This window comes from Pseudobutyrivibrio sp. AR14, assembly GCF_900101325.1.
Classification (GTDB): domain Bacteria; phylum Bacillota; class Clostridia; order Lachnospirales; family Lachnospiraceae; genus Pseudobutyrivibrio.
Map to the genome: position 1 here is coordinate 1 of NZ_FMUY01000011.1, position 57671 is coordinate 57671.

The 57671-nt window shown below is 39.1% G+C and carries 43 protein-coding genes and 1 pseudogene (1 of these 44 running past the window's edge); 3 read left to right on the forward strand and 41 right to left on the reverse strand.

All coding sequences use genetic code 11. The features are described 5' to 3' along the window. The 5 genes and pseudogenes from BLP50_RS10280 to BLP50_RS10300 all read right to left on the reverse strand — a co-directional run. Positions 1-495 (reverse strand): annotated as a pseudogene (locus BLP50_RS10280) (sugar kinase); the annotation flags it as partial. A 250-nt stretch (positions 496-745) separates the two neighbouring features. Then, a complete protein-coding gene (uxaC, locus tag BLP50_RS10285) occupies positions 746-2146 on the reverse strand; it encodes a glucuronate isomerase (RefSeq protein WP_090154392.1) in 1401 nt (466 codons plus the stop codon). Next, on the reverse strand, positions 2143-3639 hold the full coding sequence (locus BLP50_RS10290; protein ID WP_090154394.1) for a mannitol dehydrogenase family protein: 1497 nt from the start codon (positions 3637-3639) through the stop codon (positions 2143-2145). The genes uxaC and BLP50_RS10290 overlap by 4 nt, the downstream gene beginning before the upstream one ends. Before the next feature lie 4 nt (positions 3640-3643). Further along, positions 3644-4717, reverse strand: a complete 1074-nt coding sequence (gene uxuA, locus BLP50_RS10295) for a mannonate dehydratase (RefSeq protein ID WP_090154396.1) — start codon at positions 4715-4717, stop codon at positions 3644-3646. Then, on the reverse strand, positions 4717-5358 hold the full coding sequence (locus tag BLP50_RS10300; protein ID WP_090154399.1) for a bifunctional 4-hydroxy-2-oxoglutarate aldolase/2-dehydro-3-deoxy-phosphogluconate aldolase: 642 nt from the start codon (positions 5356-5358) through the stop codon (positions 4717-4719). Before BLP50_RS10300 ends, uxuA begins: the two co-directional genes overlap by 1 nt. A gap of 209 nt (positions 5359-5567) precedes the next feature. Here BLP50_RS10300 and BLP50_RS10305 point away from each other — a divergent pair, with 209 nt between their 5' ends. After that, positions 5568-6461 carry an AraC family transcriptional regulator gene (locus BLP50_RS10305; RefSeq protein WP_090154401.1) on the forward strand — a complete coding sequence of 298 codons (894 nt, stop codon included), beginning with the start codon at positions 5568-5570 and terminating at the stop codon, positions 6459-6461. A 4-nt stretch (positions 6462-6465) separates the two neighbouring features. Here the strand turns inward: BLP50_RS10305 and BLP50_RS10310 are convergent, their stop codons facing one another. The 21 genes from BLP50_RS10310 to BLP50_RS10410 all read right to left on the reverse strand — a co-directional run bounded on the left by BLP50_RS10310 (position 6466) and on the right by BLP50_RS10410 (position 34978). Next, entirely contained in the window at positions 6466-7905 is a 1440-nt protein-coding gene (locus BLP50_RS10310; protein WP_090154403.1) for a radical SAM protein, read from the reverse strand. Between the two features lie 155 nt (positions 7906-8060). Continuing rightward, on the reverse strand, positions 8061-9230 hold the full coding sequence (locus BLP50_RS10315; protein ID WP_090154405.1) for a glycosyltransferase family protein: 1170 nt from the start codon (positions 9228-9230) through the stop codon (positions 8061-8063). A gap of 44 nt (positions 9231-9274) precedes the next feature. After that, on the reverse strand, positions 9275-11137 hold the full coding sequence (locus tag BLP50_RS10320; protein WP_090154407.1) for a glycosyltransferase: 1863 nt from the start codon (positions 11135-11137) through the stop codon (positions 9275-9277). A 59-nt stretch (positions 11138-11196) separates the two neighbouring features. After that, on the reverse strand, positions 11197-11694 hold the full coding sequence (locus BLP50_RS10325) for a hypothetical protein (protein ID WP_090154409.1): 498 nt from the start codon (positions 11692-11694) through the stop codon (positions 11197-11199). A 166-nt stretch (positions 11695-11860) separates the two neighbouring features. After that, positions 11861-13378: a flagellin N-terminal helical domain-containing protein gene (locus tag BLP50_RS10330; protein WP_090154411.1), complete on the reverse strand. Its 1518-nt coding sequence runs from the start codon at positions 13376-13378 to the stop codon at positions 11861-11863. A gap of 363 nt (positions 13379-13741) precedes the next feature. After that, positions 13742-14224, reverse strand: coding sequence for a hypothetical protein (locus BLP50_RS10335; protein ID WP_090154413.1), 483 nt, complete (start codon positions 14222-14224; stop codon positions 13742-13744). Positions 14225-14343: 119 nt separating this feature from the next. After that, positions 14344-14754 (reverse strand): flagellar export chaperone FliS, encoded by a 411-nt coding sequence (gene fliS, locus BLP50_RS10340; protein ID WP_090154416.1) that lies wholly within the window; start codon positions 14752-14754, stop codon positions 14344-14346. Positions 14755-14809: 55 nt separating this feature from the next. Then, entirely contained in the window at positions 14810-16984 is a 2175-nt protein-coding gene (gene fliD, locus BLP50_RS10345; RefSeq protein WP_090154418.1) for a flagellar filament capping protein FliD, read from the reverse strand. 16 nt (positions 16985-17000) lie between these two features. Next, positions 17001-17414, reverse strand: coding sequence for a flagellar protein FlaG (locus BLP50_RS10350; protein WP_090154420.1), 414 nt, complete (start codon positions 17412-17414; stop codon positions 17001-17003). Between the two features lie 276 nt (positions 17415-17690). Then, the gene (locus BLP50_RS10355) at positions 17691-18707 is read right to left on the reverse strand and encodes an SPFH domain-containing protein (RefSeq protein WP_090154422.1); all 1017 of its coding nucleotides are present in this window, start codon (positions 18705-18707) and stop codon (positions 17691-17693) included. A 121-nt stretch (positions 18708-18828) separates the two neighbouring features. Continuing rightward, the gene (gene coaBC / locus BLP50_RS10360) at positions 18829-20019 is read right to left on the reverse strand and encodes a bifunctional phosphopantothenoylcysteine decarboxylase/phosphopantothenate--cysteine ligase CoaBC (protein ID WP_090154424.1); all 1191 of its coding nucleotides are present in this window, start codon (positions 20017-20019) and stop codon (positions 18829-18831) included. A gap of 102 nt (positions 20020-20121) precedes the next feature. Further along, a complete protein-coding gene (locus BLP50_RS10365) occupies positions 20122-20988 on the reverse strand; it encodes an ECF transporter S component (protein ID WP_090154426.1) in 867 nt (288 codons plus the stop codon). Between the two features lie 163 nt (positions 20989-21151). After that, complete coding sequence (locus tag BLP50_RS10370; protein ID WP_242869257.1) at positions 21152-22705, reverse strand: GH25 family lysozyme; 1554 nt, start codon at positions 22703-22705, stop codon at positions 21152-21154. Between the two features lie 182 nt (positions 22706-22887). Continuing rightward, positions 22888-24903, reverse strand: a complete 2016-nt coding sequence (locus BLP50_RS10375; protein WP_090154430.1) for a methyl-accepting chemotaxis protein — start codon at positions 24901-24903, stop codon at positions 22888-22890. Between the two features lie 145 nt (positions 24904-25048). Next, positions 25049-27394, reverse strand: a complete 2346-nt coding sequence (locus tag BLP50_RS10380; RefSeq protein ID WP_090154432.1) for a clostripain-related cysteine peptidase — start codon at positions 27392-27394, stop codon at positions 25049-25051. A 117-nt stretch (positions 27395-27511) separates the two neighbouring features. Beyond that, positions 27512-29002 (reverse strand): methyl-accepting chemotaxis protein, encoded by a 1491-nt coding sequence (locus BLP50_RS10385; RefSeq protein WP_090154434.1) that lies wholly within the window; start codon positions 29000-29002, stop codon positions 27512-27514. Positions 29003-29183: 181 nt separating this feature from the next. Beyond that, positions 29184-30887 (reverse strand): phosphoenolpyruvate--protein phosphotransferase, encoded by a 1704-nt coding sequence (gene ptsP / locus BLP50_RS10390; RefSeq protein ID WP_090154436.1) that lies wholly within the window; start codon positions 30885-30887, stop codon positions 29184-29186. A gap of 16 nt (positions 30888-30903) precedes the next feature. Then, positions 30904-31167, reverse strand: a complete 264-nt coding sequence (locus BLP50_RS10395; protein ID WP_090154439.1) for an HPr family phosphocarrier protein — start codon at positions 31165-31167, stop codon at positions 30904-30906. 222 nt (positions 31168-31389) lie between these two features. Beyond that, positions 31390-33294: a PTS fructose transporter subunit IIABC gene (locus tag BLP50_RS10400; protein WP_090154441.1), complete on the reverse strand. Its 1905-nt coding sequence runs from the start codon at positions 33292-33294 to the stop codon at positions 31390-31392. A gap of 8 nt (positions 33295-33302) precedes the next feature. After that, positions 33303-34211, reverse strand: coding sequence for a 1-phosphofructokinase (gene pfkB / locus BLP50_RS10405; protein ID WP_090154443.1), 909 nt, complete (start codon positions 34209-34211; stop codon positions 33303-33305). A gap of 14 nt (positions 34212-34225) precedes the next feature. Beyond that, the gene (locus tag BLP50_RS10410) at positions 34226-34978 is read right to left on the reverse strand and encodes a DeoR/GlpR family DNA-binding transcription regulator (protein ID WP_090154445.1); all 753 of its coding nucleotides are present in this window, start codon (positions 34976-34978) and stop codon (positions 34226-34228) included. A 331-nt stretch (positions 34979-35309) separates the two neighbouring features. Here BLP50_RS10410 and BLP50_RS10415 point away from each other — a divergent pair, with 331 nt between their 5' ends. Beyond that, positions 35310-38336, forward strand: a complete 3027-nt coding sequence (locus BLP50_RS10415; RefSeq protein WP_090154447.1) for an EAL domain-containing protein — start codon at positions 35310-35312, stop codon at positions 38334-38336. Between the two features lie 77 nt (positions 38337-38413). Here the strand turns inward: BLP50_RS10415 and BLP50_RS10420 are convergent, their stop codons facing one another. The 3 genes from BLP50_RS10420 to BLP50_RS10430 all read right to left on the reverse strand — a co-directional run bounded on the left by BLP50_RS10420 (position 38414) and on the right by BLP50_RS10430 (position 41731). Next, positions 38414-39262, reverse strand: a complete 849-nt coding sequence (locus tag BLP50_RS10420) for a carbohydrate ABC transporter permease (protein WP_090154448.1) — start codon at positions 39260-39262, stop codon at positions 38414-38416. 11 nt (positions 39263-39273) lie between these two features. After that, positions 39274-40203 carry a carbohydrate ABC transporter permease gene (locus BLP50_RS10425; protein ID WP_090154450.1) on the reverse strand — a complete coding sequence of 310 codons (930 nt, stop codon included), beginning with the start codon at positions 40201-40203 and terminating at the stop codon, positions 39274-39276. Between the two features lie 133 nt (positions 40204-40336). Further along, complete coding sequence (locus BLP50_RS10430; protein WP_090154452.1) at positions 40337-41731, reverse strand: ABC transporter substrate-binding protein; 1395 nt, start codon at positions 41729-41731, stop codon at positions 40337-40339. Between the two features lie 175 nt (positions 41732-41906). On the opposite strand from BLP50_RS10430, the gene BLP50_RS10435 reads away from it, so the two are divergent. After that, on the forward strand, positions 41907-42683 hold the full coding sequence (locus BLP50_RS10435) for a helix-turn-helix domain-containing protein (RefSeq protein ID WP_090154455.1): 777 nt from the start codon (positions 41907-41909) through the stop codon (positions 42681-42683). 209 nt (positions 42684-42892) lie between these two features. On the opposite strand, the gene BLP50_RS10440 is transcribed toward BLP50_RS10435, so the two are convergent. The 12 genes from BLP50_RS10440 to BLP50_RS10495 all read right to left on the reverse strand — a co-directional run. After that, positions 42893-45598 carry a GH36-type glycosyl hydrolase domain-containing protein gene (locus BLP50_RS10440; protein ID WP_090154457.1) on the reverse strand — a complete coding sequence of 902 codons (2706 nt, stop codon included), beginning with the start codon at positions 45596-45598 and terminating at the stop codon, positions 42893-42895. Between the two features lie 16 nt (positions 45599-45614). After that, positions 45615-48425, reverse strand: coding sequence for a glycoside hydrolase family 3 protein (locus BLP50_RS10445; protein ID WP_090154459.1), 2811 nt, complete (start codon positions 48423-48425; stop codon positions 45615-45617). Between the two features lie 176 nt (positions 48426-48601). Beyond that, complete coding sequence (locus BLP50_RS10450) at positions 48602-48979, reverse strand: hypothetical protein (protein WP_090154461.1); 378 nt, start codon at positions 48977-48979, stop codon at positions 48602-48604. Then, positions 48963-50717 (reverse strand): T7SS effector LXG polymorphic toxin, encoded by a 1755-nt coding sequence (locus tag BLP50_RS10455; protein WP_090154464.1) that lies wholly within the window; start codon positions 50715-50717, stop codon positions 48963-48965. Before BLP50_RS10455 ends, BLP50_RS10450 begins: the two co-directional genes overlap by 17 nt. A gap of 73 nt (positions 50718-50790) precedes the next feature. Then, positions 50791-51723 carry a DMT family transporter gene (locus BLP50_RS10460; protein ID WP_090154466.1) on the reverse strand — a complete coding sequence of 311 codons (933 nt, stop codon included), beginning with the start codon at positions 51721-51723 and terminating at the stop codon, positions 50791-50793. Further along, positions 51707-52024, reverse strand: a complete 318-nt coding sequence (locus BLP50_RS10465) for a glutaredoxin domain-containing protein (protein ID WP_090154468.1) — start codon at positions 52022-52024, stop codon at positions 51707-51709. Before BLP50_RS10465 ends, BLP50_RS10460 begins: the two co-directional genes overlap by 17 nt. Before the next feature lie 30 nt (positions 52025-52054). Continuing rightward, a complete protein-coding gene (locus tag BLP50_RS10470) occupies positions 52055-52807 on the reverse strand; it encodes a YdcF family protein (RefSeq protein WP_090154470.1) in 753 nt (250 codons plus the stop codon). A gap of 137 nt (positions 52808-52944) precedes the next feature. Beyond that, positions 52945-53205, reverse strand: coding sequence for a DUF1292 domain-containing protein (locus BLP50_RS10475; protein ID WP_090154472.1), 261 nt, complete (start codon positions 53203-53205; stop codon positions 52945-52947). Positions 53206-53295: 90 nt separating this feature from the next. After that, on the reverse strand, positions 53296-54990 hold the full coding sequence (locus BLP50_RS10480) for a glycoside hydrolase family 13 protein (protein ID WP_090154474.1): 1695 nt from the start codon (positions 54988-54990) through the stop codon (positions 53296-53298). A 58-nt stretch (positions 54991-55048) separates the two neighbouring features. Next, positions 55049-55891, reverse strand: a complete 843-nt coding sequence (locus tag BLP50_RS10485) for a sugar ABC transporter permease (protein WP_176753754.1) — start codon at positions 55889-55891, stop codon at positions 55049-55051. Further along, positions 55891-57315, reverse strand: coding sequence for a carbohydrate ABC transporter permease (locus BLP50_RS10490; protein WP_090154478.1), 1425 nt, complete (start codon positions 57313-57315; stop codon positions 55891-55893). The genes BLP50_RS10485 and BLP50_RS10490 overlap by 1 nt, the downstream gene beginning before the upstream one ends. A 120-nt stretch (positions 57316-57435) precedes the next feature. Then, positions 57436-57671, reverse strand: the final stretch of a protein-coding gene (locus tag BLP50_RS10495; protein WP_090154481.1) for an extracellular solute-binding protein. The gene runs 1054 nt beyond the window's last position; only the last 236 of its 1290 coding nucleotides appear in the window; its start codon lies beyond the right edge, outside the window; the stop codon is at positions 57436-57438.

The window sequence follows — 57671 nt, forward strand, 5'->3', positions numbered from 1 at the left end:
TGCTGACTGCTCTGAAAGAGCTGCATAGATTCCGCCTGTGTGGAACCATCTTACGCCAAGCTCACCAAAGATATAGTCAAAGTCAAAATCCTTATCTGTTGCCTGAGAAATAGCAGTGTTTGCTCTATCTGAACATGAAAGAGCTCCTCTGATACCAAAGCCTCTCTCTACAAAGTTAAGACCATTTCTGCACTCACGGCCGATACCATCTGTCTTTTTCCAGTTAATAAGCTTTGTATCTACGCCACCCTGAAGGATGAAATCCTCTACGAGATGTCCTACCTCATTATCTGCAAATGCAGTAATAACAGCTGTATCCATGCCAAAGCATCTGCGAAGTCCTCGGATTACGTTGTACTCTCCGCCACCTTCCCACGCTCTAAACTGACGAGCTGTGCGGATTCTGCCCTCACCTGGGTCAAGGCGAAGCATTACCTCACCAAGAGAAACCGCATCATACTTACAATCCTTTTTGTCTCTTAATTCTAAATTCATTTCTTTTCTCTCCTTAGTCCGCAACTTCTTTATCACTAGCAAAGCATCTTCTCGAGACACGCTTTCGCTCTTGTCGGGCTGGTTGCGTTACATAAGAAGCCACTGCGTGCCTTCTAAGTAACGACCGCCCTCAAAGGTCTTTTCGAAGACGCTCTGCTAGTTCTCATTCGTTGCTCATCTAAAACTTATATTTTAAATAATTGTAATTATTATGCTTTGCCACAAGATGCTTTTACTCTTGTAGGCCACATTATAAATTAAAGTATTTCACTGCATTGCCGCCGCAAATGTCAGCCACCATGCCACGGAGGTAGTCCATGTCTGCTGGGTACTCTCCATTTTCTACCCATGAGCCGATTTTGTTGCAAAGGATTCGACGATAGAGCTCATGGCGTGGGAATGAAAGGAAGCTACGTGAATCAGTGAGCATTCCAATGGATGTTGAAATAAGTCCAGAATCTGACATAGCCTCAATCTGGCGCTCGATTCCATTTTTGTGATCACAGAACCACCATGCTGCTCCCAGCTGAACCTTGCCCTTAATGCCATGCTCATTGCTGCAGAATGTTCCTGCCATAGCTGCAAGCATTTCTGTATCCTTTGGATTTAAGCAGTAAAGAATTGTCTTTGGCAACTGGTCTGTTAAATCCATATCTGAAAGTAATGCTGCAAGCTGTGGCGCATAGTTGAAATCATTTAACGCATCAAAGCCTGTATCAGGACCGATGTAATTGAAAAATCTCATAGAGTTATTTCTGATAGCTCCAATATGAAGCTGCATTACGATATTTTTCTTAGCGTACATCTGTCCAAGCTTTGTGAGAACAAAGCCCTTAAATTTGCCTTCCTCTTCCTCTGAAAGAGTTTTTCCTTCTAATCTTTCTTTAAATAATTCCTCTACCTCTACCTTGTTTGTCTTTACGTAGAATGTAGCCTCCAAGCTGTGGTCAGATACTCTACATCCATTCTCGATAAAGAACTCAAGTCTCTTTTTCAATGCCTCAAGGAGAGAATCAACATCCTTTATCTCCACACCAGAAACATTTGAAAGTCGGTCAAGATAATCGAGATAATCAAGCTTATCTATTCCAATTGCCTTCTCTGGTCTAAAAGATGGAAGCACCTTTATTTCAAATCCATCTTCACGGATTTTCTTGTGCCACTCTAAGCTATCTGCAGGGTCATCTGTTGTACATAGGGCAGATACATTTTGTTTTCTTAGGAGGTTTCTCACTGAGAATTCCTTTGTTTTGAGTTTTTGGTTACACTGGTCCCATATAGACTTTGCAGATGCAGGGGTTAGGGGAGTATCGATACCGAAGTATCTCTGCAATTCCATATGAGTCCAGTGATATAGAGGGTTTCCAATTAGGTTCTGCACAGTATCTGCCCATGCAACAAATTTATCAAAAGGAGCCCCGTCTCCAGTGATAAGCACTTCTGAAACACCGTTGGCTCTCATTGCGCGCCACTTGTAATGGTCTCCGCCAAGCCAAACTTCAGTCATATTGTCAAAACATTTATCCTCATAAATCTCTTTAGGATTTAGATGATTGTGATAATCAATAATAGGATCATCTTTTACTGCTTCAAACAAATCAATTGCTGTTTGATTATTCAGTAAGAATGTTTCATCCATAAATTTTTTCATAGTTTTTCTAATTCCCTTCTTACATTACCTTTTCCAACCATTTCAGAATGAATCTCAAGAACTCTCTTTGCTAAAGAATCCTCATAAAGATCTACGCCAAATACGTCTTTACGTTTTAGCACATCCTTTGGTGAAAGTGCCTTTAACTCATCAAGCAATGGGTCTGGGCTCTGCTCAAATGGGTTGCCCTCATCATCAATGCCCTCTAAGTATCTTAAATATCCAGCAAGTACCACAGGGATAACTCTCAGGCTATCTGTGCTAAGAGTGTGACTTGCGCGATAAGCCTTGATTGTCTCACCAAATCTAATTGGGAGCTTCTGTGATGTATCGCAGGCAATTCTCTGTGGAGTATCTGGCATAAATGGGTTTGGAAGACGCTTTGTAAGAACAGCATCTAAAAACTCCTGTGGTGAAAGAACCTTAGGGTCCACAACTACCTTCATGCCCTCTTCCTTGCCAAGAGTTGTAACAAGCTTTTTAAGTGTCTCATCATCCATCTCATCGTGGATTGTCTTGTATCCAAGAAGACATCCAAATATAGCAAGTGCTGTATGAAGAGGATTTAAGCAAGTACATACCTTCATCTTCTCTGTCTTATCTACTGTCTCTCTATCAGTAAAGATGATGCCTGCCTTCTCTAGGGAAGGTCTTCCATTAGGGAACAAATCCTCAATGACAAGATACTCTGTCTCCTCCGCATTTACGAAGTTAGATACATAAGTATTCTTTGAAGTAACGATTGGCTCAGTGCCTTCTACACCATCAGCCTCAAGCATTTTCTTAACTGTATCATCAGGACGTGGTGTGATTTTATCAATCATAGAAAGTGGGAATGCCACTACCTTTGGATTTTCAACATAGTCAACAAATCCCTTTTCGCATTTGCCATCTGCTACCCATTCATTTGCGATTTCAACTACGGCTTCCTTTAACTTGTCTCCGTTATGTGAGCAGTTATCCATGCTGACAATGGAAATAGGAAGGGCACCTGCCTTGTATCTCTCTAAGATAAGACCTACCACCTTGTTCATGTAGGCTCTTGTCTTATATCCCTTTTCAGTGATAGTGAAGCTGACCATCTGAAGAGATGGAGCTCTGAAAATCTCTCTTAATCGCTCAATTTCTGCCTCGTTTTCCTCATCTAAAATGCAAGCCTCAACAATTGAGCCGATAACTGTTTTTTCTACTGTTCCATCAGCCTTAAGTGTTGCTAAAATGCTTAGGTTATCGCAAGGTCTATTGTATTTTTCAATAATCTCGTAATCGTAACCTTCTGCAACAATAAGGCCTGTATCCATAGTGCCATCTTCAAGTAGCTTTTCCACTGCATTTGCCTGGAAAGCTCTGAAAATATTACCTGCGCCAAAGTGAATCCATGATGGATTTGCCTTTGTATTTGCAGTAACTTTTTCTCTATCGTAGCTAGGAAGTTTATAACCTTTACTCTCCCAAGCCGCTTTGTTCTTAATACCTTCGTTTGTTAATTGCATCACATTATCCCCTTTTTGCATTCTTCTCTATCGCTTCCCACAAACCATTAATGTAGGCAGCTCCAAGAGCTCTATCGTAAAGACCATATCCAGGCATTGCCTTTTCGCCCCAAATCATACGACCGTGATCTGGTCTGATAGGTCCTGTAAATCCGATGTCGTAAAGTGCCTTTACTATCTCGTACATATCAAAGCTTCCATCACTTGAAAGATGTGCAGCCTCTTCGAAATCATCCTTTGAGTTAAACTTGAGATTTCTGACATGGGCAAAATGTATTCTACCCTTTAAGCTTCTAATCATGTCTGGCAAATCATTCTCAAGATTTGTTCCATAAGAACCTGAGCAGAATGTCACACCATTGTGTGGATTGTCTACCATTTTCATCATTCTCTGGATATTCTCTTTGTTAATGATGATTCTTGGAAGACCAAATACAGGCCATGCTGGATCATCTGGATGAATAGCCATGTTGATATTATACTTGTCACAAACTGGCATGATTCTCTCAAGGAAATACTTGAGGTTTTCAAATAATTCTTCGTCTGTGATGTCCTTGTATTCGTCGAAAAGTTCCTTAACATGAGCAAGTCTATCTGGCTCCCAACCTGGCATCAAAGAACCATTTGTGTCACCAGCAATTGAATCAAACATTTTCTCTGGAACAAGTGCATCTACAGCAGCCTGGTTGTATGCAAGAACTGTAGAGCCATCTGCGCGCTTTCTTGCAAGCTCTGTTCTTGTCCAGTCAAATACTGGCATGAAGTTGTAGCAAACCATGTGGATATCTTCTTCACCGAGATTTGTAAGTGTCTCAATGTAGTTGTCAATAAGCTGCTCTCTGCTTGGCTTTCCAAGCTTGATATCCTCGTGGATGTTTACGCTTTCAATTCCTGCTACGTGAAGTCCTGCTGCCTCAACCTCAGCCTTCATAGCTTTAATTCTCTCACGAGACCAAACCTCGCCTGGCTTTGTGTCATAAAGTGTAGTGATAACTCCCTTAACACCAGGAATCTGTCTTATCTGCTCTAAAGTTACGGTATCAAAATCCTTACCGTACCATCTAAGTGTCATTTCCATTATGCTCTTGCCTCCTTAACAATTTCTGCTGCCTCATGTGTAAGCTCTTCAATCTTTGCGAAATCGCCAGAAGCAATCAAATCGCCCTTTACCATCCATGTGCCACCACAGGCTACAATCTTTTTATATGCTAAATAGTCTTTTACATTTTCCTTGTTAATTCCGCCTGTTGGCATGAATCTAAGCTTTGAATATGGTGCTGCAACTGCCTTAATCATTGGAAGGCCACCTGCTGGCTCAGCTGGGAAGAACTTTACAAAATCAAGTCCAAGCTCCATTGCCTGCTCCATCTCGCCTGGTGTCTGAACACCTGGTGTAACAGGGTATCCCTTCTCCAAACAATGCTTAACAACTGTTGGATTAAATCCTGGGGCAACGATAAATTTTGCACCTGCTGCAACTGCTCTATCTGCCTGCTCACATGTTAAAACTGTGCCAGCGCCTACAAGCATGTCAGGGAAATCTTTTGATAAGATTCTGATTACCTCCTCTGCAGCTTCTGTTCTAAAAGTAACCTCAGCAGCTGGAAGACCGCCCTTCATCAAAGCCTCTCCAAGTGCGTGAGCATCCTTAGCATCTTCAAGTACAACAACTGGGATAATACCAATTTCTTCAAATCTTTTCTTTAAATCCTCGTACATGACCTTTCTCCTTTTTCTTTCCGGTTTTCCCTCTAGGGAACTAGTTTATGTTCACATAATAACTTCGAAAAAAGATTTATCCCATTGTTGAAATTGTTAGCTATATTGCAAATCTTGTTGTTTTATGTTATTTATAAAATAGTATTTTTAATAAGAAGTAATCGCTTATTTTGACTGGGCAAATATTGCAATTTTAGGGTGATTTGATTATGAAAAAGAATTTAAAAACAGAGTTTTCTACTAGACAATATATGCTGTCTCAGGACTTTGAGATTTATTATTACAGCGACAGAATTGTACCTACAGTTGAGGCTCATACTCATGATTATTACGAGTTTTATCTTTTCATCGAGGGAAATATTATCATGTACATTGATGGCAAAAAATTCGTTCCAACACCTGGAACAATGGTTGTTATCCCTCCATATTTGGCACACTATGCTCGCCTTGTAGACAGTGATGTTCCTTATCGAAGATTTGTATTTTGGGTTACTGAGGATTTCATTGACAACCTGGGTAGACAGTCAGAGGACTACCGATACCTTACCGATAAGGCCAAAAATTCTGGCAGCTTTTTCATTAACAAATTCACAGAAATCGAGTTCAACACCATCCAAGGAAAGGTATTCTCTCTCATTGATGAAATCAACTCAAATCGCTTTGGAAAAGACGCTAAAATCATGCTTTATGTCAGCGATTTGATTCTTTCTATTAATCGAAATGTATATGAGTCACAAAACCCTAATATCGTAAATGCGGATTCTGACTCCCTTTACGAGAGCATTATCCAATACATTGAAACCCACATCGACGAGGATTTATCATTGGAATTGCTCTCCGACTATTTCCATGTCAGCAAGTTCCACATAGCCCATGTTTTCACCGAAACCAATGGACTCTCCATCCATAAATACATAACAAAAAAGCGCCTCGACATGTGCCGAGACGCCATTTTAAGCGGTCAAGATATATCTTTAGTAGCCGAAACTTACGGCTTTTCTGACTACTCCGTATTCTACCGTGCCTTCGTTAAGGAATACGGAACCAGCCCCAAGAAATACAGGGATAATATTGTACGAAATATGGGCCTTCCTACTACATAACATTTTAGGATGTATGTTTTATATGTCGCGAAGGTGCTTTAACGCTGTGCTTGTGGGTTTGTACACTATGCTGGCTTTCCCAGATTTCATCGGCTGCTTTACCCCAGTCGCGGGCGTAGGTGTCGGCCTTTGAGCAAAGGTGGTCTACGGATTCTGGTGATTCCATGTTAGTTTGCTTTGCACCTGTGGCAGCAACAATGCCTCTGAGTTTCTCAGGATTTTCAAGCATTGGACATGGTCTTAAGTGATTCTTGTTAAATGGCTGTCCATCGTGATATGCCATGAAAAGTGGACTCTGTAGAATCTCCAAAATTGATTTCTCATGAATGTTCGAATCTGAAAAATGTATAAACACGCATGGTTCCGCATCGCCGTTTGAGTTAATGTGGAAGTAATTACGACCACCCGCTATACAACCACCAACATACTCACCATCATTCTGAAAGTCCATTGGGAAAAATTCTATATCTGATTCATTTGATCTGACAAAGCGGATACGCTCAATCATATTCTTGCGCTGCTCAACAGTTGGCATAAGCTCAGGAACAGCATTGTTTCCAACCGGCATATAGTGGAAATAGAAACCAAATCTAGCACCCTTCTCAGAAATAAATCTTAAGAACTCATCGCTAGTTACTGCTTCAATATTATCTCTTGTATAACAAATCGAAGTTCCATAAATGATTCCATACTTCTTTAAAAGGTCCATAGCCTTCATTACAGCTTCGTAGTGGCCGTCGCCTCTTCTTGCATCATTTGTCTCAGGAGTTCCCTCGATAGAAAGCATGAACGTAAGATTTCCAAGCTCTACAACTTTCTTACAAAGCTCCTCATCAATCAAAGTAGAGTTAGAGTAGGCTGCAAAGAAACAGTCATTATGCTTCTCGCAAAGCTTTATAATATCAGCCTTTCTGACCATTGGTTCGCCGCCTGTCATCATGTACAGATATACGCCAAGCTCTTTACCCTCTGTGACAATTTTATCCATGTCTTCAAATGTAAGATTTGCCTTGTGTCCATATGTGCCAGACCAGCAACCAATACAGTGCATATTACAAGCCATTGTAGGGTCAAAAAGAATAAGCCAAGGCACGTTACAGCCATACTTTTTTCTATTCTTGCGAATCTTTTTTGTGCCACGGAAAAATGCTTCGTATCCTAGGTTTAACGTCATTTTACTGAGATAATCAGGGTTAGTTTCGTCAATTACCTTGTTGATATATTTCACCCATCTATTATTTGGATCAGCTAAAGCTTTTTTTGCCCTTTCAAGCTTTTCTTTATCGGCACCTTTAGTACCCCAAAATTTTTCTCCAACATTGGCCAGTCTTAAATATGAATTTGTTCGTGCTTTTGGATTGTTATTAAGATTTCTTATAAATTTGTTAATCTCAGCTGAAAAAATCTTTCGCTGAGCCGCATGTGCAAGATTATTTGTACCCATTTTAACCCTCCCTGATACCGAAAACTTTTCGCTCTCTATTTTTATATTAGTTAGGGATTTAAAATGAAACAATGTACAACAAAAATATAATGTTTGTTGTAGACTACATTTGAATAAAAATGTCTAATAATTTACATTATTTATCTAAAATGTATTCACAATGAGTCTGTTACGACCTCAAGCAATGTATTTATGCGCTGCTCATATGAACAATTCTCTTCTACATACTTTCGGCCGGCTGCTGCAATGGCAGCTCGCTCAGCGTCGTGCTTTAGATAGAAATTCACCTTTTCAAAAAGGTCTCTTTGGTCGTAGTACCAGACTAGATGTTTTTCATTTTCAAATTGCATAGGAAGCTCTGCCTGGAAGTTTGTAATGCAAAATCCACCTGCCCCGAGTATATCGTATATACGAAGTGGAACACCACTTTTTATATTTGGAATTGTCATGTTTAGATTGATTTTTGAGCCTCTAAATACCTTTGGCATTTCCTCCCAATAATCCACGGCCCCCTTGTAGTTAACACGTATCAAATCAGCTGTATTTGAGTTTGTATAAATGCTTACATCATGATGCTTTGACAGCTCAATAAGTATGCTTCTTCTTTGCTTTTCAGCTATTTTAAATCCAAGGGTTGTAACTGAAAAAATAAGGTTTAAATCTGACAGAGAATCCTCTGATTTTTCCAGTTCAAAGTAGTTTTCTAGCTCCATTAAAATCTCTGGAGTAAGCATTCTATCGATGATATTTATCCCCTGTAAATCCTTCTGTGCCTCCATTGTCGCCTCAAAATATCCTCGCAAATAATCAGGCAGGGTATACTCCATTTTGTCGTAAGAATTTTTCTCATATAGGGAGCCTACAAAGCTTATGTCATTAAGATATTTATCCAAATCTCCAGAGTTTTTAAAAAGATAGTCAATTCTATTGCAATCCACAGCTAGAGGTAGGTGATATACATGCTCTACCCCCATTCCCTTGAACTCTTCTACATTGGTCAAATCAAATAAAAAGATGCGATTTACATCATTGAAAACTGACTTGTGATACATTGAAATCAGTGGATTGTCACAGCTCCAGCACACATACAAAAGACCACATTCCTGGCATACATTTGATATCAGTGGAAAGTAATTTACAGTAAAGAAAAATTCGTATGAATCTGCCTTTATCATACCCTTTAGTTCAGCTGCAAATTTTTCATCCACATCATAATTAAGAAGGTCCTGATAGACCTCCTTAACTTCGAATCCCATTTTCTCAAATGTAAACTTTATGTCTTTGTAATTGTAGGCTTTCCACCTATACATCAAAATCTTTTTCATAACATGAATCCTTCGCTTGTTACGCTCTCAAGCCATCCACCACACTAGAAGTGTAAGGTATCCACTCCGTAGGTGCTGCGGATGATTGAAGTTAATTGTCCGTATGTAGCGATGGCTTCGTCTGATTTACCTGCTGCATCTAGGTCCGCAATTTGCTTTAAGATAGCTTCCTCTAGGTTGTACATCTCAGCAAATTTATTTGGATCTTTCTCTTTTTCTTCCTTAATCATCTGGTATGTGCCATATAACTTAGAGAAGCTTTGAATTGTGGAATCCATTATCTTTCTCACACCGATGGCATCCTTTAAAATCTTTAATGCTACCGTTGGGTCCCCATCTTTTTTCTCTGCAAATTCTACAAATAATCTGCCCAGGCGTACTTCTGGTTTGACCTCATTTTTATCTGCTTTTTCTTCCATCCAAGCTATGTGAAGACCGTGCCATTCTTCAGTCATGGCAGCATATTGTAATAGCTTGTCTAAAAGCTCGCTGAAGGTGTAGAAATCTCCCTCTAAAAGGCGACGTTCCATAAGTCTGATATCGCAGAAAAGGTTCATTTCTTTTTCACGGTCTGTGGTCTTAAAAGCGGATTTTAAATTCTTCCACATTGGCCCATCTATTTTCTCTAGATTCTCGTCTATCTCATGCTGAAGCACATCCCTAAATCCAGGTCTGGTAAAGAACTTGTTTAGTACGTCCCTCAGCTCTTTTTTATAGCCATACTCACATGCCTTTATAACTAGCATTTTTATAAAGCCACGATTGAGTCTTACAACAGGGGAATTCCATGATATTCTGCGATAATAATGTACTAGCGGTCCAAAATTATCATTCATAAGTCCGCAAGCCATTAAATAGCAGTATGTTGTATTCTTATGCAACTCATCAAAGGCATCAAAAACAAATATTCCTCCCTGCAGGAATATTTCACCCTTATTATTTTCCAGCCTATCCATTATCTCTAGATAACGGTTACATGCCTCCACACATTCCTTTGTTTTGATAGTTACATAGAAAGCCTTTGCAGCATAAGTACTTAGCTTTGCAACAGCTAAATCCATTATCTCATTGCGCTTAAGTTCATCATAATAGAATTCAATAAGCTCATCATATCTATCTAGCTCATCTAATGCTATTGCTATACCACAAGCAAAAGGTCCTCGGTAGCGAATAGCCTCTTCCTCTTTATTAATTCTAGCGTCTTCAAGGGCTTTCTTACATAATTCTAAAAGCTCTTCGTGATATTTACATGCCCTATACTCCTGAGCCAGCTGGTATGGCCAACGCAAGTTATCAGGCTGCTCTTCCATCATTTCCTTTAAAAGAGGGATATTTCGCATTGAATGCTTAATATTGTCCTCCTCAGAAACATACACATAGCCAAAGTGTCCTGCCTGAGCATCCATAAACATGGCATTTCCATAAGCAGGCTCAATGTACTCATGTACCTTTCCAATAAACCTAGTTTCTGGGGTCACAGAACACATGCGTACAACTTCTATATCAGAGTATTCTATTCCCTCAAAATCAAGATAATTACGCTGATAATAGCCACCTATATTGTACTCTGTACAATTTGGCTGCTTGAAGAAATCGATTATATATTTGGTGTCCAAAAACCACTCATCATCATCGATAAAGAGAAACATCTTTCCATTGGCTTGATCCAGCTGGAAATTTCTCGCCTTGGCAAAATCATTACACCATGTGAATTCAAATACCTCATCAGCATATTTTTCAATTATGGCTCTTGTCTCAGGAGAACATCCAGTATCTACAACCTGTATCTCTGAGTCAATAGCCTCACGAATTGGCATCAAAGATTTAAGGCAGCGCTCGGTTGTATCCGGTCTGCCACAACATAAAAGGCTAATTGTAAGAAGTTTTGTTTTCTCTTTTGTGTTCATCGTTTCTCCTTTTAATAAAGTCAAAAAGGCCCGTCATCTGACGAGCCTTTGAATTTTATTTAGTATGTTCCAACTACAAGTGGTCTGTACATTTCCTCTCCTTCTGTGAGTCCAGGTACATTGCCAAGGCAACTATCAATCAATCGATTGATTTCCTTGCTGACTATTAGCTTTTCACCTGGTGCGTCAACCAATCCTCTGAAGTCGTATACATCTATACTTCTTATTTCGATAATTCTCTCTTCGATATCATTTAGAATGTTTGCTAAGATAGGTTCGATATCGAGCTTGTGATCAATGACTAATTCTCTGTCATTTAAATTCTCACTTATATCGTAAATCAAATTGCAATATTTTTCAAATTTTTCAACTATATCTGAGTAATCCATTCCCATTGATTCAAGATATTCACCGAGAACTAAAGCTTTCTGCTGGCATTCGATTAGAACTCTTAAATCGCCTTGTAAATCTTCTGTTCCCCCGTTTGCAAATCTAGCATTTGCTGAGTAAAGCTCCAAAACCATCATTTCCATTTTGTTTCTTGTAAAGTATGCCATACGCTTTACCTCTTTTCTATGTAAAACCCTACCAAATTGTTGTAGGCGCTATTTTCAAAGTTACTATTTAGTTGATTTTTTGTTTAAATATCCCCACCCCTTATAAGAGGTGGGGATTAATTATTCTAGTTATATAATTCTGGTAGATTAAGCACTTTTATAAATCTTACTGTAAGAGCTGAAGTACACCCTGTGTAGCCTGGTTAGCCTGAGCGAGCATTGACTGTCCAGCCTGCTGTAAGATGTTGTTCTTTGAGTACTCAACCATTGTGTCAGCCATATCTGTATCACGGATTCTTGATTCAGCTGCCTCTGTGTTCTCAACTACGTTGTCTAAGTTCTTGATAGAGTGCTCAAGTCTGTTCTGTACGGCACCAAGTTCTGCTCTCTGTGCTGATACTCTCTGGATAGCATCTGTGATTGCATCGATTGCGTATGTTGCGTTCTTACCTGTTGCATCTGATACGTTGATACCTGCAATACCGATTGACTTAGCGTTCATAGCTTCAAGAGTAACGTTGATCTTGTTTGTCATGGCTGCGTCAGCACCTACGTGAAGGTTAAGTGTAAGTGCGTTCTGGATATTTACGAAGCCCTTTGTGATTGAGAAGCTGTATGTTGTAGATGTAATTTCCTTACCATCAACAGTCTTCTTAATGTTGTGCTTCTCCCAAATGTAGTCACCAGCTTTAATCTTTCCGTCTGCAGATGTTGTCTTTGCTGTATCCATAGAAGCAGGGCCATCTGTTGCGCCGATTGATGAAGCTGCCTTAAGCTCGATTGCTACCATCTTGTATGCTGCTGTAGCCTTGATAAGTGTTACGTTAGCATCATCAATACCTGTTGAAGAGTTGTATGAAGTAGAGAATCTTGTTACTTCATTACCGTTATATTTTACTGTTGAGCCCTTTGTAATAAGCTTTGCGAGGTATCCGTTAGTAACCTTTGCGTTTGCAATATCTGTTCCGATATCGTCAGCATTAATTGTGTATGTCTTGCCATCGATTGAAATTGTATCGCCAGCTGTAAGCTTCCATGTACCTGCTGCTGTAGGTGTTGCACCTGCTGTATAGTACTGTGTTAAGTGAAGAGCTTCTGCTACTTCCTGGTTTGTAGAAGCACCGATTGTGTACTGTGTACCACCGATTGTATATCTTTCGCCTGCCTCAAGTGATTCCATGGTGAATGTTGCTCTAGTAGTATTCTGGATTAATGTTCCATCCAAACCTGCATCATGTGCGTTGATATACATTCTTCTAAGTCCTACATCACCTTTAAGAAGGAATGTCTCGTTGAACTTTGTTGTAGAAGCGATACGATCGATTTCCTGTGTAAGCTGATCAATTTCGTTCTGGATATCACTACGATCTGATTCTGAGTTTGTACCATTAGCTGCCTGAACTGCTAATTCGTTCATTCTCTGAAGCATGTCATGAACTTCTGTGAGGGCACCTTCAGCTGTCTGTACTGAAGAAACACCATCTGAAGCGTTTGTAGAAGCCTGGCCTAAACCACGAATCTGCTTTCTCATCTTTTCAGAAATTGAAAGTCCTGCTGCATCATCAGCTGCTCTGTTAATCTTGTATCCTGAAGAAAGCTTCTCTGTGCTCTTTGACTGTGCGTCTGTTGTAATGTTGAGCGTTCTTGATGAGTTCGCTGCCTGCATGTTGTGTTGTACTACCATAATAAATTCCTCCATGAGATTCAGCTAAGTCCATTTAGCTTTTAAATCCGTTTTTCTTGATAGCCCAACATCCGTGTCTGGCCTGGTTATTAAATTTGATTTTTCTAAAGATTCGAATTCGATTTTGCAAGGGTAATTGTTCCTTACACCTTATTTATCGTTTGCGTGTCCAAAAACTTTACCCCTTTTTAAAAAAAATTTTCATTTTGTATCAATTTTCTCATTTTATGTGCAATATAAAAAACTCGCAGAAGCCTTGATTTTACTAGGTTTCTGCGAGCCGAAAATTTATCTGAAAATAGGTCAAATAATTTGTTAATTTAATCTAAATTTCATTAAAATCTCCCTGTTTTAGAGGCTAATTTATTTCTTTTTATCCAGGAAAGAAGGGTCGTCAGCCTTATTATGGGCCATCATATTTTTATAATAGGAGGTAACCACGTCATTTGATTTTTTAATCTCACGAACTTCTTTTTTGATATTGGCAAATCGAGCTTTAGCATACTCTTTATTTCTATATTCTGAAGCCTCCACATCAGCAGTCAGGTCAGTTACCTTTTTAATAAGCTCCTGCATAATGCGAATCTCATCAGCATAAGTCTCTCTATCAGCTTCTATTATAGTCTTTACCCTACCAAAAAGCTGCTGGAAGCCCTCGTCAAGCATAATTATTCTATCGATGAGCTCTGACTTCATATTCATATTCTTTTCCAAATCATCTGGTGTAGTATTTGGATCCTGAAGAATAGCTGCCTGCTCCTGATTTCTTATCTGAAGAACTCGTAAGATATCTGCTTTCTTTTCAAGTGATTCTCTAAGCATTACTACATAATCCATGTTTTCCATGATTTACCCCTTTTCTCTGCTGTGTAGGTTCAGAATCTGATTATCATTTCTTCTATTTATATAATAAATGTTTGAACACAAAAAAACGACCCCTCTTTTTAGAGGGGTCATAAAAATCATTATCCAGCGATTTCATTTGTGCCATCAAGCTTTTTGCCATTAGCTGTAAGCTTCATAACATCCTTCCAAGTATCTCGCATTGTACGAAGATGCTTTAACACCTCCTGCAATGTCTCTGGATCCTTGTCAATCATTGCATGTCTAAGGCAACTTCTAAGATATGTATATACTGCCTGGAAATCCTTAGCTACAGGATATTTTTCATCCAATGTAATCTCAAACTCTTCAATAATTCTATCAGTCTTTCTGATATTATTGTGAGCCTTTTCAATATCATTATTTTCGCATGCTACTATGGCTATATTGCAAAACTTGATTGCACCTTCATAGAGCATAAGGGTCAGCTCTGCGGGAGAAGCTGTTAAAATTCTGTTTCTTGCGTAAGCGTCGTAACCGTTCATTGGTGTCATAAAGATCGCCTCCCTGAATTTCTAATAATGCCTTTTATTACTTGCCCGGCAAAGCTTAGCCTCCAAGTAATGATGTGATAGAAGATGAATTGCTCTGTAATTGTGAAAGTGCTTTTTCCATTTGAGCAAACTTCTTATAATATGAGTCTTCCATTTCTGTAACTCTATCAGTCCATGTCTTGATAAGGTTGTTGTAGTTAGAGTACTCTGATGCCATTTCCTTATCGTTGTAGACTGTGTACATAGATTTAACAGATGTAGACTTCATCTTCTTATCTAAGTCTTCGTAAAGACCTTTAGTCATCTGCTTGAGAAATTCGATAACTTTTTCTGGATCTTCTGCAAGAGCTGCACGAAGCTTCTCAGGGTTACCAGATGTCTTTGAATCCTCTGTATCACCATCAATATGATAAGCATAGTTCTCATTTTTTGCGGCGTTCAATGTTCCAAGTGTATGAATGCCAAATGTAGACCATGAAACAGACTGACCATTAATGGTATATGACTTCATCATTGACATAGTCATTGTAGAAATCAAACTGCTAAGACTATTATCCCTTCTAAGTAAGGAGTCTTTAATCTTCTGCTCCCACTTTTCGATTTCAGTCTCAGACATTTCATTCTTCTCATCATCTGTAAGTGGCTCATAATCCTTTGCAGAATCTGCATTGTAGAGCTTCTGCATTTCATTCATGAGAGTATTATATGATGTGAGGAAATCCTTTACCTTGTCATATAAGCTATCTGTATCTGTTGCAACTGTGATACTGATAGGACTATTTTCTGCTGTAAGGGCCTTTGCTTCAATAGTAAGTCCATTTACAGTAATTGAGTTTGTGCTACCTTTATATGTAACACCATTTAAAATAATCTCTGAATCAGAACCATCAATTTTAACTGCTGCATTAGCATTATCTAAAGCTGCATCATCTGCACTAAGTGTATAAGCAAGCTTCATTCTATAGGAAACGCTATTTGCCAGCTCTAAGTTATCTGACTGAGTCCAGAAATCACTATATCTGTACTTATCGTCTTCAAATGAGCCATCATTTGCTGCGCCAAAGTTTTTCTCAATATATGAAGCCCACTTTGCATTTACAGGATTCTCTAATACTGCATCAACATCAGCCTTTGCCTTTGCAATTGCTGCATTCTTAGCAGTCTTTTCTGCATCTGTTGTCTCTGGCATAGCCTTAGCAGCTGAAAGTTTTACATATTCATCACGGATGGCGTTAAGAGAAGCTGTCATCTCTCTTTCGGTTGCTGCCGCAGCATCGTCATCGTATTTTCCTGCATTATAGATTTCCTTGCCGTAAGCTACAATATCACTTTCTGTAAGAGTAGACCAATCTACATTCTTACCATCAAGATACTCTTCGATATCCCTATAAGCTGGCTCTAAATTAATTGCCTCTCTAGCTGCTTGCTTTTCCTCATCACTAGCTGTAGAACTATTAATTATGTCCTTGTAACCTTTTACAGCTCTAATTAAGCTTGCGAAACCGTCAGCATCACTTACTACACTGCCGTATTTTCTCTTAACTAAGCCCTCTGTAGATACTGTGCTCTTGATAGATTTAATCTCAGAGTCAGACAAAAGTCCCAGCTTCATAAGGTCGCTAAGACCCTTAGTATTATCTGCGGAGATTGAAAAATCACCATCTTTGCCTGATTTCTGCGCACTTATGAAAAATCTATTATTCTTCTCATCGTAATTAGCATCTAATCCTGCTTCTTTGAACTTGCTAACCAGCTGGTTAACTGTCATTGTCATATCAAGCTCAATCTTGGTAACCTTTGTTCCTGTACGAACAGTAATAGCTCCCTTGTCTGTTGTACCAGATACAATTCCAAGCTCTGAAAGATTAGAGTCCAACTTGATACTATCTGCTAACTTACCACCAGTTACATAAGCTGATGTAGAAAGCTTTTTAACCTCAAGTGACTGTGTGCCGTTGATGGCATTACCACTTGCTGTAGCTGTAGCCTTTGTTGTATCGCTAACTGTTGCTTTCTTGATTGCATAGTTAGATGAGTAGCGCATGTTACCAACTTCGGTATAAAGGCTATAGACTTTGCTATTAAGGGTCTTCCAAGCATCCTGCTTCCAAGATAGCTTGGTCTGAGCCTTAGTATATTTTTCCTTTTTATAGCTATAGGCAGATACTAAAGCACCTACAAGGGCCTCGGTATCTAATCCCGATGCTAAACCTGATAATCTAATAGGCATATACTACCTCCAAAATCTATCTCTTCTCATCAACCATAATTCCGGCGAGCTCCCATGCCTTTGCAATAAGGTCAAGAGTCTCTTCTGCTGGAAATTCCTTAATGACTTTTCTGGTCTCTTTATCAACCATCTTAATCATTACACGATTTGTTCCTTCGTGAATACCGAATACTGCTTCGGCGTTACCCTGTGCAGAATTAATCTTGCTAATAGCTTCTTTTAATGAAGAAGTTGCCTGTGCTGCACTGTTTTCATCTTCATTCTGTTCAAAACTAGGGTTTTTATATTCAGCCTCGCTGGCACGTATTTCTTTTGCTGCAGTTGTAAAATCAACTGGCTTACTCTCTGTTACCTGCTGTACTGGCGCTTTTGCTGAACTTCCCTGTCCCTGGTAGTTACTTACTGAACTACTTACTTCGCCTATTTTCATTGCTCTTTCCTCCTTACGTCCTTAAGATTTCGGTCCCACTCCTCAATCCTTTAGGACAACATACATCCGTGTACCTATGGGAAATTATGTCCTCCGAACACTCAGCTGTTGTGCTCGGATTACAGTCTACAAAACTATATTTGTATAGTCTTCTAATTCCTGTATCGGACGATAATTATAAAAGTTTATAGTTAAATTTTAATTTTTTTACAACATTGAAGAAAAAATAAGGCCCCAGAATATTTCTGGGGCCGCATCTTAGCTGCTTATATATTATTATGCCTGAAAATCTACATGCTCACCCTTAGCAAAGTGCTGTGTTGTAGCACCCTTGTCATCATCGCTGCAGCATGGGTCTTCTGCCTTTGCTTTGGCAGGCTTAGCTGCCTTGGTGTCTATAGGTGTGTTGTTGCCAAAGCCAAGCATCTCTGTCTTAAAAGTAAGATCAGCTGCTGCTGTAGCAAGGTCTGTTGGAACCACAATTTTTGTAGCTCTGCCGTCTCCCATCTTCTCAAGAGCCTCAAGCTTCTTAATAAGAAGAACTCGCTCATCCATGTTGGCTTCCTTGAGCATCTCTATACCCTTTGCCTCTGCCTCATATACAAGGCGGATAGACTCAGCCTGTCCTGTTGCACGAGCAATGGCAGCATCTCTTTCTGCCTCAGCCTTAAGTACAAGTGCCTGCTTGTCACCTTCTGCTCTAGTGATAGATGCCTGCTTGTGCCCCTCTGCCTCAAGAAGTGTCTCACGGCGATCACGCTCAGCCTTCATCTGTTTCTCCATTGAGCGCTGAATTTCCTCTGGTGGAATAATATTCTTAAGCTCAACTCGACCTACCTTGATACCCCATGGATCAGTAGCTTCATCAAGAATAACACGCATCTTTGAATTGATGTTATCACGAGATGTAAGTGTCTGATCAAGCTCTAACTCACCAACAAGATTTCGAAGTGTTGTAGCTGTAAGGTTCTCAAGAGCAAGTATTGGACGCTCTGCTCCATACGCATAAAGCTTAGGATCTGCAACCTTGAAATAAACTACTGTATCAATCTGCATGATAACGTTATCCTTTGTGATAACACCCTGTGGTGGGAAATCAGCTACCTGTTCCTTTAAAGAAACTCTCTTTGCCACCCTCTGAATAAATGGAATAATAACATGAAAACCAGCCTGAAGTGTTGCATGATATTTTCCCAAATTCTCAACTACAAATACATATCCCTGAGGGACAATACGAATCCCCATGCATAAAAGCACGAAAACAATCAATAAAAGAATTAATAAAGCTCCCATAACTTATCCTCCTACATTAAATAATTAATTTTATTATATCCTTTTCTATACATGATTGCATCAATGTAGATAATAATTCTATGAAATAAAAAAGGCATTGCAATCGCAATGCCAATTATTTCTATTTTCCTAAAATGGTATCAAAGATGGCTTGTGCCACATCATCCTTTGACATGATAGGTAGCTCCCTTGCCTCGTCCTTTGTAATCAAGGTAACTACATTGGTATCTGTGCCAAATCCAGCACCCTGAGTGCGAAGATTATTTGCCACAATCATATCTACCTTTTTCTTGTCCAGCTTTTTCTTTGAATTCTCAAGCATGTTCTCTGTCTCCATTGAGAAACCACAAATAAACTGGCCTTCTTTCTTATGCTCTCCTAAATAAGAAAGAATATCCTCGGTTCTCTCAAGCTCAATAGTTGAGCCCTCACCGTCTTTTTTCTTGATTTTCTCTGCCGCTACATTGATAGGTCTATAGTCAGCAACTGCTGCAGATTTTATTATAATGTCACAATCAGCAGCTCTTGATTTAACTGCCTCAGCCATCTCTGCGGCGCTTCTAATATTAACTACATCCACAAACATTGGTGGCTCTATACTTACTGGACCAGACACCAAAGTAACCTCTGCACCACGTTCCATAGCTACCTTGGCAATAGCGTATCCCATCTTGCCAGTGCTGTGATTAGTAATGAAACGTACTGGGTCAATTGCCTCCTCCGTAGGACCAGCAGTGACTAACACCCTTTTTCCTGCCAAATCATGTTCGTGACCAATTTCTCTGAGAATATAAGCAAGCAAAACATCTGGCTCTGGCATCTTGCCCGCACCTGTGTCTCCGCATGCTAAATATCCACTAGCTGGATTAATTATTTCAAATCCATATTTCTTAAGAGTCTCAAGATTATCCTGGACAATCTGATTTTCAAACATATTTGTATTCATAGCTGGGCTAACAAGCTTTTTACATTTAGCCGCTAGAATGGTAGTGGTAAGCATATCATCTGCAATGCCATGAGCCATCTTGGCTATAACATTGGCGCTGGCTGGTGCAACCATAAAAATATCTGCACGCTTTGCCAAGGCTACATGCTCCACATTAAACTGAAAATTCCTGTCAAATGTATCAACAAGACATTTGTTTGATGTAAGTGTCTCGAAGGTAATAGGATTTATAAAATTGGTAGCATTTTTAGTCATGATTACATTAACATCTGCCCCAAGCTTAACAAGGGCTGATGCCAGATTGGCAATCTTATATGCTGCTATTGAGCCTGTAACTCCAAGAACAACGCATTTTCCTTTTAACATAAATCCTTACCTCCAAAGAAGAATAAGTTAGTATTGCTGTTTATATCACTTGCTACGATGGCCCACATATTATGAGCCATCTGCTATTTCTTAAAAAATTAATTAGTTCTTTCCTGCCACTGCCCCTGCTGGGTGAATCTTATCAAGTACGATACCCACAAGGTAAACAATAATTGCGCCAACTACAGCTTCGATTACACCATTAAAGCTGATGATTCCACCAATTACTGCCATAAGTGCACTAGGATCAATCTGTAAAACCTCTGCATATGGGTCCTTATAGAAAAGATAAATGCTGCCCATAACAAGAAGTGTATTTGTCATTGCGCCTGTGATACCTGCTGTAACAAAAGCAAGAGTCTTAGCATCCTTTTTCATAAATAAAAACTCGATTGCTACAAATACAACTATACCGATTATCACAGCGATTATCTTTGCTGTAGAAGTACTGATTGCGAATTTTCCTTCTGTAATCATCTTGTTAGTAAAGGCGAAAACACCAAATCCAACAATAAATGAAACTACTGCATTAATAATTGAGCCGTAGATTACTTTTTTGTCTGTGGCAATAGCCTTCTTAATTCCAATGAATACAAAATATGGAACTACTCCAATAAGAATTCTTGGCACAATTGCAATAAATGTACTCTTGAATACTAAAAGAAGTGCCTCTCCTATTCCATTATGTGGAAGCATAGTAAGTGCAGCCACTGGTGAAAAAGCAAATGCTGATGGAGTTGGGGTAAGTGAACTCTTAACAAAACTTGTTACGCCAAATACTCCTCCAAGAAATCCGCCCTTCTTAGGTCCTAAAAATAAAGAACCAATGATAACTGGAATATGAAGTGTTGTTGCATTAATAACTACGAGTGGAATATATCCGAGTGGTGTGACAGCCATTGCAATAATAATGGCCATAAATAACGCTGTGAGCACGAGCTCATAGGTCTTAGAATTTTTGCTTTGCATTTTGTTCCTCCTTTTGGTAGAAGCCTCCACGGGTCTCCTCCTGCTAAAAAACATAGCAAGCGTTAAATTTTTAACAGCATCTGAATTCTAACATGATTTTTAGAATCCTACAACTATTTCTTTTACATCACTTATATCGCCACATAGTATTTTAAACTTAACGCTATTCTGCCGCCTTCAAGTAACTGCTTACACAGTAGAGAACCTGCCCATTATACTCTACTCTGGACCAACCATATTCATTATTAATTCCTGTTCTTGTAAAAGTGGTTCCTGCATAGACTGTTGCCACCACTACAGAATCTGTATCAGTAACACTTGGCTTAGAGCGCAAGTTAATTACTTCCTTTGGTGTTACCACTTCATTTACATCAGTAAACTTTGTTCTAAAGCCAGTATCAGTAGATGTAGACTGGTCTGCCGCAGGCTGTTCCTGAGCTGCCGGCTGTGTAGTTTGAGCTGGGGCACTTAGATCTGTAGTCAAATAGCTTGAAACAGCATAGTAAGTCACACCATCATAGACAACTCTAGACCAGCCACTTGAGCTAACACCTGTACGTGTTGCTGTCTGTCCATTTGTAAGAGTCAGCATTACCGTGCTGTCTGCCCCTTGGCTTGGGATATTTCTTAGATTAGTCTGACTCTTAGCTGTGACTGTCTCGTTTACTTCATCAAATTTCATCAAGGCCTCTACGTCAGCTGATGCCTCCTCGCGGCCAGATGTGTCCTGAGCAGATGCTGTGGCATCATAACCAAAATACGCCACATCAACATCCACCTTTTGCTTTATTCCTGGCACTGAGCCCTGATTGGTGTACTGCCACATTGCGCACTGTCCATCATAAGCAGGTCCATTAGCAATGTTGCTTGTATCTTGATTGTACCAAGCCATCCATATCTTGTAGCTCTTTTCGATTGTGCTTGTCTTCCATTTTGCATCAGCAGACAGCTCATTTCTTGAAGCGTAGAACATCGGTGTATAACCCTTGGCTCCAATCTCCTTTAAAAATGCCATGGCAATATTGCTTCGCTGATCCTTTGATAAGCTGTATTGTCTGCTTGTACTTTTTTCAAATCCCTCGCAGTTATATCCTACGGGATAGGTTATTGAATATTTTGAAATATAGCTAGCTACCCAGTCTGCCTCCTCAACTGCCTCATCAGTTGTTACAGCTGTGGAGAAAAAATATGCACCAACTTTTATTCCATTTTTCTCGGCCTCTTGCATATTATATTTTGCATTGCTATCTGCCTTTATCTCACCTGTTGTGGAATCTCTATATCCAACACGTACCATTGCAAAATCAATTCCCGAGCCTGCCACCTGAGCCCAATCTATAGTGCCCTGGAATTTTGAAACATCAATACCATATGTAATTGATGTATTTTCCCCTGCCACATTTGAACTAACTAAATCTGATACTTCTAACGCCTGACCAGTTTCCACTGTCACTGTAATCTGAGGGTCAGTTGCATCTTCTTCCGTAACTACTATTTCTTCTTCAGGTTCTTCAGGAATTGCTTCTTCATCAGTTTTAACTGCTTCAACCTTCTCCTCAACTGGCTCATCTTCTGTAACCTTTGTGACTATATTAATTAGCAAAAAAGCTCCGCCAACTGCCACCAAAAGAATAACTAGAAACATACCAACTATCACTAGTCTTCTCTGTATCATTTTGCATCTTCTGCGACTTCTTCTATCATTTCGTCTTGCCACGATAATTCTCCCTTTAAATCTTTTGTACTGTAATAATATACCACAATTTAATTTTTGTCGCAGAGCGAAATATCTTCACAAAAAAGAGTTTTGCTTAATAGGATATTACAAAGTAATTTCCTAATTAAGCAAGAAAAGGCTGACACCTTAAGTGCCAGCCTAATGCTTCTATTATTAATATTTTATTTAAAGAATGACATCTCGTTATTCAGCTGTTCTGCAACATCTCTAAGTCCTGTAGCTGAATCAGCAAGGTTAGATACTGTAGCTGAAAGTTCTTGAACTGATGCACCCGTTGTCTCAGAAGAAGCTGCGTTCTGCTGAGATATAGCAGAAAGTGATGACATTGCATCTGATACAACATCATTTGAAGCCACGCAAGTGCTTGCTCCATCAGCGATGCTCTTTACGCCCTCTACTGTCTCTTCGATATCAGCAAGCATTCCATTTACAGAGCTAAGTGTCTCTCCCAATGCTTCCTGCTGCTCAATATTACCCTGGCGAACCTGCTCTGCTGCTGCAACAGCCTGCTCTGCCTCAGACAAAAGAACATCCATTACCTGACGAATCTCCTGAGCCATATTCTCTGAATCGTCAGCAAGCTTTCGAATCTCCTCTGCTACAACTGCGAAGCCCTTACCTGCCTCACCAGCTCTTGCTGCCTCTATTGATGCGTTAAGTGAAAGAAGATTGGTCTGGGAAGCGATTCCAGAAATACCTTCTACTCTCTCATTAATGTCTCCTACTGCCTTTTGCGTAGCACCGATTGTCTTTGCAATCTCTTCAATCTTAAGAGTCATCTCGCTGCTTGAATCCTGAAGATTTATAAGGGACTTGCTAGAGGCCTCTGATGCATCCTTCATTCTCGCTGCAAGATTTTCCATATCATCTGTAGAACTCTGCACTCCGCCTACAGCATCTGTAATCTTTCCAACATTCTCTGCTGCCTGCTGAATTTCCTCTGCCTGCTGAACTGCTCCTGTTGCAATCTCCTGCACTGCAGTTGAAACTCCTGCTGTTGTTGCAGAAATCTGATTAGCCATATCTGATAATTCTTCAGATGAATTGCCGACTGTAGAGGCCGACTGCTTAATATGTCCTACTATCTCATCAAGCTTTTCTATTACAGTATTTGAGCTCTTTACAATCTCTCCAAACTCATCCTTCCTCTTAGAAAATCCGGATATACGTTTGAACTTACCATCTGCAAGCTCTGATAAAGAATCATTAACTGCATTGATTGGCTTTGTAAATCCATTTGCCAATATTACTGAGATAATAGCAACAATGATTAACAACACAAGACCAATACCAATAACTATGTATGCAGACTGTCTTGCTGCTGCCATAATTGCACTCTCTTTTATTGCCACACAAACTGTAAATCCAGAAAGTGTATCCTTAGCAAATGATACATATGTAGGATAGCCAACTGCAGTAGACCTATATGTTCCCTCAATAGCATCACTATTCATATAAGGTGATGAGCTGAAATTCATCACCTGATCTTCTGACGTAATCTCATACTGAGAATGTGCTACTAAATCACCATCTCTATCTACGATAAATCCCTCATCACTCTCTTCTTCTAGGATTGTGTGGAAATCATTTACATTGTAATTTCTGTGTACTGTACCAAGAATCCTTCCTGTGTCAGGATCTTTTACAGGTGCTGCCATACTAATACTTCGTACACCTGTAGATTGGCTGGTGATTACATTTGATACTGCAAATTCACCCTTCATAGCCTGCTGCCAATATTCACGTTCACTAATATCAACTAGCTTGCCATCATCATCTCGCAGTACCATCCAACCCTTGTCGTTTGTCAGAACTACTACATTTCCATCATCTAAAAACTCATCGATGGATTTCATCTGAGCCTTCAGATCATTCATGTCCACCTCTTCGCCCTTCATAAAAGCGATAACTGTTGGTGAATCTGCAAATGAAGTAATAGCTGACTGGTTAGTAGTAATAACCTGTGCAATAGCAGCCTCCACGTACCAAGTCTGCCATTCTAGTGAATCGATTGCATCCATTTTTGCCTTTTCCGTAGATGTGTAGTAACTGATTCCTACTGCAATAACAAGCGGGACCATCGCCACCAAAAGCATGGCTACAATCAATTTGGTTTTAATACTTTTGCTCCAAGCTATACCATTTTTCACTCCCCGTTTAGCCCTTTCTTTTCCCATAATCGCCGTCGCCTCCTTGTTTGTAATAGTTACTCCCTTTACTTCGTCAAAACAGCGTGCTTTGCAAAAGTAGTGTCACTATTTTTATATTAGCTCAACGGGATTTGGAAAGTGTGCTTTTTGTGTGAACAATTGGCTAAAGCTCCTATTGTTTTAGAGCATCAGTGTAGTATTCGTTTCCATAAATATCCGTAAATACGTATGAGATTAAAAGTTCACTGTCCTCAATAACAAGATTTGTAATCTGCATCTCAGACATATCCTTATCAATTGTCATCTGCTCACCGAGATAATATTCCTCTTCGATGCTAACATCATCCCCTTCCTTAGCATAGTATTTGCAGATAAAATCAATTGTATCTCCAGGCTGAAGCTCTGTAAGATTCTTAGCGATAACTTCTGTGTTTTCATCATATCCAAAGACAGCTCCAGCTACATAACCATCTTCATGGGCGGAATCAAATACCAAAATCAAATCTGCTCTCTGACCATTTAACATAATTGGAACTCGGCCTGTGATAGTGTAGTTATCTGCTGTACCTGTTGTATCGATATGATAATAAGCAACAATCTGACCATCTATTGCAAGCCAACTTCTATCCTTATTTGCGATAAGATTTCCTTCTTCATCCCACTCAAACGTATTATCAAGTCCTAAATCTATATAGCCATCACCGTCTTTTACAAGTGTGGAAAGCTCTATATCCTGAACGTTTCCCCACTGAGTTTCATCTAGGGCGATAACTGTATCCCCAGCATCATTTTTCGTCCACTGAAGATTAGATAAATCCAAGTTGTTTTCAGCAATATACTCTGCAGCAATTTCTCTATCCACACCATTTTCAAGGAACTTATTACCGCTTGCTGATGAAAGCATTCCAAGAATCTGACCAATAGCCTCTGGGCTAGTTAAATCGATTCCAGCGCTGCTACCTGAACTGCTAAATATGCTGCTTGGGAATTGGTTATTGTTTGTAGCCTGCTGACCATAGTATTCCATGGAAGCAAACTTCTGAATACACTCACTATAGCTATCATCCATACCAATCTCACCATAAGTAGACACCATATTATCTACCTTGCTAGTCTGACGGTATGGGAAATAGATTGAAAGACCATAGGCATTTGTCATATTTGAAGAGGTCTTGTTATATTTAACTGCCCCTAAAAGCGACTGTGCCAATTCCTTGCCTTCACTATTATCAAGCTTCACCGCAAAATCGATAAGGTCAATCTGATCAATTCTAGATGAACTAGCGAACTCTCTTGTACTTGCTCTTGCATCAGAAACAACTTTGTATTCCTTTTTCTCAATCAATGAAGTTGTTGAATTTGCAAATCCCTTCAAATCCTCAGGAACAGTTGCAGAAAGTTCAGCCAAATCTATAAGGGAAAGAGTAGTCTTCTGGCCTGGGCACTGTTGACCACACTGAGCCACAAAATCATCCACAATTGTCTTTCCTATCTCAAGAGTAGACTGTGAAGAATTGCCGCTTAGGTTTGTAAGCCAATTGGTATAATACCAGCCGATACCAGGCTCTGTTTCCTCAGATGCAATCATATAATCACTGTGAGAATCAAGCATAAGACCTGTTTCAACTGTAGCCATAAGACAAGCATCAAATCCGATGAAATCATACTTTAAGCCACCATCTGTAAGTGCCTTATTAATCTCTGCCAAGTCCATTGAACCGGCATTCTTATGCTTTTCATCGTAGCCGTATCCAGTTACTGAACCGCCGCCGTGATCCCAGAAAATAAGGGCATATCTATTGGCAGGGAAATTCTGACCACCCCACTTGATAAAACTAGACAATGTATTTGGGTCTGTCATTGGAAGGTCTCCGATATTGTCCTTCAGTAGCGCCATCTTACCATTTTTAATCTGGTAAATCTGGTTTGTTCTATTACTTACAACAGAGTTCTTCCAGCCTGCACAACCACCTGTATATACTAAAAGATTGATATTTCCAGACACAGTAGCATTAAGCATCTCCTGAATATCCTTTGATGCCATAGCTGCTCTAGATTCAAGGTCAGTTCCGCACATATACACCATAATAGTCATGGTATCAGCGCCATTGCCCTTTATTTTTGTGTACTTCTCACGGGCTGAGTTTGCTACATACTCGTCTAACACTCCTGTATTAGACTTCATGCTCCATGTTGAATTACCACTTTGAGACATGCTAGTATAGTCTCCACCTAAAAGAGTAGATGCTAGAGTAGATATTGTATTGCCTGCAGTGCTACCACCAGAGCTACCTCCTGAGCTTCCGCCTGAGCCACCTCCTCCAAGAAAGGCGCCAAGACCGCCGCCTCCACCAAGCAATATAATAAGTGCAAATATCAAAAGCTTTCCAAGGCCACCGCCTCCGCCGCCATTTACGCCTCGGTTGCCACCTGAACCGCCACTAGTTCCCATTGGACGACGATGAACACTTCCACTTCCTGTTACATTCTTTTTTCTTGATATAGGTCTGTCAGCCATCTTTCTCCTCCCGTTCATACAAAATGACTCTATTATCTTTATTTTACACTTTTATCTAAAAATGGCAAAAAATCAGAGACCCGTGTAGTTAGGCCTCTGATAGTTTTACTATTTAAATTATTTTAGAGCCATTTCTTCCATTTCCTTGGCTATCTTGCTGATTACCTCTAAGGTGTCGTTCATGTTGGTAAGAGCTTCCATGGCGTCATCACTAACTGAGCCAACAGTATCTGTGGCTGCCGCTACTTCCTCCGAGGTAGCAGAGAGGTTGGTGATGTTGTCCATAATCTGAGTGTTGGCATTGATTACATCATCCACAGATGCCTTTACCTGAACTACTCCAGAGCGAAGGTCGTCTGTGCCTGTCTTGATTGCATCAAGCTTTGTGCCTGTCTCTGTAATGAGATCATTTTGCTTTGCAGCATACTCAGCAGATTTGGACATAGCAGCTGATGCAGATCTAGCATCAGATGTAAGACGCTCTATAATTCTCGAAATCTCTTCTGTTGCCTCTCTTGTACTTTCAGAAAGAGCTCTGATTTCATCGGCAACTACAGCAAAGCCTTTTCCGGCTTCACCGGCTCTAGCAGCCTCAATGGATGCATTAAGAGCAAGCAAGTTGGTCTGGCTTGAAATACCAAGGATTGTCTCTGTGATAGCCTGTACATCCTGAATACTGTCATTAAGCGCCTGGGTTGTGCTTGCTGTTTCAATGTTGATATTTGCAACTTCCTCAGCCTGGCTCTTTAGCTGATTAATAAGTGATACACCATCGTTTACAGTGCTTTCTACCTGGCTAGAGACTTCATCAATTGTATTAGCCTCTTCACCTACAGCCTGAATGCTTTCCTGAATTACGGCTGTTTTATTTGTCTGGTTTTCTATAGCCTCTGCTGTATTTTTTGTACCCTCAACAATCTCAACAACTGAGTCATGTACTACATTCATATGGTCATTAAGATTATTAGATACTTCATTAGCTTCTATAAATTTGTTATTAAGCTGCTCTGCTAAATCAACAATTGCCTCAGATGTCTCTTTGATATCTGTTGCCTTGTCCTTAATAGTATCAAGTGTCTCTGTAGTCTGGCGACGCTGCTGTCTACAAACGATAACTGCCATTGTACAAGCAATAATACTAAATAAAAACTGTGTGGTAAGATTTTGTCCTGTGATTGCCCCCTCACTTACCTGCATAAATCCTGAAGCCAAAAGACATACATTGGCGATGATACATCCTATTCTTACAGTGTTTGCCTCACCATAAATCATTACAATCAGAATTATGGTATACATGAAAATATACATGTGAGGATCACTTGGCTTAAATATATTAAGAACAAATAGAACCACCATTGATAGGGTGACGCAGTATTTGTAAATATATTTTTCCCCGTACATAATAGCGCCTACTTGTAATAGGATAATAACTACAATCGCCACAACAAGTCTTACTGTATCAAGAGGATTTACCCCATTAAAATACAATGCACGTAATGCAAAAAAGGCAATTGCAATAGCTGCTATTGTACCGCAGTATCTAGCAAGCTTATTTCTCTCGGACATCTGTCTTCTTTCGATTTCCATCTTTCCTTGGGCTTCGCTCATATTTTTTCCTCCACACTATGTATGCAATTAAAAATGAATAACGCTAAACACACTGCTAGTAATTAACAGTATATCAATAATAGTCTGAAATTTGTATGAATTAGCAGAATTTTCACAAAAGATTCATTGCATAAAAAAATCCCTATACCAATGACTGGTATAGGGATATAAAACAATCTAATTATTTAGCTGAAGCTTTAAGTAATTCAACGATTTCCTTTTCAGTAGAAAGGCTAAGAACCTTCTCTGCTAAAGCGTCTGCATCAGCCTTTGACCACTTAGAAATGATTGCACGAGCTGTAAGTACAAGAACTGGGTTAACAGAGTACTCATCAAGTCCGAATGAAATCAAAAGTGGAATCATGAGTGGATCAGCTGCTGCCTCACCGCACATACCAACAGGAATACCTGCTTCGTTAGCTGCTGCGATGATGTTCTTGATTGAACGAAGAACTGCAGGCTGGAATGCTGAATAAAGGTAAGCTACCTTAGCATTTCCACGGTCAACACTCATTGTATACTGTGTTAAGTCGTTTGTTCCGATTGAGAAGAAATCTGCTTCCTTTGCAAGCATATCAGCAATAAGTGAAGCTGCTGCTGTCTCAATCATGCAACCAACCTGAATGCTAGGATCGAAGCTAATACCCTCGTTAGTAAGCTCCATCTTGCACTCTTCAACAAGTGCCTTAACGGCTCTAATTTCATCAACACATGTTACTAAAGGAACCATAATCTTAACTGTACCAAATGCGCTGGCTCTTAAGATTCCTCTAAGCTGTGTCTTGTAAATGTCTGTGTTAGCAAGGCAATAACGTACTGCTCTATAACCAAGGAATGGATTCTCTTCCTTCTCAAGGTTCATGTAAGGGATTTCCTTGTCACCACCGATATCAAGTGTACGAATGATAACTGTCTTGCCTGACATAGTCTCAACAGCCTCTTTGTACGCCTCGAACTGCTCATCCTCTGTAGGAAGATGTGGCTTGTCCATGAATAAGAACTCAGAACGGAAAAGTCCGATACCTTCGCCATCGCACTCGATAGCCTTCTTAGCATCCTTAGGGGTACCGATGTTACAGAAAAGCTCTACTTCCTTGCCATCAGCTGTAAGTGTAGCCTTGCCAACGAAGTTCTTAAGCTCTGCCTGTGCACGGATGAACTCCTCACGCTTGATAACGTACTGAGAAATAACATCCCCGTCTGGATTGATATATACATCACCCTCTGTACCATCAACGATAGCAGTGTCCTTGTCCTTAACAATCTCACAAATATTAGGAATTGAAAGAACTGCAGGAATCTCTAAGGCTCTAGCAAGAATAGCAGAATGAGATGTCTTGCCACCAACCTCTGTAATAATTCCAACTACATTTTCTTTTACGATCTGTGAAGTCATAGATGGAGTCAAGTCATGTGCAACCAAAACAGTACCTGGTGCAACCTTGCTGATATCTACGTCTTCTACCCCAAGTAATATCTTAAGCAAGCTGATTTTGATATCAGAAATATCTGATGCACGCTGACGCATCATATCGTCCTCCATCTTAGAGAACATACCGATGAACATATCGCATACTGCAGTAACAGCAGCCTCTGCGCACTGTCCAGCCTCGATCATCTTAGTCATCTCGCCTGCCATTGTAGGATCAGCGATCATAGCTAAGTGACCCTCCATGATCTCAGCTTCCTTAGGACCAATATTCTTTCTGATATTCTCTGCCATCTCGGCTGTCTCAGCCTTAAACTTTTCAATGGCATCATTAAATCTTGCCTTTTCAGCATCTTTGTCTGCTACTGGCTTAGAATCAAACGATAAATCGTGCTCAGTAATGAGACAAATGCTACCAATACCAATTCCCCTAGACGCTTCTATGCCTTTGTACATAGGTTCCTCCTTAGAATTAATCTCCGAGACCGCTCTCAACAAGCTCTACAGCCTTTGCAAGTGCTGCTTCCTCATCTGGACCATCTGCCTGAATCTCGATCTCAGCACCACACTTAATGCAAGCTGCCATAAGCATCATAACGCTCTTTCCATCGTACTGATTACCATTGAATAAGATCTTAACGTCTGAATCAAATGGTGTAACAGCTGCGCTGAAAACTGTAGCTGGACGCATGTGAAGTCCCTGCTCATTTGTTACCTTAACTACTTTTGAAACCATAATATAAAACTCCTTTCGTTTCATGCCTGTATCTTATAATACCTTATAAGCGTAAAAATGTACTTATATACTTTATAGAAAAACAATTGATTTGTCTATAATTGTTCTTCTAAAAAATACATAAAAAATTAGAAAAAATCAAACAATTTTTACAAACAATAATTCCGAGGGTCGCCCCTCGGAATTAAAATGAAATGTTTTTATATACGGAATAACCGGAATTTACTGTGCTACATTCTTCTTTAAAATTCCAAGTAATAGGCAGCTAGCTGCTGAACCAGCTAAAAGTGCTACAAGGTAAAGTGCTACGTTACCAACAACTGGGAATACGAAGATTCCACCATGTGGAGCCATAAGTGTACACTTAAATGCCATTGAAAGAGCACCTGCAAGACCAGAACCAACCATAAGTGAAGGAATTACACGAAGTGGATCTGCTGCTGCAAATGGAATAGCACCTTCTGTGATGAAGCAGAATCCCATGATAAAGTTAACTGGACCAGACTTTCTTTCATTCTCTGTAAACTTCTTTGGGAAGAAAATTGTAGCAAGTGCGATTGCGATTGGAGGAACCATACCACCAACCATAACTGCTGCCATAATCATCCAACCTGTCTCATTTGCTGCTGCAAGAGAAGCTGTACCAAATACATAAGCTGCCTTGTTGAAAGGACCACCCATATCTGTAGCCATCATTGCGCCCAGAAGTACTCCAAGAGCTATCATTGAGCTTGTTCCCATACCCTCAAGTAATGAAGTAAGTCCTGAGTTCAACGCACCCATGATAGGATTGATTGCACACATTACTACTGATATCAAAAGTGTACCAAATAATGGATAAATGAATACCGGTTTGATACCTTCCAGTGAAGCTGGAAGAGCCTCACAAAGCTTTCTCAAACCAAGAACAATATAACCTGCTGCAAAACCTGCAACTAATGCTCCAAGGAATGCTGATGGAATATCTCCACCTGGTGATGCAAATGTTGCACCAGTAGAAGCAAGATAACCACCTACGAAACCAACTGCAAGACCTGGTCTGTCAGCAATTGACATTGCAATGAATCCAGCAAGGATTGGAAGCATGAATCCAAATGCGCCACCACCAATTGTCTTGAACCATGCAGCAACTGGTGTGTTTGAACCAAAGTTACTTGGATCAATTGAATAATCATCAAGCAAGAATGCGATAGCAATAAGTACACCACCACCGATAACGAATGGAAGCATATGAGATACACCATTCATTAAGTGCTTGTAAATCTTACGACCTACTGATTCGTTAGATGAATCTGTAGTCTTGATTCCACCACTTGCATGCTGATATACAGAAGCATTGTTAGCCTTTTCAATAAGTGTCTCTGGGCTGTGGATAGCTTCCTTTGTAGATGCCATAACAACTTTCTTTCCATGGAATCTCTGCATATCGATGTTCTTGTCACATGCGATAATAACAGCATCAGCCTCTTCAATTTCCTTAGATGAAAGTACATCTTTTGCTCCACCGGAACCATCTTTTTCAACCTTGATTCCATAGCCTAACTCCTTAGCCTTAAGCTCAAGAGCCTCAGCTGCCATAAATGTATGAGCAATACCAGTAGGACATGCTGTTACAGCAACAAGCTTCTTTGAACCAGTTGCTGCTGCAGATGTAGACTGGCTAGCATCCTTTTCAGCTTCCTTCTCATCAATAAGTCCTAAGAATTCATCAACTGACTTTGCTGCTACAAGCTTCTTACAGAATGAAGCATCCATAAGCATTGTCATAAGCTTTGAAAGAACTTCAAGATGTGTATCTGCGCCACCTTCTGGAGCTGCAATCATGAAAAGTAAATCACTGTTTTTGCCATCAAGTGCCTTGTAATCAACACCATCTGGACATGTAATACCAACAAGGCCAGCCTTTGCAACAGCTGCTGACTTACCGTGTGGAACAGCTATACCGTTACCTATTGCTGTAGAGCCCTTAGCCTCACGCTCTAAAATAGCTGTCTTGAATGCTGCCGCATCATTCAAGTTGCCTACTGCCTCATGAAGAGCAATAAGCTTGTCGATTGCTTCGTTTTGATCAGCAAGAGAAACACCAAGTTGGATTCCCCTAGGATCAATGAATTCTGAAATTTTCATATTCCCTCCTAATTTAACCCTTTGTATAAATTATTTATATCAACAGCTTTAGCTAGGCCATCTGAGAAAGCCGTTGCGCTTCCAGCTGCTGTACCCATTTTAAGAGCGGTTTCATAATCCTTTGACTTCATGTAGCCAGCTACAAAACCTGCTACCATCGAATCACCAGCTCCTACCGAATTTCTAACCTTCCCCTTTGGAACACCTATGCGATAGCGCTTCTTGTTTTCATCAACAAGCATTGCACCGTCACCTGCCATAGAAATCAGAACATTTCTTGCTCCCATTTCCTGAAGCTTGAGGGCTCCTTCATATATCTCATCATCATTCTCAAGTGTCTTTCCCACGATTTCACCAAGCTCAAAATTGTTTGGCTTAATCAAGAATGGATGATACTTAAGAACATTTGTGAGTAAATCCTTTGTTGCGTCTACTACAAACTCAATACCCTTTCCATCAAGCATAGAAAGAATTCTTTCATATACATCATCTGGAAGTGAATTTGGAATAGAACCTGCCAGGATAAGCATATCCCCTGGAACAAGTCTTGAAAGCTTGTTGAAGAGCTGCATCTGTGACTCCTCGTCAATCTTTGGTCCCTGAGCGTTAATCTCAGTTTCCTCTGCTGCCTTGAGCTTTACATTGATTCTGGAAATTCCTTCTTTGAGCATTATGAAATCTGTATCGATTCCTGCCGCCTGAACCCCCTCATCAATAGCTCTTCCGGTGAAGCCTGCCACGAATCCAAGGGCTGTTGATTTTATTCCAAGCTCTGCGAGAACCATGGAAACATTAATACCCTTGCCACCGAAGTAGTACTCCTCACTAGATGAGCGGTTTGTCATTCCTGGGAGTAAATCACCATCCATTCGAACCACATAATCTAGCGCCGGGTTAAATGTAACAGTATAAATCATTCTTTTTCCTCCATTTATTCTTCACAAACCTTAACAACCGTATGATTTGAATATTCCTTTGCAGAAAGCGAATCTGTGATTATGCAGCAATCATTAATCTCTGCAAATGTCACCGAATTGATTTGATCGAACTTTGTATGGTCAGCGAGGACGTAAGCCATATATGCATGTCTGATTGCCTCGGTTTTAATCATTGCCTCGTCTACATCTGGAGTTGTAAATCCCGCTCTTATGGAAATACCATTAGTTCCCATAAACGCCTTTGTGAAGTGATATTTTTTGATTATCTCCACACAATCAGGACCAACAACCGCCTCTGTTGCTTTCTTTAATCTTCCGCCAATCATAATTGTCTCAAGACCTTTGTCTATAAGCTTCTTGGCGTGAACAATACCATTGGTAATAAACTTTGCTTTATAGTTGTCAATGTAATCAATCATTGCAAGGGTTGTTGTTCCGGCATCTATGTAGACAAAATCATTGTCCTGAATAAGACTTGCTGCGTATTTGCTTATTGAATCTTTTTCATGGATGTTTTTTTGCGCTTTTATTTTTACGGCGTCTTCTTTGGTATTTACATCTAAGGAACTCATAGATGTAGCCCCACCGAAAACTTTGATCAATTGTTTTGATGCATTAAGAGCATTAATATCTCGTCGAATTGTAGCTGCGGATGTATCAAGCAATTCAACAAGTTCATTAACCGAAACCGCTTTTTTCTCGTTTACAATTTCAATAATCTTTGTCCGTCTCTCTTCAGTTAACATATATCCCACCCCTGCAATATTATGATTATCTGTGATTAACACAATCAAAATATAGCACGATGGTTTTCACTTATCAATCATAAATGCTCATAAATAATCACAATCGCTCAATTTTTGTTAAAATAACCATTTTCGACCTCTCCTTTTTGGTTAAAAAGTTCAAAAGAATTCAACTAGCTCAGGCACCATTATGTTGATTAGAAGACGCATCGGATTATTAGTCCATTAACAATCATTTTTACTCAAGATTAGACAACAATTTTTATAAAAATTCTTCACATTTAGGTGCTAGAATATCAAAACACATAATATAAAGGACTGGGGTTTAACTATGGACGAAAGAGAGATTTTCAAGGAAAGTCGTGACGAACTCACCGGTTTATTAGACAAGCCCGCTTTTTATGAATGGAGTCAAGAACTCATCGATGATGCCGACGAAGGTAATAACTACGCTTTTATTTTCCTTGATATGGAAAATTTCAAACAGTTCAATGCTAACTATGGATTTGAAAAGGGCGATGACCTGCTAAAAGATATTGCCCACATCCTTAGAACAGTATTTGATAGTCAGTTGGTTTCTAGATTTTCTGGAGACCATTTTGTTGTGTGCTCAGATATCACCCAAGTAGTCCCAGCCATTTTAGAAGTAAAAAAACAGGTAAAGTCCCTTCAGCAGGATATAAACCTGGAGCTTAAGGCCGGCGTTTATATATACGACGGTGAAGTCACAAACGTAATACGCTGCACCGATAGAGCTCGTATTGCCTGCGCATCTATCAAGAAAAAATATGACATCGATTATAAATTCTATGACGCTGAGCTAGGCGGTCATTTAGCCAGAAAGCAATTCATCATTGATAATCTTGTAGAGGCTCTTGCCAATAAATATATTCAAATATATTACCAGCCAATTGTCCGCTCTCTTACAGGAGAAGTCTGCGGCTGGGAGGCTTTAGTTCGCTGGATAGATCCAAATAAGGGCACTGTTTACCCAAATGAATTTATCACCGTATTAGAGGAATACCATCTTATCCATAAGCTTGATTGCTATGTTATGGAAGAGGTTATTTCAACCTTCGCAAAAATGGAACAAGCGGGAATGAAAGAAGCTGTTCCTGTTTCTATCAACCTGTCTAGAATCGATTTTGAGATTATTGATATCGCAAGCTATATGAATGAACTCCTAGATAAATATCAGGTAAAAAAGGAGCTCTTCCATCTGGAAATCACTGAATCTGCACTTACTAAAAATCCAGAGTTTATCCGTGAGCAAATTTCAAGAATCCGTAATTGCGGTATAAAAGTTTGGATGGATGACTTTGGAAGTGGATATTCATCTCTTAATGTCCTAAAGAATTACGAATTTGATTTGGTCAAAATCGATATGGAATTCTTGAGAGGATTCGATGTAAATGACAACGGTAAAATCATCCTGAAGCATGCTATTTCTATGTTAAAAAACCTTGGTTTTCATACATTGGCAGAGGGTGTTGAAACCAAGGAGCAATATGATTTCTTACGCAGCTTAGGCTGTGAGCTTATACAGGGATATTACATAGGTAGGCCTGTTCCTCTTGAAGAGGGATGCGAGCAAATGTATCTTGCTGGCAGAGATTTTGAGAAATTAGATGAGCGCCATTTTTACAATAAACTTGGTTTAATCGACCTATTAAAACAGAATCCGCTTCGACACGTTACTAGTCAAAAATCAGATGCCCTGCCTCTTGCTATCGGTATCGTAAAAAATAAAAAATGGAGTTTCTTATACATTAATGATGCTTTCCAAGAAATAATAGATTCACATCCTAACGCTCAGGGCTCTTTAGAGTCTGTTGAAGAAATGATTAACACCTATAAATCAGGTCCCGGTCCACTTTCTATGTTCTGGGAATTATGCTTCCAAAGTAAGCAAAGTGGTCTTCCAGAAAGTATTGAATTTGTCGAAAATGGCAAGATTGTAAATATGCGAATCAAGCATGTTACCACAGAAAATGCTCTTGGATTTGACGCTTATCTTCTCTCTATCAGAATGCTTACTCATTATGTAAATGAAAGCTACGAGGAGATAACCAATACTGTTGGTAAATATATGTTTTCACTGTTTGAATGCGTTGATTTATTCGGTATTGATACTGATTACTTTGAAAACATTTACCTGTTCAATAGCAAAGTCCATATAAATAACCTAAACAAACCCGCAAGAGAAGTAATAGAGGATATTGCCCTTAATCTTGTTCATGAAGAGGACCGTGAATCCTTTAAAGACTTTATGAATATAGATACCATTGAGGAACGACTTATTCAAAGCAATACAAATGTGCTAGAGGGCTTCTTCTATCTCAATGATGTTTACGACAACTATGTGCTTAAAGCCATCACTCTTAAAGTGGTTTATGTTATGAACCAGAAAATGATGTTATCCTGCCTTCTTCCTGTAAGCCAATATGTTGTTTCTAGAATTTCACAGGTAACTAATTTGATGAGCAAGAAAAATCACAGTTCTTTAAATACAACTGAGCAGTTTTCATTTAGAAACATTCTTAATCATTTACCTATCGGTGTATTCTGGAAGGATTCTGAACGCAGATTTTTAGGTGCAAATCATATATTTTTGGAATACTATGGTTTCCCATCTGTAGATTATATTATTGGAAAAACTGATGAGGATATGGGATGGCACATTAATCCTGAGCCATTTAAAAAAGACGAGCTTAAGATTATCAAGGAAGGCCGCTCTATCATAGATGCACCTGGAGAATGCATCGTCCAGGGTCAGGTCAGAAATATCCTTGCTACCAAACATCCATACGTGGTAAATGGAAACATTATAGGTTTGGTGGGCTATTTTATCGATGTTACTGAGCACCTGCAGAAAAATGGCGAAATGAAAAAGCTAGCTTCTACCGATTCTCTTACAGGCCTTATGAATAGACGTGGTTTTGATGAAATCATACCTAAGTTTATTAGGCAATATGAGCAGGAAAATCTTGATTTTGCAGTTATTGTCATAGATGTAAATAAGTTTAAGCAATATAACGATATTTATGGTCATACTTTTGGTGACACAGTTTTAACTACTGTCAGTGAAAAACTCAAACGAATTGCTGGAAGTAGCAGCGTTGTCATCCGCTATGGAGGTGATGAGTATGTTATTTTGCATCAATATACTCATCCATCAGAAGTGGAAAGCATTATGCAGGAAATAGACATTAACATGGCCCAGATAAAGCAGATTGAAAACGAAAAAATCAAAATTACTGTATCGAAAGGATATGCATTTTTCTCAGACCACAACGACATAAAAAAGGCTCTTGATGCGGCTGATAAAAAAATGTACGAAAGTAAAAAGATTAGATAATTAAAAAGGGGGAACCTGCCATATGACAGGTTCCCTTTTTTACCAATAATTATTATCTCCCTACAAAAAGACAACTTTTACTCTTTTACACCACCAAGGGCAACACCAGCTATGATGAATTTTGAGAGGAACAGATATGCAATGATAATAGGAACAATTGCAACTGTAATCATCATATATATTTTACCCATGTCAAAGTTCATATAATCAGCGCCACGTAGAGTAGCTATAAGAATTGGCACTGTAGCCTTGTCCTTTGACTCAAGTACAAGAGCAGGAACGAAGTAATTGTTCCATGAACCTACGAATGTAAATATTGCCTGAACTGCAATGGCTGGTTTCATGATAGGAAATACTATCTGATTGAAAATCTTTATCTCGCCACAGCCATCTATTCTGGCCGCCTCCACAAGTGACAACTGAAGATTAGACTTCAAGTAGCTATACATGAAATAGAACACAGCGGGACTTGCAATTGAAGGCAAAATAAGTGGAACCAAAGTATCATAGAATCCCATATTTCTGATCAATCTAAGGAAACCTAGTGCAGTAACCTGAGTTGGCATTACAAGGATAACCATGATAAATGTAAATGCCACTTTTTTAAGCTTAAAGTCATAAACATATAATCCAAATGCAGTAAGTGCTGAGAAATATGTGCAGATGGCCGCACAAAGGCTGGAAACGATAATACTGTTTACAATGCCTTTGAGCATAGGGAAGGTGCCATCATTTGCAACATTTCTAAAATTGACCAAGGCATTTGATTTTGGCAATGCCGAAAATCCCTTTTGAAGTTCAGCGTGAGAGCATGTTGAATTTACTATCAAAATATAGAAGAAGAACAAGCACATAAACGAAAGAATTATAAGTGTAAAATGAGCCACAAAGCTTCTTGCTATATTGCTATTATTTTTTCTTATCATATGGCTCCACCTCAATTTCTATTAAATCTTCTTCTGATTTTTTTCTCGTCATCTCTGTTTACCATTCTGTAAACCATAATGCAGAGAATTCCACTAACGACAAACAAGTATACGGAAAGGGCACCTGCGCGACCGTAATCTGGTGCACGAAGCAAATTGTTAAGCCACATGATTAAAGTGTAGCTTGTACGGTTCGGATTACCTTGGCCGTTAGTGAGAATCTGTGGTACATCAAACATCTGTAAGCCACCAATAAGTGACGTTATAAGGGTGTATGTCAGGATTGGTCTTATCAGTGGTAGGGTAATATGGAAGAATGTCTGTCGAGGAGTACATCCATCGATTGACGCAGCTTCAAAGACGTCCTGACTAATTCCCATGATTGCTGCCATCAACATAATTGTTGTATTGCCGAACCACATGAGAAAGTTCATTAGTGCTACAAGAAGTCTAGTACCTGTTGGTGTTCCCATAAAATCGATTGGGCCATCGACCAACCCTAGGTTGGCAAGAATTGAATTTACTGGTCCTGATGTTGAGAACAATGTAAAAAATAACATAGCGAATGCAGATGCCATGATAAGATTTGGTAAATATATCACAACCTTAAAAAACTGCTCACCGCGAATCTTAAGTCTTGCATCTACAAACCATGATGCAAGTAATAGAGCGATTACAATCTGTGGAACAAATCCGATTATCCATAAGATGAAAGTGTTTTTAAGGTAAGTAAAGAAATCAGGTCCCATAACACTGATATAGTTATCAAATCCCACGAAATTTGGTCCGATTGTGCGGATACCTGAGCGGTAATATTCATAAAAACTATACCTAATCGTGTCTACTAGTGGCAGAAATGAAAAAATGAAATAAGTCACAAAGAAAGGCAGAATGCAGATGTAGCCCCACTTTGCACGGCTTATACTTTTAGTTTTTTTCATAGCATTTATCTCCTAAAGAAATCCGCTGGTCACGGCTACAAGCCTGAGAGCCTCCCAGAGTCAGCATAAAAAGCTTCCCTAGGGAGACCTCAGAGCTTGATGCCTACCAGCTCACTTAAAAATCTAAAAATTCCTATTCAGGCCAGTTTACCTTTGTAATCTCTGGGTAACGCTCCTTGATAGCTCTTTCGAAGTTAGCCTTTGCTGTATCGAAATCTACCTGACCCTGGAAGTAATCGCCAAATGAACTCTGGATAAGCTCTACGCATCCCTGATCATATGGTGAAAGTGTTGTCATCTCAATTGATGATGCTGCTGGCTGGAAGTACTTAAATGGATTCTCTCCACCAAGGAACTCTGCTCCGAAGCTCTCATCATTTGCAATCTCTTCCATACCTGACTGTGTATTTGTGAAATCAAGGTAATCCTTTGTAATCTTCATAAGGTTATCCTTGTTTGCAGTTACAGCAAGCATGATTTCCTTAACGTGCTCAGCATTATCTGTTCCTACGCAGCCGTGTACAAATGAACCACCCCAGTTAAATGCCTGTGGTCCGTCTGTTACTGCCCAAGCACCTGCTTCTCCATCCCAGTTTGGATTAAGAACGAAGTCAATTCCCCATGCTGGAAGTAAGAAACCAAATACCTTTGACTCAGAACCCATTGACTTGTTCCAGTCATCTGTCCACTGTCCCTTGATGTTGCTGTCGATAAGACCAGCATCAAGCCATTCCTTAGAATCGTTAATCCAGTTGATAATCTGTGGATCTACGTTAATCTCTGTACTACCTTCCTCTACCCATGGAGCAGAAATGCTGTTTCCATACGCACGGAATGTATCTGCATATGTTGCAAATGTGTAGTAACCCTTTGCCTTAAGTTCCTCACCTGCAGACTTCATCTTGTCCCAGTCTGAGCAAAGTGCATGAATCTCATCTGGATCATCTGTTCCAAATGTATCAAGTGCAATGTCACGTCTGTAAACAAAGAGGCATGGGCAAGCCTGCCATGTAGAACCTCTCTGTACGCCATTTGCGTCAGAAGCAACTGTCTTTGTAAAATCGTACTGATCTGCTAAATCCTTATCTGGGTCAATTCCAAGCTCTGTAAGTGGAATAGCAATATCTGCCTCAGCATCTGTGTACTTTACTACATAATCTGTCTCTGAAAGGAACATATCAATCTTGTCATCAGCTGCTGCAGAACCCTGGTTAAGGAGTGCCTCATCTAACTTCTTCTGGTATACACCATCCTGGTTAGGATTTACTGTCCAGTGAATCTCGCAACCATCTGTAAGGTATGTGATTGTGCCATCCTCAGATGTGTGGTCTACCTTGTCATATACTGCCTCTACTCTTGTTCTGAACTCATCGTTCCAGCAGTAAATATTAATTACTTTTCCTTCTTCGCCTTCAGCCACATAGCCGCCTTCAGCTCCGGCGCTACCGCCTTCTGGATTACCCCCGCAAGCTGTGAGCCCTGCTACCATAGAAAGTGCAAGCGCAAGACTAACTACTCTTTTTTTCATTACGTTTTCCTCCTTTGATTGATAAATCAAGTATCTCTTAGACGCTTACTATCTTAAGTTTCCTGGATTTTTTTCTATATCAAATTCATTGATAAAATACAAAATCCATGCTATTGTTTTTTTGTTTGTTGAATTCACCGCTTATTAAAGCGTCTTTATATTATTGGAGGCTATCATGACAAGTTCCACTGATTGGTTAGCAAATGAATATGATGATAAAAACGATGTTCAGACCCATAATCACCAGAACAGGGAATTGCTTTTTTACCGCTATGTAGCTGAGGGTAATTTAGAGGAAATTCATAAGAATATTGAGAATCATGAATTTTTAAATCCAAATGGAATAGGCAAGCTTTCTAGAGATATTGTTCAGAATTTTAAATATCATTTTGTTGTTTCTATTGCTCTCATAACAAGACTTTGTGTAGACAACGGAATGGAGATGGAGAGAGCCTATCGTCTCAGTGATTTTTACATTCAAAAGCTTGACGATATTTCTACTCTTGAGGATTTGGAAAAGCTCCACGACAAGATGGTTTTAGACTATACAAATAAGATGATTATCATCAATCGAAGTGCTAACCTTTCTCGTCCAATGACAGAGTGCTTAAATTACATCTACTCTCATCTGAAGGAGCGAATTACAGTTAAAGATTTAGCCGAATACACCAGCAATTCCGCCAGCTATATTTCCAGACTTTTCAAGGATGAGCTTGGCACATCCACCAGCGATTACATTCGCCAAGCTAAAATAGAAGCGTCGATGAATCTGCTTCGATACAGCGATTATTCTCTGGCTGACATTGCAAATTATTTTTCATTTACATCCCAGAGTCACTTCAGTCAGCTTTTCCAGAAGGAAACTGGGCTGACACCAAAAAAGTACCGCGAAAAATACTACGGTACTCATTGGAAGGGAACCCCTCGTGACATTATGAAAACTGAAGGCTAGCCAAGACCTAGTCCGCTGGTTACTTTTGTCCGCTGGTTACGGCCATAAGCCTAGTCCGCTACCATAGTCCGCTGGTTACGGTTACAAGCCTTAGTGTCTATTCTCTCGGCTAACACGCCTCGTTCATAGACCTAAGAGCTTGTTACCTACCAGCTCATAGGGGCGGCTAGAGATTACTGTCATAACCAGCTCATAGGCTAACCTTTAGTTTACCCTAATACCACTAGGACTTCGTGGGCGGCTTGTTCCTCCACCACTTTTCGAGGGATTATTATTCGATTATTTTCTACAGCAAGCTTATTATTATTTAAGCTTGCTTCTTTTATTTTATACTCTCCAAACTGAAGCTTTGATGGATTCGTATATACGATATCAAACCTTTTTTCTGCAAAGGTAAGATTGATTCTCGCCTTACCTTCTTCATCAAACTGCTCCTTCAAAAGAGCCGGAGCGATTACAAGATTTCCAGCCTCTCCTTTTACGCCAAACACCTCTGTAATCATTGTCAGTAAATACCATGATGCTGCACCTGTAAGGTATGGATACTTTCCTCTACCTTTGCTGTCGAAATACTCTGGTATTCCCGGATACATGTGACTGACATTAAAATTCATGGCTGTTGCAAAAAGGGCATTGAGTGATTTGAAACCTTCTTTTGCGAAACCTCTGCCATATAACGCATTTGCGTACATAACAGACATATGTGAAAATACCGCGCCATTTTCCTTCTCCCCGTAGGCAAATCCAAACATTCTGCCTAGGTCATACTTCACTTCTCTAAAATCCGTATTCAAACGGTAGCCACCAATGGCCTCCTTATACAGATAGTGATCAGCTGCTTGAACTATTTTATGAATCTGCTCGTCAGTGGCCACATTGCCCATTATGGCAAAGACCTGACCAGTCAGCATCATGCGTGTTTCTTCATCAGAATCGCTAAAGCGCTCTACCCTGCGACAGCTGTCATCATAATAACTATTAAACCAGCCTTCGCCTTTATTACCCTCAAGCCATTCTTGCTTGTTCAAATGGTTTGTCATCCAAGAAGACATGCCTCTTAGTTTTTCCACAAGAACATTTACAGGAATTGATGCCTGAGTTCCTTTAATATTCCCCTCACATGACCGACAGTATTCTGCAAGTCTATTAGTTTTTTCCTCTACCGAGTCGTAACTATCTAAGTCAAGTAGACGCTTTAGCTCTGTTGCAATATGTATCTCATCTATTCCATCCTCTTTTGACACTGCAAAAATCAGATTTGCAAGCTCCAAAAGATTGCCAGCATAGGCATATGAAAATGCGCTGGATTCGCCATTTGTTGATGCCATATCAAGTGCATCGTTCCAGTCGGCACCTCTTAGTTTTAAAACATTGTGCTGTCCTACCTCATAGAAGGCGCACAGGTTTTCCACCAGCAAATGTTCAATGATTGAACCAAGATATACACTGTTATCCTCTGTGTGCTGCTTGTTATCCACCACCTCATATTTTTTATCAACTACTGTCCCACGGCGTACAATTGAGTCCTTAAAATAAGGGACTTTTGCCTTTAAAATGCTGTAGTCGCCTGTTTGATTGATGTATAAAAGCAGTGTTCTAAATGGCCAAAATGCATGGTCCATCCACACTCTAGCAATTCCATTTCTGTCGGCTATAAAATTGCCAAGTCCTTCACCGATAATGGTTGCATTGGTTCCATCCATGCGGACACCACCAAAATTGGCAACTATCATCTGGCGCACATTGTCTGGCTCCATGAAAAGAAGGGACAAACAGTCCTGCCACAAGTCTCGCCAACCTCGTCCACCACGTCCATAATCGTGGTAAGGCAAAAATGAACAGCCGTATACTCGACGAAGAAATGGCTGGAATGCAACCCATGCCATAAACTCATCAAAGTTTTTATCACCAGTGTGAAAGCTAACATTTACCTTTTTCTGCCAGTACTCTTTTGTGGTCTGAAACTCTTTTTCCACTGCCGATTTATACGCATATTTTTTAGAAAGTTTTTCTATTTCTTTTTCATCCTCTGTAACTCCAATCAAGATATTAAATGTTACAGATTCATCCGGAGCAAGCTTTATCTTAGAAAACTTAAGTCCACCTACAGCCTCAAGTCCCGCCAGCTTTTCTCCAGCCCTTAGTCCTTCCTCCTGCCTATATACAGATCTAGGCTTAAAGAAACTGCCACCTTCTCCCACAAATGTCTCAACTGTAGGGAAAAATGCTTCTGGCTTTATTCCATCCTCTCTGTGGCCAATTACAAAATAGGTTTTATTATTAGGTCTATGCCCCTTTTCATCAAAAGACATAGTTGGCTTAACAAGTACTCCCTCTTCTGTAGTTGCGATTCGATGGAGCATGGAAGTAACATTTCTATGGTCCCTGAGATTATCTGCTGAGCGGCCGTATATTGGCACTGCCGCAATAGGTGTTATTAGCTTTTCTTCACTGCCTGTATTTCTAATAGTTACAGACATGATTTCAACATTTTCATTTACAGGTACAAAGGATAAAATCTCAGCGCCAATATCATAGCAGTTGCTTGCTCGTGTAGCCTTATGCCACATGAAACCAGCCTCCACCGCACTTTCATCCTGGTCCATTGTAAACTTTTGGCTCTCCTGCTCAGCTGATGAGCCAGTGGCAGACCATACTTTTCCGTCTTCCATATAGAGCCAAAAATTTCTGGTATTTTTATTGTTGTGAAGATTCTCCACACTGGTAGGCTCTAGGATAAATGTCTCCTGGTCCACCATTGAGTCACCACCTAAATTGGGTGTAAGGCTTGATTTTAATCCAGCCTCAGATGCTATAGGAAAATACAGATAGCTTGTATCTTCTGGCTTTCCTATTTTGAATGAACCATTATTATCCGTAAATACGATTTTTCCCTTTGTACTGTTATTAAGCATACCAATCCCCTTGTTTTTATTCTTCGCCCATTCGAGCAAACATAAGCCTGAATTCTTCCTCCCTAGATTTGACTAATTCAAATTTAATGTCCTTAATTTCCATTCCGTCTTGAGCGAAATAGAACTTCATGAAGAATGTCATTGCGCATGCGTCGAAAGGCACTTCTATTGTCTGCCAATCACTGTCCTCGCCTGTGAGAGTAATCATTTTCACAAGCATTTTATCTCTGAAAATGCTAAGTGGTATCTGAGCTAGCTCGCTTGTAGCATTTGCCCTTACAGTCATTTTTAGCTTGTAATCTCCTCGCTCCTTAAATGAAACTGTAAACATAGTAGTGCTATTTCTTCCTGTGTTAATATCAGCAGGATTAATTGTTGCAACTCCTGTTTCATCAACATCACAAAGCACCATCTTGTCAAAAGCAAGCTCCTCATCGTCAGCTTCCTCTGCCAGCTTTTTATCTATGTCATTGTCTCTATCTATGTAGCGTGCAAACACAGGCTTATTCATAATGAACTTGCAAATATTTGCAGCACATCTCTGAAGCTCTTCTCTTGTGATATCACCTGTTTTAATTGCCTCTTCAAGATTGTCTTTATTTGTGTTGAGCTCAGCATTTCCTGTAACCATGTACAAATCATTCTGGGCTCTGACAATAGCTGCCATATTTGAATTGTCACCATGGTAAGACTTGCCGCCTTTTGCCCACCAGTCAGTCATGACGATTCCATCAAATCCCCATTCTTCTCTGAGAATTCTTGTGACCAAATCATAGCTTGATGATGTGTAGTAACCATTTACAGAACCGTATGTGGTCATCACTGCGTGAGCGCCACCTTCCTTTACAGCCATTTCAAATCCCTTTAGATAGATTTCTCTTATGGCTCTAGCTGATGCCACATGCTCAACTGTATGTCTTCCAGTTTCCTGGGTGTTAAGGGCAAAATGCTTGATTGTACCTGTTACACCATATTTATGCATTCCCTTAAGCTGGGCTATTGCATTTTTTCCTGTTACATATGGGTCTTCTGAGAAGTACTCAAAGTTACGTCCATTAAGTGGATGTCTGTGAATATTCATGCCCGGTCCTAAAAGCACATCAACTTTATTTTTTCTGACTTCAAGACCTTCCCAATTGTATAGCTCCTCTGAAAGCTCAAGATTCCATCCGCTGGCAAGGCAAGCTCCATTTGGCATTGCAAATGCTTTTTTACCACAATCCATTCTGATTCCAGAAGGGCCGTCAGTACAGCATGCAACAGGAATCCCCTTTTCAAGGAGAGAATCTGTCACACCGCCAAATGCTCCTCCACAACCTGGTGTTACCTTTGGAGAACTCATCCCCTCACCGCGAACTATGCAAAAGAGTTCTTCATTAGAAAGCTGTGAAATAAACTCTTCCATAGTGCACTTATTGTCAAATACATCAAGAAGCTTCAGGCCACTTTTGTTTCCTGTCAGCTCTTGTGGCATGTTATTTTTTCTTATATCGTCCCCATCAATGGTAGCCTTTGGGGCTGGCTCGTATGATACCTTGAATGTGCCATCTTCCTGTGGTACTGGCTTCATTCTCTCAAAATCAACAACTGGCGCAAGTGCCTCTGAAAGCTGCTTTGCAACCCTTGTTTCAGCTGCACTATAAACTCCTGCAATCTCTTCACATCGAACATTGTCGCCAACGTAAAAAGTATATTCTCCCTCCTGCAATACATAGGCATTTTTATGTCCTGTAACACCGCTGTCATCGAAGCTGGATAATTGATATGAAGTGAAAGTAAACTGAAGATCCTGTGACTCTCCTGGCTCAAGCTCCTTAGTTTTTCCGAATGCTATAAGTTCTCTTACTGGATTTCCAAGGACTCCCTGTGGTTTTGAAACATAGACCTGAACAACCTGCTGTCCCTTTCGCTTTCCAGTATTTGTAACTGTAACAGTGAAATAGCCTTTATCATCTTCACCGTCAAATTTCTTTGCTTCTATAGAAAAAGTTGTGTATGAAAGTCCAAATCCAAATGGGTAAAGTACCTTTTCCTTTGCAAAGGTCTCAAAATATCTATAGCCTACATAGATATCTTCCTGCTGAATATTACACTTTTCTCCGCCAAAATTAGCATCTGAAGGATAATCAGTAATATCCCTTGCGATTGTATCTGTAAGTCTACCTGTTGGATTCACATCGCCCGAAAGCACATCAAGAGCGCCATTTCCACCTTCTTGACCGCCCTGCCAAATGTATGCAACAGCGCTTGGATTGTACTCTTCAACCCACTTCATATCTATGATGTTTCCAACATTTAAAAGCACTACTGTCTGCTTAAATGCTGCTGTTACATTTTTAAGAATTTCCCCCTCATCATCTGTGAGAAGATAGCTGCCCTGCTTATTGCTATTATCCTGATCCTCACCGGCAGTACGTCCAATAAGCACAATTGCCACATCTGATTCTTCTGAGATTTCCTTTGCAAAATCAGCTGAGATAGGCATCTCCTCCTGGAACCATGGCTCTGCTGCCCATCCCTCTCCAAGCTCATAAGGATGATCCTTAATCCACTCATCATATGTATCCTTAAGCTTTGCATTAAGGCTAAATCTATCGTCTGACTCAAGGGCATCTCTCACACCTACAACATAGGCTGTGTTTACCATACCTCCTGAGCCTGTTCCGCTTTTATAATAGTTAAACTGGCTTCTGCCAAATAGGGCAATCTTAGCCCCCTTTTTCAGCGGAAGCGCATTATCATCATTTTTGAGTAATACTATTCCTTCTGCCACAGCACGTCTTGCCACTGTTGCAAATTTTTCTACATCAAATAGTTTGTTGCTCATTTATTTCCTCCATCTTTTAACATCATGCATCTTACCTCAAATTTTATAACCGTTTATATCAAATAGCTATTAAATTTATCAAATTTAGGCAGAAAAAAGCGGAGCTCCAATTCTGCTCCGCAAAATATTCTTTACCTAATTGGATATCATTCACAGTAAATTCCGTTCATTCTTTGCTATAAATAGCTTAAATATTCCTTATCTACATTTATAACTGTATCCTCTTTGAATTGAAGTAATAATACTTCATACCCCTCATAATCATCATATCTTATAGTATATCCCCAATAATAGTTGTTATTATTGGGATCACCATCTGGATCGTATTTCAAACTGAAAACACCTAATAACTCCTCAACTTTCTTATCGTTCATACCTATCAAATCATAATTAGATTCTAAGTCTTCTAACATTAGGTAACGATCAGTAAATCCTTCTTTCCATTTATCAGTTGAAAAGGGAATTTGTTCTTCTTTTTTACCACAAGAACACAAACTTACAACTAGTGCCATTAATAATATTCCATTAATTATTCGTTTATTCTGGAAAATCATAATCTACTCCTTCATAAATTGACAACAACCATTGCATAAAAATACTTTTTGAAGTTTTTATATCCGTAGAGTTACCCTCTATAATGTAATCACTTCCAAAGGTTTCCTTTTCTAATACATCACTAGTATTAATTATACCTATATCCGCATATCCATCTCCCATATTTTCAAAAAACTCAACAGCTCTTTGCTTACTATCATTCGAAACTTCATTATAATATTCAGCCCAAACCTTAAGACTTACATTTTGCTCTTGAATCATCCTATTATAAAGATTCATAGCATCAACATCAGATTGAAAATCTGCTTCTGAATATCTACCAGAATCTATATCTCCCTTAAAACTTATCTCATAGTTTGTATATGTGTATTTAGATAAATCTGATGAATTAAGTGCATCAACTGCCCATCTAAATATGTCGAAACGATTATTTTCAGAAATATTATCACCATGCGCAAAAGCTGTTATTTGAACTGTAGAATGCGCAAAATCATTATTGTAGTCTCTGGCCCTCTTTTGGATTTTCGCATTCGTCTCTTTACAAAAAGACGAATCACTAATATTTATTTCATATTTTTTTAAATCCTCATCCGTAAACGATGCATGCTGCAGATTAATAATAACTTCTAAATCAAGTATTTCCTGCTCGGTCAGCCCTGTACTCAATAACCGTATCTCAGCTATCGTTCTCGTTGGTTGACCTGTTGTCATTCTCCATCGCTTAGCATCATAACTGATACATAAAGCTGATAATGTGCCATATGTATATTCTATACATTCATAATCATTGAAATTATTACTTTTTCCTTCTTCATTTAATGCATTAACAGCTTTAACCATTAACTCTGCTTCACTTTTCGTAAACCCATATTCATACATATACATTCGGGTTTCATCATCTACTGAATTATAATATTCATCCAGAATCTCTAAATCTACAGAAGATAGATTTTCTTGATCGGATTCTAATAATTCTTCAGCTCTCTTTTCTTTATACTGTTTCTCCAAACTAACAAGGTTGGTTACACTTTTCAATTCTGGATATTTAGCTACTACTATTGAAACAAGCTTTTGATTTATTTCTTCTAATTTTTCTTGTAAGTTTAATTCTTCCAGATAACTTATAGCATTTTCATCAAAATCTACTAGTTTTTTCTGACATTCACAAATAAAACCTGTATTCCCATCCTCTTCTCCGCATAAATCTAAAAAAGCATTTGTTCCGGGAGAAAAATCTGGCACCTTGATTTCATGATTATACTTTGTACTATATTTATTTGAATACTCTTCAATTTTGTTTGCAGCAATTTCCGATTCCTTATTATACTCATATGCCATTTCCCAAAAATCGCCATTTATTCTGTCTAGTATATCAAAACTAATATATGCTTCTTCTGATGTATCAATATCTTTAAAAGCCTCCAGAATATCTACATAAAATTGCTCTATAGCCGAATGTATTTCAAGAATCATTTCTAAAGTTTCTGTCTCTGTTGTAAGCATTAATTGCTTTACTAGATCCGCATCTTTGCCTTGAAATGAATCTGTCGTTCCAATTGCGTTCATTTCCTCAATTAGAACATCTGCTAGTCTTTTATAGGTTGCAAATTCATTAGAAATGTTTTCTAAATGCTTCTTTGTCTCTGGAACATCAAAAAATTTCCCTCCATTATGCATCCTATATTGCTTATATAAATTGTAAGCTGTTAGACCTAAAGAACCCATTTCTAATATCATTTTTCACACCTCTCCCATTATATTTATTTAAATAAAATATTAGTTCTCAATTTACAATAATTTTATTCTCTCTCTAATCTTTATTGACTATATATATTCCAAGGCTTACTAGCCCAAGGGCCACTAAATATCGGATGTTAATTGTGTTCCACTCGGCTAAGAAAACTGCTGAGAGGATTGCTCCAAATATAGGATTGGTAAATCCATAGATGGTGACAGATGACACCGGATTATATTTCAAAAGTATGCCCCAAATTGAGTAGGATACTGATGAAATAAGTGCCATGTAAATTATAAGTGGAATCCCCGCTTCCGATGTCATATGAAGACTGCCGCCTGCTAAAAATCCTACAATCATCATGAAAAGTCCTCCAATGGCAAACTGATATCCACTTAAGGTAACAGGATTTTCTCTCAGGGAGTATTCCTTTATCAGCACCGATGAAATGGCGTAGGAAATGGATGACACAAGGATAAATCCCTCTCCATTTATGGCAAAGCCACCTCCAAGGCTTCCTCCTGCAAGGCTTACAATTATCACACCTATTGCCCCTAGTATGCAGCCGGCAATTTTGTTGCCAGTTAATTTTTCCTGCTTTCTAACTAGGCAAGCAAGCAAGATAGCAAAAAAAGTACTCATTCCATTTATTATGGAAGACTTCACCCCTGATGCATGAGCAAGTCCCATATAGAAGAAAAAGTACTGCAACACTGTCTGGAAAAAGCTAAGTGCGCATACCATTTTCCAGGATTCTTTTTTAGGAAAAAAAAATTTTTTCTGCAGGATACTGCCAAATACTATTGCAAGAATTCCAGCTAGAAAAAACCTGGTTCCTGCAAATAATACCTGGGACATACTGCTTTCCTGTCCTATTTCAAATATCTTGTAGCCTATCTTTATACTAGGAAAAGCACTGCCCCACAGCAAACAGCAAAGTATTGCAAGCAAACATACAACTAGTTTATTTTTCATCAAGTCCGACTTCATGTTAGCAACCTTTTCCATCAATTGAGCATGCTTTCTTCTCTCCAGCTACATACTCAATTGTAATCCCCTTATCCTCTAAATAATTTTTCCAATGCAAGTCAATGCTGCCATCCTCGTAGACAATAGCAGGTATTCCCACATATCCATATTTAATAGTCTTTTCAAATGCTGGATTATTGTCTCTCATATTGAGAAAGGCCTTGAGATTAGGCATGTTGTCGTTGATATCTACAAACTCAAATTCCAATCCATTTTTATTTAGATTATGCTCAAAATTGATGCAATCTGGGCAATGTCTACTGCCATATACTTTTATCATACTCCACCTCCTAAAAGTAATAGTTCAGATTTATACTAAATCTTTTAGTATCCCAAAAGATTCTCGTACCATGTTGTTTGGAATATACAAATATTCTGTACGTGCTGCAATTCCAGTGATCTTAGCATCTGTATGTCTCTTGGCCAAAAGTGTGCCCCTAAACAGATGGAAATTGTTGGTCACTACAGCAAATTTTAAATCACTCTCACTTGTTGTGGTATCTTTCTTAATGAGGGATAACGCATTTACGATATTTTCCTCTGTATTAACAGACTCATTTTCCACTATAATCCTATCCTCAGATATACCTTGTTCAATAAGATAGGCTTTTCCACCTTCACCCTCGCTGATGGATTCATTGGCTCCCTGTCCGCCTGTGACTACTACTTTTGCATTAGGATTACCCTTTAGGTAATCAGCTGCAGCATCAAGCCTATACCTAAACACAATGCTAGGGCCATTATCTCTCATCTGTGCCCCAAGGACTATTAGGTAGTCAGCATCCGCCTCACCCTTTGAAAAGAACTGGCTAAGGATACACCCCTGGCAGATGATAAACATCACAAGAGAGGCTGCCACTACACCATTAAATATGCCTCTGATTCCTTTAGGTACCTTTTTCCATCTATCCTTACTATTCATAAATAGTAGGAATGCAAAAAATGCCGCAAGTGCCAGCCATATGGCAAATGAAAAAGTGCCGCTTCCTACCATGTACACTATCACCGAATAAATAAGTGATATTATCACTAATATCGCATATACGAATCTTTTTGCTTTCATTAACTCTCTCCCTTTTCTAGTTTGAATTTCATTATATCATTCTCTTTTCACTTAAACTACTTGTTAACTTGTGCATCTTCCCAAACATAAAAAAGCTCCGGAAAACTCCGGAGCCATCATTTCTACTAAAGTAACTGCTAAATCATGTCCATGTATGCTTCAGCAATGCGATTATAATCAATCTGGTTTGTAATCTTCTCTACCTTGAAATCGTCTTCCCCAACCTTTACTCGGTAGATGAAGCAACCCTCGTCGCTGACAGTATCACCGTCAACTAATGCTGCTGCAACATATCCTTTATTCTCAAATTCGAACTGGTCGATTACTGCCATTTCAACTTCTGCGCCGTCTTTAGTATTAACTACAAATGTAATATACTCTTTGAATTCATTAGCCATCACAGGTGTCCTCCTTTAGGTAACAAATTCCCCCCATCGCAGGCACTATTGTACAATATATTTGTGATGAGTTTAAGCATAAAATATGAACTATTCTAGAATCGCTACAGACCATGGGGCGCAATTCACATTTTTCCCAAGATTTAGACACACTTGCTTCTCTGAAGCATTGAAAATCACAGTTTTCTTCTCATCTTCATACTGACGAGAAAATGCATATACTCTGTTTTCATTATCAATATATTCCGTGCGATAATTGCCTCGGCTAAGGGCTTTGCTGCATTTTCGTATATGTGTCCATTTCTTGTAGAAATCAAATACTGATGTTTTTCTATCCCATTCCATAGGTCGTCTGTATTCCCATTCTTCTAATCCTTCCATGGCTTTTTCATCTCCGTAGAAAATAGATGGAATGCCAGGGGCGCACATCATAAATGCTAAGGCAAGCTCTAGTTTCCTCTCATCGCCATGGCAAAAGCTTAAGAATCTGCCTACATCGTGGGTATCAAGAAAATTCATCTGAGCCAGACTTACAGGATATGGATATCTATGAATCATCTTTTGAATCCTTTCATCAAACTGCTGTACATTTATTGACTCCTCAGCAAAAAACTCCTTGCATACACTAATAAATGTGTAATTCATAGTAGAGTCAAACTGATCGCCCAACAGCCAGTTCTCCGAATTTTCCCATATCTCTCCAATTAAAAAGCTGTCTGGATTCTCTTCTCTAATTGCCTTTTTAAATTCTCTAAACAATTCATGATTTATTTCATTGGCGACATCCATACGCCATCCATCAATACCGCATTCACGAATCCAAAATCTTCCAACATTACAACAATACTCTAAAACCTCTGGATTGCCTGTGTTAAGTTTTGGCATACTTGCCACATATGCAAAAGCCTCATAATTAGGATATGGCTTGGTCTCAATTGGGAATCTAAGCTTATAAAACCAGTCTACATACTTTGATTCTTTTCCCTTTTTTAGTACATCCTTAAATGCAAAAAAATCTGGGCCACAGTGATTAAATACACCATCTAAAATAATTTTAATTCCCCGTTTATGAGCAGCCTTTACTAAGGTTTTAAAATCATCAATTGTTCCAAAGCATGGGTCTATATCCATGTAGTCTACAGTGTCATATTTATGATAGCTGTTAGCCTTGAAAATCGGATTGATATAGATGCAGTTTGCACCAAGATCTTCAATATAATCAAGGTTTTCCACAATTCCTTTTATATTTCCACCGAGATTAGACCTATACTCTACCAATCCATCTGTCTCATCCGCTCCTATTCTCTCTTTTAATCTCTTGGATTGTCCTGAAATGCCTCCTTTTTCGCTGGCAAAGCTGTCAGGAAAAATCTGATACATCACCATGTCCTTTGTCCATTCAGGCATTTCAATCATATCTTCTCTACGTAAATACGGATATTGGAAATATTCAATTCTCTGTCTATTCATCTGCTCTGTAAATCCATATTCGCTATAAAACAGACTCACACTAAAGAAATCTTCTATTTGAAAATAATAGCAAATCCTAGTCAACGGACTTGATACTATACATTCAAAATAATCATATAATTCATCTGAGCCAGTGAGCTCCATAGGTACTTCATTTACCTGTACCTCTTTATGAATATCTACTCTATCCCCAAAAAAGAGGGAGACTTTTTTCAAGTCTCCCTTTGCTGCCTTGAGGACTACAACTAATGTATCTTCTTTTATCATGTACGCATCTTTTCCAAATGGGACATGACTTATTGCTGGTAAATTCAATTAATTATCCTCCGTCTGTAAGGTTGCGTCGTATGATGAGGATAACTTACAGTTATCCTTATCCTTTAACAGCGCCACCTGTTACACCTTCTACATAGAATTTCTGCATAACTATAAACAGAATTGCTATAGGCAAAGCAACCATCAATCCACCGCAGCAGAAATATGCAAAGTACTGATTGATAAGCGCTCTCTGAAGCAAGTTAAATAATCCGATAGCCATAGTCCACTGAGATGGATCTTTTGACTTAATCATAAGTCGAGCCATTACAAAATCCATCCATGGATTTAAGAATGAATTAATTACCGTATATACGATCATAGGCTTTGACAGTGGCACAACTATTCGACTAAAAATTGTTGCCTCTGATGCCCCTTCCAGTTTTGCAGCCTCGTGCAAGGACACTGGAATAGTATCAAAAAAGCCCTTTAGAATCAGATATCCTAAACCAGATGCACCGGAATATACAACAATAAGACCTAATAAACTATCAGTAAGTCCAATGAGTTTTAATACAAAATAAATCGCTATCATCGATAGTACTCCTGGGAACATTCCAAGAATCAATGAAAAACTCATCAGCTGCTTTCTTCCCTTAAATCTGAGAAATGAAAATGCGTAGGCTGTCATTATTACAAAAAGGGACGAAATAATACAGCAACATACACCGATTATCATTGAGTTTTTGAACCATGCTGGAAAATTGGCTGCGGTATCAGGTTCAAAAAACAGCTGGTGATAATTTGCTAGGGTCCAATGTTCAGGGAAGAAATGATTAGTATTAATTCCCTTTTGTGCACTAAATGTAGTAACTACAAGCCAGATAATTGGTATTAACCATATAAATGCTAGAAGTGCTAGAAAAATATGTCTTGCTACGATTTTACTTGTCTTTTTCATTATCTATACACCTCCTCTTTATCTCCACCAATCATTCTAGAGAATGTCAAAAGTGAAAGTGCCGCACTAATCAAGAATGTAATAATTCCAATAACTGACGCCATCTTAAAGTTACTGTATTCGTTTGTCAGTCTAAATAACCATGTTATAAGAAGATCTACTTCATTGGCATTTGAGTTAGCAAGTGCCATATTTGTAGTCTTATATGTATGTGTCAGCAAATAAATTACGTTGAAGTTATTGATATTTTGTATTACTGACTGTATCAATGAAGGTCCTGTTATAAATAGTACATATGGCATTGTTATCTTCCAAAATGTCTGGAATTTTGTAGCTCCATCTATTTTTGCAGATTCAATCTGATCTGATGGAATGTTCATCAAAATTCCTGTAGCAACAAGCATCTGATATGGAACACCTACCCATATATTTACCAGGATAATTGTCACGTGGGCCCAGCCAGGCTGCGACAAAAATGGTATGTATCCTGCGCTTTGTTTTAACAGTCCTATATGTTTAAAGAAATCTAATATTCCAACATTCTCACATATGGTATTTACGATACCATAATCACCAAACATCTTACCCACAAGAAGAAGTGTCACAAACTGAGGAATACCTATTGTAATTACAAACAGTGTTCTCCAAAGCCCCTTTGCCATTGTGTGCTCATGATTGATGAATTGCGCTAAAAGAATACCACCTATAAATGTAGTGGCTGTTGCTAGAATAGCCCATATAAGTGTCCAGGCAAGGACTCTTACAAATGTGTATCCAAAAGTTAATGTCTGGCTATTTGTAAATAGTCGTACAAAATTTTTAATACCAACCCAAGTAAATAAATAAGCTGGTGGCTGATGAGTTTCGTCATAATTCGTAAATGCGATACAAATCATAAACAGAATTGGAATGACATTGATAATAATTACTCCAATAGCAGGAATTGTAAGTAGAGTAATATGGAATTTGTCATTCTTAAAACTCATTAAATCTTCTTTAAAGCTATTTATATGCTCACCATTCTTCTTCATTTCCTGAAGCCTATAAACAGCCTTAATATTTCCAATATATAAAGCGATAAACGCAATAATAATCAAGATTCCAATGATTCCATACAACAATATCAAAAGCGAATTATCATAGTCATTGACCGTCTCTGACATTGTAAGTGGGTCAAATATCATTTCTCTTTGCACTGTACCAAGTGTTGAGAGTTTTGACATATATGGTAAAAATACCGAAACAAATGACGCAATTACTCCCACCTCAAGCATTACCATGAGAATTCCCTTAAGGATTTGTTTTCTTCCGAAGTATCCCATTCCCATGATTAAAAGTGAGAGCTTTACCCAGATATCACCATTTTTCACAACACTGCCAAATTCCTTTAGACTAGCAGCTCTTTTCTTAAAAAAGTTTCTCATAAATTATCCCTATTCTTAAGACATCATTTCATCATCAATAAAAAACCATGTAGCAACAAGCTTTGACCTCTAATCAAAGCCTGTTTGCTTAACATGGTCATTTTTTATTTCATTGAACTATTATTGTGCCGCATCAACTGGCTGCTCAATTCCTGCTACTGCATCATCAAGAAGCTGCTGTGATACATTGCCTTCAAGAATATTCTTTCCAAGTGATTCTGCTGGTGTCCAATAATTTCCGCCTACACGCTGTAGTGTTGCATAGTATGACTGCTCTGCAAGTGCATCAAGCGCTGGTGAAGATGCCTCAGCAAGTGCTGCCTTGTTAGAAGGGCCCTCACCTGTTGCCTTATATA

Coding starts and splice junctions, on each gene's coding strand:
- BLP50_RS10455 (WP_090154464.1), bottom strand. CDS start 50,717: ATGATATTAGAAATGGGTTCTTTAGGTCTAACAGCTTACAATTTATAT.
- BLP50_RS10445 (WP_090154459.1), bottom strand. CDS start 48,425: ATGAGCAACAAACTATTTGATGTAGAAAAATTTGCAACAGTGGCAAGA.
- BLP50_RS10310 (WP_090154403.1), bottom strand. CDS start 7,905: ATGGGTACAAATAATCTTGCACATGCGGCTCAGCGAAAGATTTTTTCA.
- coaBC (WP_090154424.1), bottom strand. CDS start 20,019: ATGTTAAAAGGAAAATGCGTTGTTCTTGGAGTTACAGGCTCAATAGCA.
- BLP50_RS10420 (WP_090154448.1), bottom strand. CDS start 39,262: ATGATAAGAAAAAATAATAGCAATATAGCAAGAAGCTTTGTGGCTCAT.
- BLP50_RS10435 (WP_090154455.1), top strand. CDS start 41,907: ATGACAAGTTCCACTGATTGGTTAGCAAATGAATATGATGATAAAAAC.
- BLP50_RS10330 (WP_090154411.1), bottom strand. CDS start 13,378: ATGGTAGTACAACACAACATGCAGGCAGCGAACTCATCAAGAACGCTC.
- BLP50_RS10395 (WP_090154439.1), bottom strand. CDS start 31,167: ATGGTTTCAAAAGTAGTTAAGGTAACAAATGAGCAGGGACTTCACATG.
- BLP50_RS10470 (WP_090154470.1), bottom strand. CDS start 52,807: ATGAAAGCAAAAAGATTCGTATATGCGATATTAGTGATAATATCACTT.
- BLP50_RS10375 (WP_090154430.1), bottom strand. CDS start 24,903: ATGGGAAAAGAAAGGGCTAAACGGGGAGTGAAAAATGGTATAGCTTGG.
- BLP50_RS10485 (WP_176753754.1), bottom strand. CDS start 55,891: ATGAAAAAGACAAGTAAAATCGTAGCAAGACATATTTTTCTAGCACTT.
- BLP50_RS10385 (WP_090154434.1), bottom strand. CDS start 29,002: ATGAGCGAAGCCCAAGGAAAGATGGAAATCGAAAGAAGACAGATGTCC.
- BLP50_RS10440 (WP_090154457.1), bottom strand. CDS start 45,598: ATGCTTAATAACAGTACAAAGGGAAAAATCGTATTTACGGATAATAAT.
- BLP50_RS10320 (WP_090154407.1), bottom strand. CDS start 11,137: ATGAACACAAAAGAGAAAACAAAACTTCTTACAATTAGCCTTTTATGT.
- BLP50_RS10415 (WP_090154447.1), top strand. CDS start 35,310: ATGGACGAAAGAGAGATTTTCAAGGAAAGTCGTGACGAACTCACCGGT.
- BLP50_RS10490 (WP_090154478.1), bottom strand. CDS start 57,315: ATGAGAAACTTTTTTAAGAAAAGAGCTGCTAGTCTAAAGGAATTTGGC.
- ptsP (WP_090154436.1), bottom strand. CDS start 30,887: ATGTACAAAGGCATAGAAGCGTCTAGGGGAATTGGTATTGGTAGCATT.
- pfkB (WP_090154443.1), bottom strand. CDS start 34,211: ATGATTTATACTGTTACATTTAACCCGGCGCTAGATTATGTGGTTCGA.
- BLP50_RS10335 (WP_090154413.1), bottom strand. CDS start 14,224: ATGGAAAACATGGATTATGTAGTAATGCTTAGAGAATCACTTGAAAAG.
- BLP50_RS10350 (WP_090154420.1), bottom strand. CDS start 17,414: ATGAAAATAGGCGAAGTAAGTAGTTCAGTAAGTAACTACCAGGGACAG.
- fliD (WP_090154418.1), bottom strand. CDS start 16,984: ATGCCTATTAGATTATCAGGTTTAGCATCGGGATTAGATACCGAGGCC.
- BLP50_RS10355 (WP_090154422.1), bottom strand. CDS start 18,707: ATGGGAGCTTTATTAATTCTTTTATTGATTGTTTTCGTGCTTTTATGC.
- fliS (WP_090154416.1), bottom strand. CDS start 14,754: ATGACACCAATGAACGGTTACGACGCTTACGCAAGAAACAGAATTTTA.
- BLP50_RS10430 (WP_090154452.1), bottom strand. CDS start 41,731: ATGAAAAAAAGAGTAGTTAGTCTTGCGCTTGCACTTTCTATGGTAGCA.
- BLP50_RS10315 (WP_090154405.1), bottom strand. CDS start 9,230: ATGAAAAAGATTTTGATGTATAGGTGGAAAGCCTACAATTACAAAGAC.
- BLP50_RS10475 (WP_090154472.1), bottom strand. CDS start 53,205: ATGGCTAATGAATTCAAAGAGTATATTACATTTGTAGTTAATACTAAA.
- BLP50_RS10465 (WP_090154468.1), bottom strand. CDS start 52,024: ATGATAAAAGTATATGGCAGTAGACATTGCCCAGATTGCATCAATTTT.
- BLP50_RS10380 (WP_090154432.1), bottom strand. CDS start 27,394: ATGGCTGACAGACCTATATCAAGAAAAAAGAATGTAACAGGAAGTGGA.
- BLP50_RS10300 (WP_090154399.1), bottom strand. CDS start 5,358: ATGTACGAGGATTTAAAGAAAAGATTTGAAGAAATTGGTATTATCCCA.
- BLP50_RS10290 (WP_090154394.1), bottom strand. CDS start 3,639: ATGCAATTAACAAACGAAGGTATTAAGAACAAAGCGGCTTGGGAGAGT.
- uxaC (WP_090154392.1), bottom strand. CDS start 2,146: ATGAAAAAATTTATGGATGAAACATTCTTACTGAATAATCAAACAGCA.
- BLP50_RS10305 (WP_090154401.1), top strand. CDS start 5,568: ATGAAAAAGAATTTAAAAACAGAGTTTTCTACTAGACAATATATGCTG.
- BLP50_RS10410 (WP_090154445.1), bottom strand. CDS start 34,978: ATGTTAACTGAAGAGAGACGGACAAAGATTATTGAAATTGTAAACGAG.
- BLP50_RS10460 (WP_090154466.1), bottom strand. CDS start 51,723: ATGGAAAAGGTTGCTAACATGAAGTCGGACTTGATGAAAAATAAACTA.
- BLP50_RS10425 (WP_090154450.1), bottom strand. CDS start 40,203: ATGAAAAAAACTAAAAGTATAAGCCGTGCAAAGTGGGGCTACATCTGC.
- BLP50_RS10365 (WP_090154426.1), bottom strand. CDS start 20,988: ATGCAAAGCAAAAATTCTAAGACCTATGAGCTCGTGCTCACAGCGTTA.
- uxuA (WP_090154396.1), bottom strand. CDS start 4,717: ATGGAAATGACACTTAGATGGTACGGTAAGGATTTTGATACCGTAACT.
- BLP50_RS10325 (WP_090154409.1), bottom strand. CDS start 11,694: ATGGCATACTTTACAAGAAACAAAATGGAAATGATGGTTTTGGAGCTT.
- BLP50_RS10450 (WP_090154461.1), bottom strand. CDS start 48,979: ATGATTTTCCAGAATAAACGAATAATTAATGGAATATTATTAATGGCA.
- BLP50_RS10400 (WP_090154441.1), bottom strand. CDS start 33,294: ATGAAAATTTCAGAATTCATTGATCCTAGGGGAATCCAACTTGGTGTT.